At 38.1% G+C, this 57,671-nt stretch carries 39 protein-coding genes and 1 pseudogene (2 of these 40 cut by a window edge); 32 read left to right on the top strand and 8 right to left on the bottom strand.

Features of this window, described 5'->3' with window-relative positions; translation table 11 throughout:
• The 7 genes from ACY3XC_RS07500 to ACY3XC_RS07470 form a co-directional block, all read left to right on the top strand.
• Nucleotides 1–178, top strand: the 3' portion of a protein-coding gene (locus ACY3XC_RS07500; protein WP_464868005.1) for a competence protein CoiA family protein. The gene continues 1,328 nt to the left of window position 1, outside the view; the window shows 178 of its 1,506 coding nt (coding positions 1,329–1,506); its start codon lies beyond the left edge, outside the window; the stop codon is at nt 176–178.
• Nucleotides 175–2,124, top strand: a complete 1,950-nt coding sequence (locus ACY3XC_RS07495; protein ID WP_464868004.1) for a hypothetical protein — start codon at nt 175–177, stop codon at nt 2,122–2,124. Before ACY3XC_RS07500 ends, ACY3XC_RS07495 begins: the two co-directional genes overlap by 4 nt.
• 4 nt (nt 2,125–2,128) lie before the next feature.
• Nucleotides 2,129–3,052, top strand: a complete 924-nt coding sequence (locus ACY3XC_RS07490) for a hypothetical protein (protein ID WP_464868003.1) — start codon at nt 2,129–2,131, stop codon at nt 3,050–3,052.
• Nucleotides 3,053–3,056: 4 nt separating this feature from the next.
• The gene (locus tag ACY3XC_RS07485; RefSeq protein ID WP_464868002.1) at nt 3,057–8,351 is read left to right on the top strand and encodes a DEAD/DEAH box helicase; all 5,295 of its coding nucleotides are present in this window, start codon (nt 3,057–3,059) and stop codon (nt 8,349–8,351) included.
• An 842-nt stretch (nt 8,352–9,193) separates the two neighbouring features.
• Nucleotides 9,194–9,460 (top strand): tyrosine-type recombinase/integrase, encoded by a 267-nt coding sequence (locus tag ACY3XC_RS07480; RefSeq protein WP_464868001.1) that lies wholly within the window; start codon nt 9,194–9,196, stop codon nt 9,458–9,460.
• 21 nt (nt 9,461–9,481) lie between these two features.
• The gene (locus ACY3XC_RS07475; RefSeq protein ID WP_464868000.1) at nt 9,482–9,907 is read left to right on the top strand and encodes a tyrosine-type recombinase/integrase; all 426 of its coding nucleotides are present in this window, start codon (nt 9,482–9,484) and stop codon (nt 9,905–9,907) included.
• Nucleotides 9,908–10,119: 212 nt separating this feature from the next.
• On the top strand, nt 10,120–10,473 hold the full coding sequence (locus ACY3XC_RS07470) for a hypothetical protein (RefSeq protein WP_464867999.1): 354 nt from the start codon (nt 10,120–10,122) through the stop codon (nt 10,471–10,473).
• Nucleotides 10,474–10,488: 15 nt separating this feature from the next.
• Here the strand turns inward: ACY3XC_RS07470 and ACY3XC_RS07465 are convergent, their stop codons facing one another.
• Nucleotides 10,489–10,851 carry a DUF4145 domain-containing protein gene (locus tag ACY3XC_RS07465; RefSeq protein ID WP_464867998.1) on the bottom strand — a complete coding sequence of 121 codons (363 nt, stop codon included), beginning with the start codon at nt 10,849–10,851 and terminating at the stop codon, nt 10,489–10,491.
• Nucleotides 10,852–11,225: 374 nt separating this feature from the next.
• On the opposite strand from ACY3XC_RS07465, the gene ACY3XC_RS07460 reads away from it, so the two are divergent.
• Nucleotides 11,226–11,417, top strand: a complete 192-nt coding sequence (locus tag ACY3XC_RS07460; protein ID WP_464867997.1) for a hypothetical protein — start codon at nt 11,226–11,228, stop codon at nt 11,415–11,417.
• Nucleotides 11,418–11,470: 53 nt separating this feature from the next.
• Here ACY3XC_RS07460 and ACY3XC_RS07455 read toward each other — a convergent pair whose 3' ends face one another.
• Nucleotides 11,471–11,851, bottom strand: coding sequence for a hypothetical protein (locus ACY3XC_RS07455; protein WP_464867996.1), 381 nt, complete (start codon nt 11,849–11,851; stop codon nt 11,471–11,473).
• Between the two features lie 294 nt (nt 11,852–12,145).
• Between ACY3XC_RS07455 and ACY3XC_RS07450 the strand changes: the two genes are divergently transcribed.
• The 8 genes from ACY3XC_RS07450 to ACY3XC_RS07415 all read left to right on the top strand — a co-directional run bounded on the left by ACY3XC_RS07450 (nt 12,146) and on the right by ACY3XC_RS07415 (nt 23,066).
• On the top strand, nt 12,146–12,349 hold the full coding sequence (locus tag ACY3XC_RS07450; RefSeq protein WP_464867995.1) for a hypothetical protein: 204 nt from the start codon (nt 12,146–12,148) through the stop codon (nt 12,347–12,349).
• A 49-nt stretch (nt 12,350–12,398) separates the two neighbouring features.
• Nucleotides 12,399–12,995, top strand: a complete 597-nt coding sequence (locus ACY3XC_RS07445) for a hypothetical protein (RefSeq protein ID WP_464867994.1) — start codon at nt 12,399–12,401, stop codon at nt 12,993–12,995.
• A 347-nt stretch (nt 12,996–13,342) separates the two neighbouring features.
• Nucleotides 13,343–14,230, top strand: coding sequence for an Rpn family recombination-promoting nuclease/putative transposase (locus ACY3XC_RS07440; RefSeq protein ID WP_464867993.1), 888 nt, complete (start codon nt 13,343–13,345; stop codon nt 14,228–14,230).
• A gap of 589 nt (nt 14,231–14,819) precedes the next feature.
• Entirely contained in the window at nt 14,820–15,125 is a 306-nt protein-coding gene (locus ACY3XC_RS07435; protein ID WP_464867992.1) for an Ada metal-binding domain-containing protein, read from the top strand.
• A 58-nt stretch (nt 15,126–15,183) separates the two neighbouring features.
• Complete coding sequence (locus tag ACY3XC_RS07430) at nt 15,184–15,510, top strand: nucleoside triphosphate pyrophosphohydrolase (protein ID WP_464867991.1); 327 nt, start codon at nt 15,184–15,186, stop codon at nt 15,508–15,510.
• Nucleotides 15,503–17,923, top strand: a complete 2,421-nt coding sequence (locus ACY3XC_RS07425) for a DEAD/DEAH box helicase family protein (protein WP_464867990.1) — start codon at nt 15,503–15,505, stop codon at nt 17,921–17,923. Before ACY3XC_RS07430 ends, ACY3XC_RS07425 begins: the two co-directional genes overlap by 8 nt.
• A 173-nt stretch (nt 17,924–18,096) precedes the next feature.
• Nucleotides 18,097–22,644, top strand: a complete 4,548-nt coding sequence (locus ACY3XC_RS07420) for an NACHT domain-containing protein (RefSeq protein WP_464867989.1) — start codon at nt 18,097–18,099, stop codon at nt 22,642–22,644.
• Between the two features lie 56 nt (nt 22,645–22,700).
• Nucleotides 22,701–23,066, top strand: coding sequence for an MBL fold metallo-hydrolase (locus tag ACY3XC_RS07415; RefSeq protein ID WP_464868054.1), 366 nt, complete (start codon nt 22,701–22,703; stop codon nt 23,064–23,066).
• Between the two features lie 645 nt (nt 23,067–23,711).
• Here the strand turns inward: ACY3XC_RS07415 and ACY3XC_RS07410 are convergent.
• Complete coding sequence (locus tag ACY3XC_RS07410) at nt 23,712–24,755, bottom strand: hypothetical protein (protein ID WP_464867988.1); 1,044 nt, start codon at nt 24,753–24,755, stop codon at nt 23,712–23,714.
• A gap of 180 nt (nt 24,756–24,935) precedes the next feature.
• Between ACY3XC_RS07410 and ACY3XC_RS07405 the strand changes: the two genes are divergently transcribed.
• From ACY3XC_RS07405 to ACY3XC_RS07385, 5 genes are all read left to right on the top strand, one after another.
• On the top strand, nt 24,936–25,244 hold the full coding sequence (locus tag ACY3XC_RS07405) for a hypothetical protein (RefSeq protein ID WP_464867987.1): 309 nt from the start codon (nt 24,936–24,938) through the stop codon (nt 25,242–25,244).
• Nucleotides 25,245–25,526: 282 nt separating this feature from the next.
• Entirely contained in the window at nt 25,527–25,859 is a 333-nt protein-coding gene (locus ACY3XC_RS07400) for a CopG family antitoxin (RefSeq protein WP_464867986.1), read from the top strand.
• 109 nt (nt 25,860–25,968) lie between these two features.
• A complete protein-coding gene (locus ACY3XC_RS07395; protein WP_464867985.1) occupies nt 25,969–26,232 on the top strand; it encodes a hypothetical protein in 264 nt (87 codons plus the stop codon).
• Complete coding sequence (locus ACY3XC_RS07390) at nt 26,216–26,809, top strand: hypothetical protein (protein WP_464867984.1); 594 nt, start codon at nt 26,216–26,218, stop codon at nt 26,807–26,809. Before ACY3XC_RS07395 ends, ACY3XC_RS07390 begins: the two co-directional genes overlap by 17 nt.
• Before the next feature lie 98 nt (nt 26,810–26,907).
• Complete coding sequence (locus ACY3XC_RS07385) at nt 26,908–27,126, top strand: hypothetical protein (RefSeq protein WP_464867983.1); 219 nt, start codon at nt 26,908–26,910, stop codon at nt 27,124–27,126.
• 319 nt (nt 27,127–27,445) lie between these two features.
• On the opposite strand, the gene ACY3XC_RS07380 is transcribed toward ACY3XC_RS07385, so the two are convergent.
• Entirely contained in the window at nt 27,446–35,338 is a 7,893-nt protein-coding gene (locus ACY3XC_RS07380; protein ID WP_464867982.1) for a SpvB/TcaC N-terminal domain-containing protein, read from the bottom strand.
• A gap of 339 nt (nt 35,339–35,677) precedes the next feature.
• Between ACY3XC_RS07380 and ACY3XC_RS07375 the strand changes: the two genes are divergently transcribed.
• Both ACY3XC_RS07375 and ACY3XC_RS07370 read left to right on the top strand, forming a co-directional pair.
• Complete coding sequence (locus tag ACY3XC_RS07375) at nt 35,678–43,048, top strand: neuraminidase-like domain-containing protein (protein WP_464867981.1); 7,371 nt, start codon at nt 35,678–35,680, stop codon at nt 43,046–43,048.
• An 88-nt stretch (nt 43,049–43,136) separates the two neighbouring features.
• Nucleotides 43,137–46,475, top strand: coding sequence for a Tc toxin subunit A-related protein (locus ACY3XC_RS07370; RefSeq protein ID WP_464867980.1), 3,339 nt, complete (start codon nt 43,137–43,139; stop codon nt 46,473–46,475).
• 927 nt (nt 46,476–47,402) lie between these two features.
• Here ACY3XC_RS07370 and ACY3XC_RS07365 read toward each other — a convergent pair.
• Nucleotides 47,403–48,368, bottom strand: a complete 966-nt coding sequence (locus tag ACY3XC_RS07365) for a C1 family peptidase (RefSeq protein WP_464867979.1) — start codon at nt 48,366–48,368, stop codon at nt 47,403–47,405.
• 354 nt (nt 48,369–48,722) lie between these two features.
• Between ACY3XC_RS07365 and ACY3XC_RS07360 the strand changes: the two genes are divergently transcribed.
• From ACY3XC_RS07360 to ACY3XC_RS07340, 5 genes and pseudogenes are all read left to right on the top strand, one after another.
• Nucleotides 48,723–48,935: a DUF2278 family protein gene (locus ACY3XC_RS07360; protein ID WP_464867978.1), complete on the top strand. Its 213-nt coding sequence runs from the start codon at nt 48,723–48,725 to the stop codon at nt 48,933–48,935.
• Entirely contained in the window at nt 48,889–49,323 is a 435-nt protein-coding gene (locus ACY3XC_RS07355; RefSeq protein WP_464867977.1) for a DUF2278 family protein, read from the top strand. The genes ACY3XC_RS07360 and ACY3XC_RS07355 overlap by 47 nt, the downstream gene beginning before the upstream one ends.
• Nucleotides 49,324–49,976: 653 nt before the next feature.
• Nucleotides 49,977–50,312, top strand: coding sequence for a hypothetical protein (locus tag ACY3XC_RS07350; protein ID WP_464867976.1), 336 nt, complete (start codon nt 49,977–49,979; stop codon nt 50,310–50,312).
• A 59-nt stretch (nt 50,313–50,371) separates the two neighbouring features.
• A pseudogene (locus ACY3XC_RS07345) lies at nt 50,372–50,611 on the top strand (RNA helicase); the annotation flags it as partial.
• A 140-nt stretch (nt 50,612–50,751) separates the two neighbouring features.
• On the top strand, nt 50,752–50,835 hold the full coding sequence (locus ACY3XC_RS07340; protein ID WP_464868053.1) for a putative holin-like toxin: 84 nt from the start codon (nt 50,752–50,754) through the stop codon (nt 50,833–50,835).
• A gap of 224 nt (nt 50,836–51,059) precedes the next feature.
• Here ACY3XC_RS07340 and ACY3XC_RS07335 read toward each other — a convergent pair whose 3' ends face one another.
• Both ACY3XC_RS07335 and ACY3XC_RS07330 read right to left on the bottom strand, forming a co-directional pair.
• The gene (locus ACY3XC_RS07335; RefSeq protein WP_464867975.1) at nt 51,060–51,509 is read right to left on the bottom strand and encodes a BsuPI-related putative proteinase inhibitor; all 450 of its coding nucleotides are present in this window, start codon (nt 51,507–51,509) and stop codon (nt 51,060–51,062) included.
• A gap of 192 nt (nt 51,510–51,701) precedes the next feature.
• Entirely contained in the window at nt 51,702–51,962 is a 261-nt protein-coding gene (locus tag ACY3XC_RS07330) for an ABC transporter ATP-binding protein (protein WP_464867974.1), read from the bottom strand.
• A 465-nt stretch (nt 51,963–52,427) separates the two neighbouring features.
• Here ACY3XC_RS07330 and hflK point away from each other — a divergent pair, with 465 nt between their 5' ends.
• From hflK to ACY3XC_RS07310, 4 genes are all read left to right on the top strand, one after another.
• Nucleotides 52,428–53,393, top strand: a complete 966-nt coding sequence (hflK, locus tag ACY3XC_RS07325; protein WP_464867973.1) for an FtsH protease activity modulator HflK — start codon at nt 52,428–52,430, stop codon at nt 53,391–53,393.
• Nucleotides 53,386–54,321, top strand: a complete 936-nt coding sequence (gene hflC / locus ACY3XC_RS07320; RefSeq protein WP_464867972.1) for a protease modulator HflC — start codon at nt 53,386–53,388, stop codon at nt 54,319–54,321. The genes hflK and hflC overlap by 8 nt, the downstream gene beginning before the upstream one ends.
• 175 nt (nt 54,322–54,496) lie before the next feature.
• Nucleotides 54,497–55,783, top strand: coding sequence for an NfeD family protein (locus ACY3XC_RS07315; RefSeq protein WP_464868052.1), 1,287 nt, complete (start codon nt 54,497–54,499; stop codon nt 55,781–55,783).
• 278 nt (nt 55,784–56,061) lie between these two features.
• Nucleotides 56,062–56,244, top strand: a complete 183-nt coding sequence (locus ACY3XC_RS07310; RefSeq protein ID WP_464867971.1) for a GIY-YIG nuclease family protein — start codon at nt 56,062–56,064, stop codon at nt 56,242–56,244.
• 232 nt (nt 56,245–56,476) lie between these two features.
• On the opposite strand, the gene ACY3XC_RS07305 is transcribed toward ACY3XC_RS07310, so the two are convergent.
• Nucleotides 56,477–57,671: the 3' portion of a hypothetical protein gene (locus tag ACY3XC_RS07305; RefSeq protein WP_464867970.1), read on the bottom strand. 266 nt of this gene lie beyond the right edge of the window; only the last 1,195 of its 1,461 coding nucleotides appear in the window; the start codon falls outside the window, past its right edge — the gene reads right to left on this strand; the stop codon is at nt 56,477–56,479.

Genomic DNA, 57,671 nt, shown 5'->3' with positions numbered 1-57,671 from the left:
TTCCCATTTGTATCCAAAGGTGATTTGTACAGTAAAGGATTTACAAATGCTACAATCCGTTGTTTTAATAAGTAGCAATAATTTTAAAGATAAAATCCTTTATTTTATACGACGTTTTGGTATACATGTTCCTAAACCTATAGGTGAAATCATAAAGGAGATGAAACAAATAAAATGATTGCATTACTTAAAATTTATAAGAAACTTAAACAAAGAGATGGAGATGCATACGAAGTTGCTGGTGCGCAACCATTTGCCATTTTAGAAAAAGGGGAAATACGGTCGTTAACTGAAGACGGGATAAAATCCGTCTTTGCTAATATAGGTAAAGTTTTTGTTGCGGAATCTTTTCAGCCTCCAAAACAAGATGTTTTTCGCCTGTATGAAGTTATTGAATCTAATACATTTGATAAGTCTATAATTAGCTCATGTAGGTATACATTAGGAAAAGAAATAATAGATCCCAAACTTTTTGACATAATTGATCTTGATGAAAAAATTGAAAGCAATGAGTTTGAAATTGGAGAATTAATAAAAAAAGGAATAAACATACCCTTCGTTCTATCAGATTTTGTAATCCTTAGAACAGCTGATGATTTTTTGATAGGACCAATTAAGATGGAATTTTTAGATGGTGTGTACATATGCAAAGAAGAAGAATTTATCCCTTATTACCAGCAAGATATTGAGATTACTATAATTACTGAAGCAAATAAAAATCACGAACGCCTATTCTGTATTGATCAGTTACAGCGAGAAAATTTAATTGGATGGATCGATGTTGCTAATGATCAACGTATAATAAGTGATGCCTTAAAACAGTTAAAGAATAATTCAGATTTTGCAGTATTATCACGAAAAATGATTGCTAAGTTAAAAGAATGGTACGACACAGACAGATCCCAACTTCCGCATTTAAAAGAACGTATACAGCGTGCAGTACAAATAATGGACAGTCACACATTAACGGTTGAAGAAATTACTTTATTCAATAAATTGGTTCTTGATTTAGATGTGACAAAAATGATTATAGAAGAGCGAGTTCAAAATCAATTTGAAAAAGATTATAAAGAGTTTCTTAAAAAAAATAAGAAGCTAGTAAATGAAAATACAATTCAACAACAAAAACTTGATGGGTTAATGACTACTTTAAAAAATAAATCAAGGGATCTAGAATCTATTAAAAAGCAATATACAGAAATTCAAAAAATAATGGAGCAAAAAATAGGGGAATTACGAGAGAGTTTTACCAGTGTTTATGCAGAACATCTCTCATTATTAAATTTACCAGCTATGATATCACAACCTGCAATTATAAGTAAGGGTAGTGGAGGATTTGCTCAATTTCAATCATATTCCGGGATATCACTGCCAAATATGAATGCCTTTTGTAATCTTCTAAATCAAAATCTCTCTCACTTTAGAGGGAAAGATGAAAATACTACTTTGGCAGCGACAGTTTTAAGTGCAGTTATATTAGGCGAACCTATTATTCTTTATGGAGAAAGTAGTTTCGAATTAGCTAAATGTATTTCTAAAACGATAGCTTGTGAGCAAATGTTAACAATTATTCCCGAAATAGAAACTTTTACATTAAATGAATTGGATCAACAGCATAAATATTTTACAATGGAGGAATTAGTAAAAACCCTTATTATTCATAATCCTCATACTACTGCAGCTTTATACAGTTTGTCAGGATACTTTAAGCAAAATAAATGGAATGATAACAGCAATATACCTGATTTAACAATTATATCGATTGATTCATTAGATGAAGCTTTACCATTTATTGAAAAAATGCCGTATGTACCTCTTATCAATGCTGAAGATTATATATCTTGCTTTATGAATAAACGAAACTTCAAATCTCTTCAATCAGGACAATTCAAACATGAGCAACTTGAAACGTATATTGCAAGTCATGATCAGCTTTTAATCCGCAGAGAATTTAGAGAATGGATTGAAGACTTTAAAAATCTAGATACTGAAATACCTTATCAATTAGTTGAATGGATTAGCCAAATGAATGAATTTATTTCTAAAGATGAACTATTTGAATGGTGTTATAAAATTTTTAACAAAGCAATAAGAATTAATGAAAAAGTCGTGGCTGGAGTGTAATTATATGATTAATGATTATTTAAATGTACATCAAGCTATTAATCAATACAGTTGTTATGTTAAGCATTTAATCATTGGACTTTGCGAGGAACTACAATCAAACAAAGTTCATTATAGTCGATTTATGCATACTCTTGAAAGACTTTTTGAAATGGAGTCTATAGAGTTTATATCCTTTTTTAATTATTTAGAAAAGGGGTCTACCGTAACACAATTTATTCACTTTCTTTCCGAGCTAGGTGAGATACTACATTTGGGTAAAGGTTATTACACATTACCACCTGAAAGGACGGTTCAATTACCAAATGGAATGTTTGTTGCCATCAGTTCACTAGAATTTAATGATAAAGAAAGGTGTATAGGAGCTGGTCAACTAAGAATGCAACCACTAGAAATTTCTCTTATGTACAGTGAATACCTATATCGGCCCGAACTTGAAGAGTTATTAAATTTGTACATCAAGAAGCTAACAAATAAGCACGATATTGTGCCTAAAGAAATTTTAATTATCTCAAAAGAAGGTTCATTTAAATCATCAAAAATTAGTAATATGCAGGAAGGTGAATTCTACATTCTTTTTTATGACCGCGTAATTGGACAAAAGATAAAGCCAGAGAAGTATTTCGCGCAATGGAAAGAAGGAGATTGGTATGTCACTCGGATACCCAATAGTATGTACAATCGTCTTCGTCAAGCCTTACGAATTCGTAAAAACTTATATTCTACCTATCGACTTATTCAAAGGGAGAACGGCTTTATTGAGATTAGATTAAATTCAATACTCCCAAAAGAAGAAAATATATTATTACGTTTAATTGCTATTCCCAATGAGTATAAATGGCCAAATAAATACATTACTACATACAATCAGATAGAGAATGTACGTTCTATTTTTGAATGTTACAAATTAAAAGAAGAAGGAGAATAAGAGTATGGAATATACAATTAGCCATGTAACAGAACGCTTACATAGAAAATTAGCTGAATATATTGAAACCCAATATCCAATCAGTGAACCGTCACTCCAGAGAAAAAGAACAGAATTACTTTATAAATCAGGCATTCTTTCTACTGAGCCTTTTATTGAAGCAACACCTGTTTATGAACCAGGGGATTTTTACAAGGATATGGATATTCCAGTATCCGCTCAAAAATTAATGACAGAACTAGCTTCCTTAAAACCATCTGTTGGTGTTTTTCCACGACCATACCTGCATCAGCAAATGGCAATGGAGGCTTTTTTAAAACACCATAATGATATTATTGTTTCAACAGGGACAGGTTCCGGGAAAACGGAATCCTTCTTACATCCAGTTTTAAATACACTTTATGAGGAAGCTAGTGAGAGAACGCAACATTTCCAAAAACGTGCGGTTAGAGCATTAATTCTTTACCCAATGAACGCATTAGTTAGTGATCAAATGACACGATTACGACGGTTATTTGGTGATGAACGTGTAAAGCAAATTTTTAATGTTGCTGCTGATCGAAATGTTCAATTTGGAATGTATACGTCTAGAACACCATACGCCGGTTCACAATCCACTTCTAAAGATCGTTATCAGCTAAACGACATACTAAATTACTATACAAAATTAGAAGAAGGAATGCCTGATAAAGCAGAGCAAATGAAGGAACGAGGCAAATGGCCAGCAAAAGATTTACAAGCATTTAAAAACTCTAAAAAAAATAATCGAGATCGTTATCATGGACTGCCTTCAGATGCAGAATTATTTACACGTCACGAAATGCAAGATACACCTCCAGATATCTTGGTTACAAACTATTCTATGTTGGAATACATGTTAATGCGTCCAATTGAACGTTCGATTTGGGAGAGGACGAAAGAATGGCTAGCTGAAAGTGATGAGAATCAATTTATATTAATTTTAGATGAAGCACATATGTATCGTGGTACAGGTGGTGCCGAAGTAGCTTTACTGATTCGCCGTCTTCAATCAAGATTAGGTATTGAACGCGATAGAATGAAATGTATACTAACATCTGCTAGTTTAGGTAAAGAAGGCGATAATGAAGGGCCTATAATATTTGCTGAGCAATTAACCGGAAAGCCTAAAAAGCGGCTTTTCAAGCTTATCAAAGGAACAAAAGAAAAACGTCCTCCGGCTCGAATTGCTACATATAAAGAAATACAAACCTTGGCTAGTATGAATAGTAATTCGTTTATAAAATATAAAACGAATTATAAAGAAAGTATACAGGAAATGGAGATATTTTTTGAAGCCATGAAGTGGGCATCACCACCGACTGAACAAAAAGATTTTGCTAAATATTTATATGAACAATTAGATGGATTCGGACCATTAGAGAAGGTAATTGCCCAAATTAGTGGACAAGCAACCTCGTTAAATGAAATGGTAGCAATTGTTTGTCCAGATAATGTACTGGATATGGGAGAGATAGCAATTAGTAATCTTCTATTATTAGCAAATGCAGCGAATAAAGATGGTCGTGTATTACTTCCTGCTCGTGTACATATATTTTTCCGAGGCTTATCAGGCATATATACATGTCTAAATTCAATGTGTACCTGTTGCAGTGATAAGGATAAGGGGCTTGCAGGTAAAATTTTTGACGATTATAGATTGACTTGTGATTGTGGATCGCGTGTTTATGAAGTAGTAACACATCGATATTGTGGGTCTGCCTTTATAAAAGGATTCAAACAAGAAAGTTCACAATACCCAACCTATCTTTGGAATGAAAGTGGACATGGTATTGTTGGAGAGAAGTTAAAAGAAATTCATTTGTTATTAGAAAATCCGCATTCAGAAGCTTTAGAAAAAAATAGAATTGCTCCTTTATGGTTACATATAGAGACAGGTTATATTGAAAATGAACCACCAACATCTATGGAAGGGTATATTCAAGTATATGAATCTGTTGAAAAAGCCACTAAACGAAAACATAAAAAATATTACTCGGATGCACATTCTTTTGAAAAATGCCCTTGCTGCTTAAAAAGTGCAAAGTTTAATATCAGAGATTTACGTATCAAAGGGGAACAGCCTTTTGCTAATTTAATACGTGAACAATTTAATATACAGCCGCCAGTAGAAGGGAAATTAAAAAATATAAACGAAGGTCGTAAAGTTCTTATCTTTTCGGATGGACGTCAAAAAGCAGCACGGTTAGCACGTGATATTCCAAACGAAGTAGAAAAGGATGCAATTCGTCAACTGATTTTAAAGGCAGCCTATGAACTTGAAAAACAAGGTATACGCGCAACTATCGGTCGTGAATTATATCCTACGGTCCTACACTATATTCATGAAAATGGTTTACTTCTTTTTTCACAACTACAAAGAAAAGACTTAATGAAAGATGTTAATAGCTACGTAAAAGATTTTTATGAGAAGAAACTGTTTAATGTAGAATTTGATGAAATTTCTTTGTCTATTCGAGAAGAATTTAAATTGCGCATGTTAGAAATTATTGCTTCCCCTGGCTATTCAATCTATGACACGACTACAGGATTTGTAAAACCTGCCAATATGAGACGTTTATATCGTGATGATCAAGTTCAAGAATGGATTGCAAAAGAAGACTTAGAGAAAGTAGCTATTCTATTTATTAAAGAATTACTTGATAATATAGCAATTGATATTAGTATGGATGTTTATGATAGACGCGAACTCCTCGGTGTTTATCGCGATGATTCAGAATGGGGAAAAACAAGTCATACTATTTCAAAACAACTTAAATCAATTATTGTTGGATATGTAGGTGAAGATCATACAGAGGCACTAATTCAACATTTATTTGATCAACTCTGTAGAAGTCAATTAGATAAATATTATTTAGATTTAGACAAGATAAAAATTTCAGATGGTATTGAATATACTTGGTATAAGTGTACTTCATGCAAACAAATTCATGCTGTTGTACCAAACAATAGTTGTCCAAGTTGTAATGCGGAAACGATTGAAGAACTACCACCAGAAAGTGATAGGTTAAAAGCTGAAAAAGGCTATTGGCGAACACCTATAACAGAAGTTTTAATCAATAAAAAAATTACAAATGTTACAGTCGAAGAGCATACTGCGCAGCTATCTCAAAAAGATCCAAGTATTGCACTAGCTACAACAGAACAATATGAGATGGCATTCCAAGATATCGTTCTAGATGAAAGTTTAGGTATTGTGGATATTTTAAGCTGTACAACAACGATGGAAGTAGGTATTGATATCGGCTCTTTAACGGCTGTAGGAATGCGTAATATACCTCCACAGCGAGAGAATTATCAACAAAGGGCAGGTCGTGCAGGTCGTCGTGGTTCGTCATTATCAACAGTTATTACTTATGCTCAGGACGGTCCCCATGACCATTACTATTTCAATAATCCTAAGCGAATTATTAGCGGGGATACAAGGGAAGCGTTAATTTATATCAATAATAAAAAAATTATTAAGCGTCACTTAAATGCGCTACTAATTCAAACTTATTTCCATAATCATGCAAATAATAGTGAACTTGCAACAAGTAACATTTCAGAATCATTAGGCACTACAAATGATTTCTTTAAAGGTCCTTCACCTTTTAATCTCGATAGCTTTGAAGAATGGTTAATTAAACAAATAAAAACACAGTTTAAAAAGTATCCTGAAATTTTTACTATTATACCAGAAGAAGCAATAGAATCTGAGAATGAAAAATGGAAACTTATTAAAGAAGCTGCAGATAATATACCACAGGATCTTTATGATGCTTTCTGTGAAATTGAGAAAGAACTAATTGCGTATGAAAGATTAATAGAAGAGGAAGACCAATTTACAGAGCAACACCCAGATGAATTACTATTAAACTTTTTATTCAATCATGGTTTCTTGCCAACGTATGCGTTCCCTAAAGATTTAACAAGTCTCTATATCCAAGGACGTGACAAGAAAAATAAAGTGATTATTGAGCAGAGACCTCAATTAGAATTAAATCGTGCATTAGGTGAATATGCACCTGGAAGACAGATTGTAGTTAATAAGAAGACATATCGGATAGGTGGTATTTATAATCCATTTTCTAAAAATCCAGATGCCCCAGCCCAAGATATAAATTTACATGAAAAACAAGTAGCTATATGTGTGAGATGTAACTATACAAACCTATCAAGTAATGTACCTGAAAAATGTCCGAATTGTAAAGAGAATCTAAAGAAAATGCCTTTTATTCGTCCAACTGGGTTTTCTCCAGAAAAGGGTAGAGAAGTACGAAAAGGGGATTTAACACAGGAATACAGCTTTGCAAGTACGCCTCAATTGCCAATACCTGATGTTAATGTAGAGTTTAAATTTGAACCCTTAAATGACCTTGGTTTTATTGAATATGAGTATAGAGAAAATGAAAACCTTATTGTGATGAACAGGGGAATTGATGGCGAAAGTGGATTCTTAATGTGTGAAGACTGTGGATTTATTAAACCTATTACAGAAAATGATGATTTATTTAGAGGGCATGATAAACCATTTCAACGCCAAGGAATGATTGAAAAGAAATGTTCTGGAAATTTACATCAAATTTATCTTGGTAATAAATTCACATCAGATTTATTTTTAATACGCCTCAACTTTGATCATAATATTGACTTAGATGTTAGAAAACGGTGGTTACATGATGCTTTACTAACTTTGGGAGAAGGTCTTGTGTTAGCCGCAAGTCGTGTATTAGATATTGATGCTCAAGAAATAACTGCAGGGTATAGAATTGCCCAAAATGAACAAGGTGATAGCTATGTTGATTTATACCTATTCGATACATTATCTGGTGGGGCAGGTTATTCCTATGTAGCTGGGAAGCGAATAAAAGAAATTATAGAAGAGATGTTTGACGTACTTAAACATTGTACAAATAATTGCGAGTCATCATGTTATAAATGTATGAGAAATTATCAGAATCAAATGAAGCATGAACAATTAAATCGCCCTCTTGGATTCGAACTTTTAACATACCTAACGGAAGGAAAACTTATTAGGTATACTCTTGAAGAACAAATGCAATATCTTAAACCAATAAAAGCAGCGTACGACTTACATCATGGAGTAGAATATGCAAAGATGGTTGAAATGAATGGAAATTTCTTCATCAAGCTTAATGATGGAAAAATGGTTGGTTTAAAAAATAACATTGAGAAAAAGATTTCTGCAAATAATATATTTTACTATTCTCCATACGAAATTAAATTTGATTTACCAAATGTATATGAACTTTTGTAATATATGAACGATCTAAGCATTAGAAAAGCAAATGATATAATTCCAAAAAGTAGCAATAGGGTCATTGCCTATATTGCTACTTTTTATTATTGTTACGATGATGGTAATGAAAATGTTATTTTTAAAAATAACTATAAAGGTGGCTCTATTCATTTGGAGTTTTTTTACAATTAGGCCAGTGCGACCGGGTCGCTGATCCAGTCCTTTTCATCGTATGCGTACCGCAAGAAGGATCTGTTTGTTCTGACGCGGATGTTTATCGTAGCAGGCGAATAATCTATTTCTTCGATCATGTACGTGATCCAGCCGACGAATAAATTCTGTCGTGATTTCGTCTGCAAGAAATTCCCGCACGATGTAATCCATCAAGTGCTGAAAGTTTATGTAGTATTCATCGATGGTTCGGCGTGCCAGCCCTTCCCCTTTTTCAATAACATGTATTCTTCAAACATATCCTTCAACGACAACAATCCAGCCGCTGATCTAATCTTTGTTTCTCACTTATACTTGCGCGGACTATTTTTGCGCACAAAAAAAACCTTCCACAATAAGTAATTGATAAACAAGTGAAGGGATAATGATCAGCTGATGACAAGACGAAAAAATCAGTTACCGAATGCGCAATGGAATCAGAATCAAGCGTCGGTCAACGACGTCACAGACTTCAAACAGGCGCTTCCTCTTTTCTTGCGAGAATGCAAGATCTGTAATCTGTCGGAACATACGATCCGCTATTAAAGAACGAACTGAAAGCGATGGCAAAGATGCTTGAAGCACAAAATCAAACGACGAATCCATCTAAGATCACGCGCAAAATGATCCGTGAAGATGTGATCTTGTACATGATGGAGTCGCTTGGGAGCGAAGAAACAACGATAAACGCTAGACTGAGAGCCGAGCGCGCATTCTTTAATTATTTAGATAAAGAATTAATTATCGTCAACAATCCCATGAATGATATTAAATTGATCCGACAAAAACGGAATGTGATCGAAACATTTACAGCTGAACAAGTGAAGGCGCTATTGAGACAACCTGAGCTATCTTCTTTTACTGGTTTCCGCGACTATACGATCCTGCTGCTGCTTTTAGAAACGGGGATCCGCTAGAAGGAACTATGTGGAATATTCGTGGAACACGTCCAACTGGATGACGGATATATTTTGATTACGGAAGGAAAGGGCTATAAGCAACGAACTGTTCCGATCCAATCAGCTCTGCGACAGCAGCTGCGCAAGTTCATCGCACTACGTGGAGATCTGGACACTAATATTCTATTTGTGATGATCGACAACACGCAGATATCTAGTCGTCAAATTCCGAACGTAATTGCGAAGTATGGGCGCAAAGCAGGAATCAAGAACGTTCGTTGCAGCCCACATACTTTGCGCCACACATTTGCACGTATGTCAGTGGCGAACGGTGCAAATATATTTAGTATGCGGGCGGTACTTGGACATACAAGCATGGATATCGTGCGCAATTACGTGAACATGTTTTCAACAGATGTTCAGAAGAATCATCAGAAATTCAGTTCGCTAGAACGACTATTTTAAAATGCGAATTAATAATTAAAAAGGACGTCTTGCTGCTCCAACAGCCAGGCGTCCAAAGATCACAGGCGCAAGCACATCGACAGGGCATGCGCGGCAGGATCCCACAAAACGATTATAGCAAAAAAAGCTGTACATCGTAAATTCTGTCCGTCTGTCCATTAGGTGGAACAAACGTTCTGTTGTTGTATTGAGTTCATTCGGAGGCGGAGAAAATGAAATCATTATACGAATATCAATCATTCGAAAGCGTCACAGAAATGGACGCAACTGCTGCGGATCTGTTCGCAGCCATGCGTCCATATTTCAACGCTGCGGAACTTTACGAGAAGATCGGGATCTTATGGCGCAGCAAAGCAAAAGCAGGCGGATCTGGGATCCTAGTCGAAGACGGCGAAAGAATACGTCGACGCATTCAGATATGCCGTTCTGATGTTCAATCAGGGCAAGGTCAAGGATCTGAACGCGTATCTGTTCACAGCCTGGCGCAATACTACAAGCTGGATCCAACGCAAAGCAGCTGTAGCAGCTGGCGCCGTCAATCCGTTATTTTACAATTGGCTGGATGAATAAATGCTCACTAACTATTTACGATTCGCAATCCCTTCAAGTTTATTCTGTGGCAATTTGTTGAACAGGCTTGCGATCTTCATTTTGCGTGTGATAAGTTCATCGATCATAATATTTATTAATTCGAATAAAAACATTACATCGTCCTGATTATCGTTCACATTAATTTCTGTGGCAGAATGAATTCCATCATTCCCATATACACGGACGATGTCTAGTCCTTGTGCAATATGATCTGGGATTCCTGCTTTCACAAGATCCGATATCATGGTGTTCAGCTTCCGTTTTTGAATGTCGTATCCATCGAGCAAAGGGATTAGTGTTTCGATAGCCAGGCGCAAGAGTGCGGCAGCTGCACGCGGCGAATGTTTAAACACAAGAGCAGCTTCCGTGTAAATCAGTTTAACTTCTTCGGGCATATCTTCTAAAGGTTCTGGAAGATCTGTTTGTATTGGAAAAACAATTTTCTGGTTTTCCCAGATGGTGTACTGGCAACATTCACTGCAAACACTAATTACAAGATCCCAGTGCTGTTTAGTCAATCTAGTGTTAGTTAGTTTTTTGAATTTTTGAGGATAAATTGATACTACATCATTAGTATTTTCATAAGTACACTGAAATGATCTTGTGGACAAAGTGATCCACAGCAAGGGCATGTATAGGATCTATTTGTTAATGTAGGTTGAATGTGTTTTGACATAAAAATCCCCTTTTTGTCATTATTATATAATAAAACATTGGAGGTTTGAGTATGAGGAGCATAAATCGTCCCAAATTTGCCGACAGTCCGTATTTTGTCGCAGAACCTGGCAACTGGCGACTGAAGCGCGCGCCAGACGAGGTCATCCGCGAATTCAATCGCTTCTTTATGAAAGCACTCCGTCAGAACGAAGCGCCAGTTGTCGAACCAGTGCTGATCGATCCAGAAAATCTGCGCAAGTAGATCAAGTTTATAAAATGAAAGCCAGACATTCGCGTCTGGCGTTCGGCTTTCTGTTAATCTCCGAAATAATACTGATCAGCTGGATTATAAGCGTCATTGTCTGTCGTAGTGTTACATTCAGGACATGTATTAAATCCGCTTTTTAAGTCATGCAGTCTGATTAGCTTCTTGTTTGCGTCCCAGCATTTTGAACAAAAAGGTCCATCCGTGTTTTGATCTTCTAACTTTAACCAGTATTCATTATTTTTGAAAGTTAAATTTCCATTAGTTTCTAACTTTTCTTTTAGATCTTTGTTTTCTTCTTTTAAAAGGTTATATTTTTCCAAAAAATCTAATGCTTCGTACTTTAAATCTAATATTTGTCTGTAAAGTTCAATGTTATCCGCTTTTTGAAGCACTTCACCAATCGATTTAATATTTTCAATTAAAGCCATAACTATTTTGCCTCCTTATACGCAATCGCTTCGAATTTTGAAGCGAATGGATTATATTGGTATGATTCGACGGGATTTTTCAATTTCCTGCATGTTTTTTACAAAATATAATTCTTCAAATCATGTATCGTTACTGTTGAATATTTATAATATTATCCAGTTATTAACGTGAATTGATCTGATATGGCATGATCCTGCGAAATATATTACGAATGTAACATCATCATATAACGTTATATTGCGTCATAAATGTAGCAGAGGCACGGATCCGTAAATGTTGCGCATGCGCATAATATGTTACGAGTATATCAAAGTGTTATTTCAAGTGTGATCGAGCATATTCAACACGAACTGCTGAAGTTAAAGGATGACAAACAAAAAGCCGAAAATGCTCAGGAGATTTGGGTTGACCGTGCTGTTATCCGAGTCATTAGAATTTTTCAATCTTTAAAGCAAATGGTCAATCGGATGAAAATAAAGAATAAGGAAGGCGATTGAACGATTAAAAGAAATTGAAACAGGAGATGACGAAGAGTACCGTCGGCTTTTGCGTGAAGATTTTACCCAAACGATTGGGAAGCTGCTGGAAAGTGAAGAATCTATTGAGAATTTAACGGACAACCAATTGAAAAAGTATATTGATGACAGTCAGCTAGTTCTTGTTTCATTGCGGAATCGTTACCCGAAACTAGCTATTTATAAGCCGCAGACGACCAATGCCTTTTTATATGAGAAACCAAGAAAGCACCAATATACCGACTGGGAAACTTTAAACAAGGGTTCCAAGATGGAAGCAAAGGGCAGCGGCGGTCAGCTGTTAGCAGTAAGAACGATGATTATGATGATGATTATGACCTTCAAACGCCAGGAACACAGCAATAACTGGTCAGTATTAATCACTGATAATCCATTTGGCCAAGCGGTGTCAGCACATATATTGGATCCTATATTTTCTATTGCTGATATTTTGCGCTTCCAGTGGATTGTCCTCGCACCTCCAGAATTAATCAAGCTGGATGTCAGCCGACGTTTCCCTGTGTACTGGAAACTTGAACTTAGCCAGCAAAAGCAGGGGGAGATTATTAAAGAAGTGCTTCAGCATGGGGGCAGGACATTTGATGAAGTGGAGTTTAGTTTGTTTTAAATGAATTTATTTTCAAGTTTCGAAGGCTGATTATTAGTACTGTATTCTAAAGCAGAAAGCACCATCCAATTGGTTGGTGCTTTAAGTATGGAAAATTTATAAAGAAAAGTTAAAAGAAATTATAATTAGAAACTTATTATCTCTTAGTCAATTTGGACAGTAGATAAGAAAATCCACTGGTCTCAAATAGGATGAAAGTAATCATCAATGAAAAGGCTATTCCTGTTTTCCTTCTCATTTTAAAAATCATTTAGAAACACTTGTTCTTATTTTGCTATATAGTTATAATATAAGTAGAATACAACTCCCCAGTTTTTCTTCTAATCTCCTCAAAAGGAAGTGTTAAAATGGAACTAGAGATCCTAGTCCATGAAGACTCCAACCAGTATATCCACCATGATCAATTATTTAAGCAGCTTCTCCACACCTTTTTCTCTGAGTTTTTGGAAGCCTTTTTTCCAGAGATTCACAGAAATATTGATTTTTCATTGCTGAAACCTCTTTCAGAAGAAATGTTTACCGATTTAATTGAAGGCGAGAGCCGGAGAGCAGACATAATCCTTGAAACAAAACTGAAGAATCAAGAAACACTTATTATTATACATGTGGAACCACAAAGCTATGGACAGCCAAATTTTCATGAAAGAATGTATCATTATTTCAGCCTGCTTTATAATAGATACAGGAAGCCAATATTGCCTATCGTTATCTTTTCCTATAACCAAAAACGAAATGAACAAAATCAATTTATTGTTACTTTCCCGTTTTTTCATGTATTGACATTTCAATTTTTGATGCTTGAATTAAAGAAAATGAATTGGCGCTCTTTTAATCATTCAAATAATCCAGTGGCTACAGCACTACTTAGTAAGATGGGATACACGGAAAAAGAAAAAGTTCAAGTGAAAAAGGAATTTTTGCGAATGTTAGTAAAAATGGAACTGAACCCAGCAAAAGCAGAACTCATTAATGGATTTTTCGAAACATATCTTACCTTAAATTATAGTGAGGAGGAAGAACTTATGGAAGAGATTAGACAATTAGATAAACAAGAATCCAAACAAATTTTTAAACTGCCAAATTCATGGCGAGAAAAAGGGATAGCAGAGGGGATTCAAAAAGAGAAAAGACAAACTGCAGTTGAAATGCTAAGAGAAGGGTTATCTGTTGAGCTCATTGCAAAGGTTACAAAGCTTAGTCGTGATGAGATTGAAGTTTTAAGAGGTACTCTATAACCAGTAGAGATGATAATACACTCATTAGAAGGTGGAAAGCTTCGTGGATAAAAATTATACGGGGCTTTTGTAGTATCAATTATAGGAAAATGAGAGACAACCTGCTGTCCCTTTATAAATTCCAGCAAGAAATTATACTCATAGGTTCCTTTTTCTCAAATTTACGAAGTTGATGCTTAAGGGATGGATCTCTTTCTTTCCTCGTTTTTATATCTGCTGTGAGGTTATTGATTCTTAATGTCGTGATATCAGGGTTCCATGAATCTCTTTTATTAGAAATAACTTGAACAACACTTCCAAGATCTTTAAAAGATTTTGAATCAGCTCCTAGTAAACTGACACACAAGGCCTGTAATTCTGCAGGAACCTTATCTTTTAATACCTTTAAAGCACGTGGTGTCTATTGGTTCCCTGCATCATATGATTCTAGTGAGTAAATCTCCAAAATAAATTAGTAAAGTGTCCGGTAACAACAAATTAGTTGATACAGGGCTTTTTTGATTTGCAGAGAATTCTTCAAAAACTACTCTAAACCAGTAAATGGAATATAGTATAATGAATATAAAATAAAAAAGTAGGAGCAAAATGGATGGGGATTAAGGTAAATAATATTTCAGAAACTGAGGAAACTCAAAAAACATTTACACTTATCGGTGCGGATAAGCGACCCTATGTAAGTGCCACTCCAGGAAAATATGGTGGGCATCGCAAAACAAAAGTTTACGGACGAATGGACTGTCCTGCGGCAATTCGAGCATTAAATAAGGGCGGATATGTAAAAGATCGGGTCTTTTTTGCTGATGGACAAACAGCGATTGCAGCAGGATTCAGACCATGTGCATCGTGCCTGCCTGAAAAGTATGCCATTTGGAAGAGTCAACAAGTAATGAAATAATACCAACTGTACTTGATATCGATATAATTTAGTTAACTACTTTTTGGAGGAACCTGATATGCCTATTTATAACAAATTGGTCCGCGACCGCATACCACAAGTAATCGAAAGTACTGGAAAACAATTTTCCACAAGAATCCTAAACGATGAAGAATACATAAAAGAACTGAAAAATAAGAGTTTTGAAGAGCTGCAGGAGTACGTGAATGCCGATAATGATGAGAATGCCATTGAGGAGTTAGCTGATCTGCTGGAAATTATTCATGCATTAGCCAAATGCCATGGAGCTTCTTTCGAAGAGGTCGAAGATGTTCGAAGAAAGAAGGCAGAAAAACGCGGGGGATTTAAGGAGAAGATTTTCCTCATCGAGGTTGAAGATGAGTAACGTACAGCTGATTATTCGGGAATATGGCAGTCATATAATTAAAAAGCTAGAGACCGCTTCGACCATTTGTATTTTAACATCATTTGTCATGAAATCAGGAGTTGAATTTTTAAAAACTGCCTTAAAGAAGGCAGCTGCAAATGGAGCAGAGATTAAAATTTGTACTGGGGACTATTTACATATAACACAGCCTGAGGCACTGGAAATACTTCTGGGCATTGATGACCGGATTGAAGTACGAATATGGAAGAGTAATGGTGTTTCCTTTCATCCCAAGGCATATATTTTTCAAGCCGATGGAAAGGATTACTTATACGTAGGTTCTTCCAATCTTTCGAGGTCAGCGATGAATCAGGGTGTGGAATGGAATCTATTAGTAAGTGATGAGAAAAAAGTGTTTGAAGAAGCACAAAATGAATTTCTGAAGATTTTTTATGCTGGTCAGACTGTCCCATTAAATAAAACAACCTTAGAAGATTACAAAGCCAGTTTTGAAGAGTTTGGACGGAAACATCCCAAGCTATCAAAAAAATGGAGTGAGCTTGAAGAATTAGAGCTTATGTTGCCTTCGAATAAAGAAACTCCTGAACAGCCAGGAGTTATTTTTGAACCTTCTGCAAACTATGGAGACATTCAACCTAGATTTGCTCAAATTGGAGCGCTGGAGGAGTTAAATAAAACCTTAGAGGAAGAGTATAACAAGGCACTCGTTGTGATGGCTACAGGTTTAGGAAAAACCTATTTGGCTGGGTTTTTTTCAAAGAATTTCAAAAAGATACTCTTCATTGCCCATCGTGAAGAGATTCTCTATCAAGCAAAAAATTCATTTAAAAAAATCATGCCAGATAAACAATATGGCATTTATAACGGGAAAACGAAAGAAAGTAATGCGGATACCATCTTTGCTTCTATTTATACGTTAAGTATGAAAACTCATTTAGAGCAGTTTGAGCGTGATGAATTTGACCTCATTATCATTGATGAGTTTCATCATGCTGCTGCAGATTCCTATAAAAGGGCATTAGATTACTTTAAACCGAAGTTTTTATTGGGTATTACGGCTACTCCAGACCGGAACGACAACAAAGATGTTTATGCAATTTGTGATGGAAACGTGGCATTTAGACTTGATTTCTTAGAGGCCATAGAACGGAAGTGGCTTGCCCCTTTTAAATACTTTGGAGTTTACGATGACACGGATTATAGCCAAATCACCTGGCTAGGTAATCGTTATGATGAAGAGGAGTTATTGCAAGCTCAATTAAGAGAGGACTTGGCACTTAAAATCCTGCGTGCTTGGGAGGATAATAAGCAAACGCGAACATTAGCCTTTTGCTCTTCGATTCGACAAGCCAATTTCTTATCTAACTACTTTAATCATCATGGCTTTAATACTGTAAGTCTGCATTCACAACAGGTTGATATAAGCAGAAGTAAGGCGATTTCCAAGCTCCATAACGGTGAAATCGATGCGATTTTTACGGTTAATCTGTTTAATGAGGGTGTCGATATTCCTGCGGTTGATACCTTACTGTTTGTTCGGCCAACAGAATCATTAACCGTTTTTACCCAGCAAATTGGCAGGGGACTTCGTTTACATCCTGGTAAAGAAGCATGTGTCATTGTAGACTTAATCGGAAACTACCGCAATGCAGATATTAAACTCAGCTTATTTGATACGAATCCAAGTGAGGGGAAGACACGGAATATCCAACCGACCTTACCACAATTTTGTGAATTAGATTTAGATATCAACGTCATTAACCTTTTCAAAGAAATGATGCGAAAGAGACAGCCAAGAAAAGAAAAATTATTGAGTGATTATCTGGATCTTAAGCGAGACTTAGGCAGGAGACCGACCTATCTGGAAATCCACTTAAAGGGTGCTTCAGAATCAACGCAGTACAAACAGGAATTTCAATCCTATTTTGGATTTTTGAAATGGGCGGAGGAATTATCTCCTCAGGAAGCTCTGGTTTATAACCGCTATGAAAAATGGTTTGTAGAAGTAGAAAAAACAAGCATGACCAAAAGCTATAAGATGGTTGTGCTGCTCACTATGCTTGCCCGGGGGAAATCCAATTGGCATGACTCAATATCTCCAAAAGAAACTGCTCGCTTTTTCCACCAATACTTAATGGAAAAAGAGTTTAGAAAAAGGATTGATTTTTCAGATAAAGGTGCCAGGGAACTATGGGACTATGAGGAAAATGGTGTCAGTAAATTAATAGCTAAAATGCCTATGACGAAATGGAGTGGCAGCTCTAAAGGGTTAATTTCTTATCGAAATGATGAGTTTAGATTAAACTTCGGTGTTGCTCCGGAAGATGAAGAAATCCTATATGACTGGACGAAGGAAATATGTGAATACCGACTTCATTATCATTTTGAGCGGAAGGCAATCAACCACTAATAAGTTAATAGCACGAGTGAATGATTTTTACTATTATTTTGGTTATGTAAAGTTAAATGTACCTCGAGTAAACCCATTGAAGGGTACAGTAGATGGAACACCAATTTATTAATTATATTCTGTAATTATGAAATGTGGAAATATGATATTAAACAAGAGAAAGGAATGAATAAATGAATTGGCAACATTTTCAAACATATAATGAGGCACCGACACAAGCATTTGAATCTATGTGTAATCAATTGTTTGAATTGTGGTGTAAAAAAACATTTACTGACTCTTTAAAATTAGTTACTACTGTAAATGGTTCTGGAGGAGATGGCGGGGTTGAAGCATATGCTGTTAAAAAAGATAATTCAGTTGTTGGAATGCAAGCTAAGTGGTTTTTGAATAGCATTTCCTCAGGACAATTTGCTCAAATAAGTAACTCGATAAAAACGGCGCTTCAGGTAAGACCATTGATAAAAAAATATATTGTGTGTATCCCTCGTGATTTAGCGGGAGAAAGGATGGGTAAAGGAAAAAAAATTATAGAAGATACTGAATTTAAGCGTTGGCAAAAAATAAAGAATAATTTTGAAGAAGAATATGATGGGTTGGAAATTGAGCTTTGGAGTGAAACCAAACTTTTAACTAAATTGCAAGATATTGATGCTGCAGGGATATTTAGATATTGGTTTGAAAAATCCGAAATTTCTAAGGAGCTTTTTGATTACTCTTTTGCAAAACAAAAAAGTGGGTGGCTATCCCAGAGGTATTTTCCTTTTCTCCATAACCAAGGTCAAATACAAAAGAACCTATTAAAATTTTTAGGAACAGTTGATGATCGAAATAGCTGTTTAAGTAAACTTAATATCATATCGAAACTGTGCGAAAAATTCTTGATTGCTTGTGATGAATATTTACAATTTGTTCAGGTACATTCAACACAAACCGACTTAATTTATGAAATTCAAAATTCTCAAAATCTAGTGAGAAATTTGTTGAGTGAAATAACAATTGCAATAGAATCTGTAAGAAATGATCAGGTTATTGATACGATTAACGAAGATAATTGGCAAATTGATCTGGATAGACTTTTACAGTTGTTAAAGAAAAATGAAGTGATATCCGGCAATTACTTCCACATAAATGGGATAAGGAAAACAGCCGAATTACTACAGGAAAATCAAATCTATACTTTTATTTCGGATATTCAGTTCCAATTAAATAATAATAAATATCTAATATTGGGTGATCCAGGTTCTGGAAAAACCCATGGTATAGCATACTTGGTGGAGACTCTAATAAATGGAAAATCACATATTCCAATATTAATACGTGCTAAAGATATTAATCCAAATAATAATTGGATTGATATCATAAAAAAAACTTTGGGTTTAGCTTCAGTATGGAACGAAACTGAATTATGGCAAGCTTTAGAAGCATTATCGTTTCGAGTAGATATTAATAATATATCTACAAAGGATGAAGTTGTTAGAATCATCCCTAAGATATTAATATGTATCGATGGGGTGGATGAATCTATGCCTTATGATCTTTGGTATGACCGCCTTCGAGAGATTGAAGCAATATCTTCAAAATATCCGAGGTTGAAGTTTTGTATAACTAGTAGACCTTACGTATTTAGAGAATTAGCTTACGATGATACCCTATTAAGTAATACATTAAGATTACTCTCCGACGGTGATGTTCCGGTAAATGAAATATTTCAAGAGTATGTTGATTATTATCACGTTAATATTGGAGGGGTTCCATGGGTTAAATGGAGTTTAAAAACCCCACTAGCCTTACGTATTTTTTGTGAGAATTATAAGAATAAGAGAATATCTAGTGTGGAGAAATCTTCAGTTGCTATTACTAATCTTTTATCTCATAAATTTCGTATTATTGAAAAGGAATTTAACTCCAAGTTTAAAACTGGTTATGGCGAAAATGAGCTTATTGTACAGAAGTCCTTATTGGCTATAGCTAAAGAATTTCTTATTAAAAAAAATGTGTTCAGAAACGATTTAATTGATTGTTTGAAAGATGTTTCAGGGCTTATTACTGCTTCGCATGATTATCGAAGAAAATTAATAGACTTTAGTGAAGATTATGGAATATTACATAGTTACACAATAAATCCAAACTCTATTTTGGAGACTCCGCAAACATATTATTCGATTGGAGTTCAGCCTTTTTTCGATTACTTAATTGCTTTGTTAATTACTCAACAAATACATGATCCATCAAAGATAATACTAAATGAAACATTAGCATCTCATGAGGGTGCTCTTCAAATGGTCTCTATTCAACTTTTGGAAGACTATGGGTATTTGATAAGTGAAAATAAAAGTTTTAGAGAATACCTAAATAATATTGAATTATTTGATTTAATTTGTTTTGCATTATCAAATGTATCACCTAAAGCTGCTTCGAAATATAAAGATGTTGTAACAAAGATGATGCATAATAATTCTGATTCATTGAGAAGAATTGTAAATAATATTGTACTTCCTGTATCAAGAATTGAAAATCATCCATTTGGGGCTAAGTTGTTACATGAGTATCTTATGGAATTTGAAACAGCTGGAACACGTGATATTTTATGGTCTGTTCCTAGTTATTTACGAATTAAAGGAGATTATCCTTGGGTAAGTTATTCAAATATTGATCTAAATGATGAAAGATATGAATTAAATTACGAAGATAAACATATGGGTATCCCATTAGTTTATGCTTGGATGTTTACTACTGTTAATAACATTGATAGGGTAGCTTATAGAAGAGAACTAATGAAGTGGGCTGTTATGCAACCTTATGAATTTTATAAACTATTCGAGCTTACACAAAACACAAACGATCCTCAAATGAAAGAAGATTTATTTTCCATAGCAATGGGTACTGTATTTATGCTTGAAAAAGGACATCCATGTATTAAATTGTTCAGTGACTGGATTTTGATGAATATTTTTACTCCAGAAAAAATAATTTTAAACTATAATTGTGCAATTCGCTATTATAGCAGAGCAATCGTTGAACGCTCATATTCATTTGGAGAAATAAAAGATGAAGATGTAGTAAAATGTCGTCCTCCTTATCATACCTTTGGAACTATTCCTCTTAATCGGGAGGCTACCTCAGGTACTCGAATGGGTGGGTTTGGGCCAATTGATTATGATTTAGCTAGATATGTACTTTGTGATCCAATTGATAGGATGTTTTTTAGTAATCGAGATAGGGAAATAACCACTGAAGAGGTCAATTATATAACGCATTTTTCCCAGGAAGAAATTGAAGAGATACTAACTAATAATGAGCTTTACCTTAGTGAAGAATGTAGTTCAAAATTAAAAGAAATTCAACTTGAACATAAAAAAAGAAGAAGTTCTTTTGATTTCCTTGTGAAAAATCGAAAAGGTAACGAAATTGATACAAGTTCAAAATTTACAAATTACAAATACAATAAAGATTGTGACAATTTTTTATTAGAAAACGCAGAAATTTTGAAAATTGAATCATTGGAAGCCAATCAATTTGTTCTTGCAGCAGCATACGCTTATATACTTTTACAGGGGTGGAAACAAGAGGACTTTTATGGCTTTCCAAATGGAGATAAGCCAGGAGAGAGAATTGGTGTTGATATTGCAATTATGCGACAACACTTTCCCGCAACCCATGGTTCTAAAAGTAGCATAATGACTTTCTGCGAGAAATATACTTGGTGCGCACGAAATGAAATTTTAGGCTATCTATCAGATAGATTGCCATTTACTGATTTTGATAGTGCACCAACATTTCTGGATGATTATGGTTTGCTTGATGATTTTCCAAATCCTGCTCAAGAATTATTTCAAGAAAACCCCAACAGTATTATGAATAAAAACTCTTGGTTTATCCCTGACGAATTATCGCCTTTAATAAATGAAAATATTGGAATGGAAGCTATAAAAGATTGGATTATAAAAGCTCCTACTCCTAATTTTGAAAAGTGGATTGATATTAGAGATTTCGAACATGAAAATGTTCAATCCCAAAAGAAGGATTGGGTATCATTATATAGTTTCAATTCAATATCTAATACTTTAGGCGGAGAGTCACTTATGTGGATTTCTTCAGCATTAATAAAAAATGAACATTTCAAATATTTAAGAACAGACTTAATAAATGGAAAAGAGTCATTACTGTATAATTTTGATAACCCTGAGGATCTACATTCATCTAGTGAGACTCAATGCTATATAACTCCAAAGGAAATATGCTGGATGAATTGGAAAAATGAGTGTAACAATACAATTCATAATGTAACTATAAATAATGGAGATTTTAAAGAATATACAATTGTTAAGGCTGTTGAAGAATGTACTGCACATTACCCAGAATATGGAGATGTTTACTATAAACTCCCCTCTAGAATAATAAGGCAATTACTAGGCGTATGTGATGGTGATGGGTATAGGTACTTTAATGAGGATAAACATCTTGAAGCAGTATTTTTTGAAGCTGGAGAGAAGTGGTATGATTCACAATCATATTTATGTGTTAATCGAAAAAAACTAATTGCACAATTAAACAATTCTAACTACCAGATCTTTTGGATTGTTAGAATTCTAAGACAAGCGACTTCAAAATCGCGAGAGAAATACCCAAAGCTTTTAAGTCAAAATGATAAAAGTTGGTTAGTATGGTTTGAAGCTGGTGAATTAAAAACTCAGCTCTTTTCAGAACAGGTTAACTAAACTGTATATTGCCATGACTGCCACTAATGCAAAAGTGAGCCACAAGTACCAGCAGGATAACCACCAATAAAAAAGGTTCTTGTATTAGTCAGTGTTACCAGACCTACGGTTATCGGGTTAATTACAAAGAACATTCAGTCGTGATCTCAGGTGACACCCGTTATAATGAAAATCTAATTCAATTTGCTAAAGGTGCTGACTTAGTGAATCATGAGGTTGCGGCCGCAAGACCTGATAATGAATCAGAAGAAATTACCAATATCCTTGACCTTCACACTACACCTGAGGAAGCAGGTAAAGTCTTTAGCCAAATCCTGCCAAAGCTTGCTGAGTACTCACATATTGTATTATTAGGTGGATTAACAGAAAAAAATGCTGATTTGGTCGAAAGAACAAAAAATATGATTGAGAAGTTGCACTAGGAGAGGATTTATTAAGATTTTGTGCCTGTCACAAACCGGTATATGTCGAGATTTGAAGAATAAAGAATCAAAGTTGTAGCCTTCTAATGTCCGCTTTGGTGGAAATATAGGGTACATTCCACAGGGGATGTACCTTACTTTTCACTCATAATTAACCAACCAAACTCATAAATTGGGATTCATTAATAACTTTTAAATTATCCCTTTGTTAGTAAGATCATAGGCATTTTCCTTCTTGGTGCTTAAACCATCTTCACCTACAAGAGATTTTTCTTGTATACCCTAGACTAAATAATATGTTTTGCAGCTAACATCAATTTTTGATAACTATACCTAAATAAACTTCTTCTTTTGCATAGCTGTTATTAAGTCCAATTGCTGCAGTTCACCTATAAAGACAATTCTTTTTACAAAAAAAGGATTGTTATCTTCATAGATTTCAACTGTAGCGGCAATTTTGGATACATTAAATTTTTTGTACCTTCCAATTTGCAGATGTGGCTATATATCTTTTTAAACATTAAAAATTTAGTGTTAGTCGAAAACAGATAGATTAAAGGATTGAAGAAAAAAATCTAATTAAGACCATATAATTTGTCAGTTTAAAGAGCCTATAAATATTCTTTATAGACTCTTTTTATGATCCTATTTTAATTGATCTGCCCAATTAATAAATTTCGTCCTGTTTCTATCATACCAATCATTACAGATTAAGTATCTCTCACCTTTGATTTTATAAATACGGCTCCAGTATCGACTATAGCCATTAACCATTCTTTGTTCAAATGGGGATTGATCAGCATTTATTTTTTTTAGAATTGGATAGTTTACATCAAAGGTTAATTTGGAATATCTTTCATCTAACAAATGATTAATCAAATCATCAGATAATAAATTATTTCTTATTAGTCTATCAAACTCAATTCGGACCAATTCTCCAATTTTAAGATGGGATGTTTCTTTTTCATGTTGTTTTGTTGCGGTTATAGGACTCGTCTTCTGTTGCCTTTTCTCAGCAGTATTTAATTTATTCTCTCCCGTTGAATCGGAAAACAGATTGTATATTTGGCTGCTTCTTAAGAATAGTTCAGATGTGTCCGCAACTAATTTTGATAGATTTACAACGGGCTCAAAAATATCGTTTCGAAAGTCTTGATTTGCATACAAGATGAAGGTAAAGTCCAGATCAAAAACCTTAAAAATTTTATTTAATAAATCAATGGAGCTATTGAGTGGCTCATAAATTGCTTTATGTATTTTAGGAGAAGCAAAAATAATGGTTCCTTTTGTTAGGTTAAAATAACCGTGTATAAGAAATGCCATGCGGATCATTTTTTTAATAATCCTTTCCATCGTCTGGATACTGCTTCCGTAGTTAAGAACGGATTCATGAAAGGCAATATCTACACCATAGATATTGGCAATGCTGCCTGCATTAATCTCCAACCCAAGTACATCAATTTCTCCTTGCTGTAACAGTTGCAAATGCGAAGTGGTATTGTTATAGATATTCAGATTATGTTTTTCCATGAAATACTTTTTGGTGGCATTCATTATTTTTTTAATCTTATCTTCATTATGTAGTTCCCACGAATGGGTGGAAGCTTTCCAATTAAGTTGAGCGGTTTGGCATTTCTTTATATGTTTCAGCCAGGACAGCATCAACGATTCCCCGATTTCAATCTTCATCCCAACAACTCCCTGATTTTTCTCTCTTTAATTTACCATATTTTAGAACAGCTTTGGGGAATTTGTCCTCTAATAATCCACTATCATAAAGGAAGGAATACCTATATATTTCATATGTGAGAAAGGAAAAGTATAGCATTTAGTAGAAATATATAAATGAAAGAAAAAGGAGGGAGCAAGGTGGATCTAAAAAAAGAATTTCATAAGGAAATGATTGCAATCTATCAAAATGCAAAAAGGGAATGTGGATATAATGCCAATCGATTTCTGCAAATGGTGGTGAGTCAGGACGGTCTTACAGTAGCGAAAGGATTTATTCATCGAAATCAGCCAACAGATGGCTTTACGACACTGTGGGAATTAGGGAGATTAGACCTTACAGTTGAATCACTAATATTGAATCCGAAATATAGAGAACTTTTTACGGATGAAGAGGTACAGACGGTTAGAGATCTATTAAGACAATATGAATACGAGCCAGTTGAGTAGGTTGCGGACAGCTTAGGAACCAGGGAGGATAAATACTAGCAGCAATTTGGGCTAGAAGAAATTTTTAAGGAATATGGAATTAAAATTATAACAACTGTTAATAACTGAAATATCATTATTTCTATTTCATAATAGCCAGTCTAATGGGTTTTAATAAAAATACTTAATTGAAAAAACTAAAGAATATTATTAGCTTACATAAAGAAAAATTGCACTTATCATGATTAAGTATTTACAATGTATATACCTAGGTATATACATATAGAAAGGGGGAGCTTAATCTTGCGGTTTGATTGGGATGAACTTGGAAGAATCATCATTACTGATTTTAGCCAAATACCAGAATTTAAGAGCGAAGCACAAAAAGTTGAATTTTGGAATACCCACGCTATGAGTGAGGAACTTTTAGATGAAACCTACATTGATGAAGATGATGAAGACTTTCCTCCTCCAAGAGATTCATCGACAAAACCAATTAATATTAGGATAGAAGTTGACTTACTTGAACGACTGCAAAAGATGGCCAAAATTAAGAATATACCCTATCAAACACTTCTCAAACAATTTTTAGTGGAAAGAGTGTATGAAGAGGAAAAAAGAGAAAAGGTACTTTAAAGAAGAATTAAAATAATCAGTGAAATAACATTTCCCACCCAAATTTTATTTTTTGGGTGGATTTCTATTACCTTTTGTATGTCTCTATAGTTAATAATTAGATATCCTGTTGCTGAAAGAAAGAACAGAGCATGAAAAAGAATTGGCTGCCAAAGAATTAGAAGCGGTAGAGGCCCATACATCTGGGTCTGATGAAATGACGTTTGCTGGTTTATTAGCAGCGGAAGATCAAGTAGCTGCCACCATTGAAGCAGCACCAACAAAACAGGTTGAATCAGACAAGAAACCGCTTTTCCATACAGAAGAACTGTTAATGAATGAATTTGATCGTGTCACACATGAGCTGGGGCTAGTCTATGACAAAACTTGGTGAGGTAGCTGGAAAGATGAGAGGAGCGATTCAGTGGATTAAAACTGCTCCGTGGTTTGATCGTATTGGAACCTACCAATCTTCAACCATTCCACCTGTTATGAATAGTGATCCTAGATATCGTGCCCTTTACCAGCTGTATCGGGAACTCAAAAATGAGCAATTCCTATTACAAATTCATCAATCTTATAGCTATCAGTGGAAACGGACGGACAAGCTCTATGAAATATGGGGATATCTTCAGTTCATTAAAACTCTTGCTGGGGAAGGATTAAGGTTTGTTCCTGAACAAGGGTGGTTGTATAGTCAGACTATAGACGGAAAGAGCATGTTGGTACCGACACTTCATTCCAATACGAAAGTGGTATTTAGAAAAGAGGATGTAAGAATACATTTGGTGTATGAAGCACACCTTCCATCACAAAGCAGGCTTACCAGCACGAAGGAACCGTTGTACCAAGAGGAACACATAACTGCCCGGATGGTCGTCTTGATGTCTATAAGGATGAACTATTCATTGGGACCATCATTTTTGATTTTAAATACCGCCCAAGAAATTCCATTTGGAACGAGCATTTAATTGTAAAAAACCAACCCAATGAAGTTATGAGGCAGTTGGTCAGTTACGGGGATAATCTCCATTCTCATTATTTATTTGGGAATGGCAGCCACCCATTCGTGAGTGAGATGAGCCCTGTTCAAGAAGTATGGGCCATCTATCCCAACCGTTATGGAACGTCAAGAAGCGAAGACTTCCCTGATCATAAAGTAAGTTTACTCGAACTTACTCCAGGCTTGGATAATGGTTATTTTGTTGAGAAATTGAAGGTGACGATTGATAAACTGGTGCTAAGAAGCAAGACTATCATCGAGTTCATGGATTATAGTAAAGTTTAGTGTTTATATAGCTATAACTGGGGAAAAAGCACAATTACGATACGAAGAGTTATAAAATAAAGTGCACTGTCACTTGTCGAATGTGAGAAATTTCAACTAGTGACAGTGCACTTTTTCGATATATAAAATAAGAGTGGAAATTGGTTTTTAAATGAATTCTTGATAACACTCAAGGCCAATTGTTGAGTTGGTGGTCCGTACAATTGGTTACTTAAAAATTAATTAACTTGTTAATTGAAAAAGTATTCTAAACAATTTTAGGGATAGATGAGATATCCTATACAATCTTATCTATCCCAAAGCCTGTACCAGGTCATTATTATCGTTGAATTACCATGCGTTTAAGGACTTCTGTTGACTCTTGTACGATTTCCTCTTGGATTTCCGTTGCAACTCGAATCCTAGTGGCTTCGCCAACTCCCTCGGCAATTCGTACACGTGAAGCGACACGAACTCCGGTGGAAACAACACCTGTCGATGCTGAACCCGTTCCCCCAGTACCTGTTGCAGCAGTACCAGTAGAAGTACCGGCTGTCACCCCCGTAGCACTAGCCCCACCAGTACCAGAACCGGCGAGTATAATTCCCCCGCCTAAAACCAACACCTGTGATAACGCGTTTAGCGTGTTGATACTGCCTCCGGCAGCGATACTCATCCTGGCCATCCCGTGAGCCTGGGCATCTGCAGTTTGATTAATGTTTGTTTTTAGCATTTCTTTGACACGTTCAACACTGTTATCTTCCCCTGGTCGTTTTTGCCGGACACCAACGTCATAGACGATCAGTCCAGGAATAGGATGGTTATTATTATCGTGCGCCAAGCCAATGTTAATAGTAACTTCTATCGAACTATTGCTTATTTGAATCGGATCGAATAGTTGTGGGATTCCTTTCTCTGCTACGTTTAGTGCTGTGCCAGCCTTTACGTCCGAAACAGATTTCCCATCGACCTTTTTTGGAAAATATTCTGTGTAGTGCTCAACTTCTGAACGATAATCTTCATACTTTTCCGGAACACGAGGCTTCAACTCATATAGCTGGGCCCTTACCTGGTTTGGCTTTTGAACATCCGGTAAAAGTAGTGCAAGGTCAACCCTGCCAGGTTTTTCAGAATTCAAATTCTTGGATCCATCCGGTTCTGTTTCCCGCTCAATAAGACTCGTTACTCCAAGTACTGCTAGGCGCAGTTGGAGTGTATGCAGCACTACATTATGAATCAGGGTACCCAAATCACCTCTATTCGGCGGCATAGTATGCCCACCGATTGCAGGAGGCTGCTTTTCGTCTGCACCACTTGGGTCAAAAAATTTAATAGGATTATTGACCACAAAGGAATAAGAATGTCTGATTTCATGGAAGATTAAAGGATCATAGCTGATCCACCTCCCAAGCCAAGGCATATAATACCGTGCTCCATGATAGCTAAATCCCGTTTCATCATCGCGTTCCTTGCCCGTATAGCGGTATCGCTTCATGCTAACCTCTGCGCCGCTTCGGCCAGCACAATAAGCAGTGCTGCCATACGGTGTGTATTCCTCATAGGTTATCACCGCAGCGCTTTCATCCAGTTCGAGACTGACCGAATCAAGGTGGTTGCCAAGCTGGTAGCGAACGAGTGGCATAGGACTGGTGATGGTTAATTTGTTTTTTATTGTTTGGGTCTCAATCAATGCCAACCGCTGCTTGTCATCCATGACATGTAAGGTCTCACGCTCCAGGATAACTACGCCATTGCTATATTCCCGATATACCTCAAACCCGCCGAGATAAATACGCTGCTTACAGATAGCACCTGTTTGCGTTTCAGTTATTTTACGGACGCGCTGTCCAGAAGAATCGTAAATATAGTAGGTGGTCACAGGCACTTGGACTGGGGGAGTAGAATCATTAACAGACATCCTTGTTATAGTACTTAACTGATCCTGAAAGTCCCAGTCCATCTTCGGCAAATGTGACATAGACGTTATGTTCCCGTTCTGATCGTATGTGTATTTTTCGCTGTACCCAGGGTTAGAGATATAGTCAGGTAGATTTGCAGGATCACCGGGTAGGTTGGTGGCTAGCAAGCGGTTGCTTGTCAGTGCATATTGGTAACGACGGCTCCAAATGACTTGGCCGGGATTTTCAAGTTCATAACCCTCGTGATGTTTCAATTCCAATATGTTACCAACCTCGTCGTAGCGATAATACTCTACATAGTTCTGTAAGGCTTGGCCTTCATTTGGCAGTGTTGTCACATAGTGAGAATAATCGTCCCCATTATACGGTTGGCCTTTTCCTTTGTGTTCTCGCCCACTGGCAGCGTTCAATCGATACAATGCGTCATAGCGATACTTAGCCCCAGGTTTTACACATTTGTTGCTGTGAAACACGTTGTCTTGAGCGGAATCCTGAATCTGGGTGATGTTTCCTACTGGATCATAGGTATAGGTAAGGTTTTGCAAAAGCACACCATCAATCATACGCTTGGTCTTTAACTGTTTTAGTCGAAAGGTTTCCTTCTCGTATTCGTATCGAGTTTCTGATCCATTTCCATATTGCACCTCTATACGTTGTCCTTTGGCGTTATATTTTAAGTTCTTTACAGGGTGTTGGCTTGCACTGCTGACATCAAGTAGTGTTAACGGCTCGGTGTTTTGGTTAAGCCACACTGCCACACCTTTCAGAAAACCACTCAAATTGTAAGTAGGCTGGGTAATGTTGATGTGCTTTGGATTAGCTGTTAAACTATACGGTGCAATGATTTGAATAGGTCTGTTCAACGCGTCATAGCTTGTTTTAGAAACAAATAATTCCAATTCGAGCCCAGGAATTGTGGAACCCTGAGCCCAATCGGGGATTACCTTGTAATCGGCTAACAATTGTCGTTTTGTCCGTAATAGATTTCCTTTGAAGTCGTAGACTTCGTTAGTTACCACACCTGCAGAATCGAAATGCTCAAACAGTTTACCGCGTAAGTTATGTTGCTTATCGTCAACCTGGCCTTCACCATATACCATTTTTTCAAATTGAATCTTACGTTTAGGATTGACCTGGTCAGCGCCAGTTACAAATGAACCTGTTGGACGGTGTAATTTATCATAGGTCATCCCTGTTAAAAACGATCTGCTATCCCATTTGAACATAGGCTTGCCTGCGGCATCGGTTAATATCCAGCGGTCTCCGGCATCCATACTGTGTTGATAGAGCAGGTTGCCAGCAATGTCGTAACAAGGTACAACCCCCTGGGGATTAAGGTTATTCGAATCATTGAATGGCTGAGTGCCATCGGGTAGCGGAGGCATAATATATTGCATCACACGATTCCCTCGCGAATCTTGAACCCACAGCGGTTTTCCCTCAGCATCAAGCCTAGTAAACGTTACATATTTTTGATCTAAGGTCCCCATTCTGTTATGAGCAATATTAAGGACTTCGCGGCCAAGGGTATCTAGTACAATCACGGAAGGAGTGTCCACATGTTCAGCAGCTAAACGTGCAGCACGTTTGTCTTCCTCCGGCGAATCCGGCATATTCTTTCGCATATACCAGACATTTCCCGCCTCCTTTATCGTATCGTTTGCGTCGTAATGTGTTGAACGCCACGATGAAAACTCTATGCGGCTGTAAGAGCCATCCGGCATTTCCGTGCGTATCACTCGGTCGGCTGCGTCATAATAAATGACCGTGGTCACTCCAACTTCAATCGGTTCTTCGAAACGGTGTCCCACTGATGGCGAGCTGAAATATGGCTCATACTGTTTGACCACTTTACCTTTGTTGTTCAGAATAACTTTCCCGCTTGCGACCCACCTTAATGGACTGTCGGCTTGGTCTGGCTCTGCTTGGACCTTGGTTACGATCACGGTTCCCATTCCATCCGAATACTCAAAACCGCATTGTACCGGGCTATTGGGTTCTTCAATAACATGACGCTCTCTCTTAATGCCGCAAGCGCAGGCTGGATGCTGTCCCCAGACTGTCTGGCCATTTATAATTTGTTCCCCGAAGTAATAGAGGTGCCGTGTACTGGCTCCTCCGAGAAGATTCTTGGCATTATTTGCGTTATAGTCATTATTGACAAAGAAATTCTCCAGAGTTTCTAGATTCGGGTTCAGCAGTTTATCATCAAAAGCACTTAGGTTGTCGGCCTCAGTGCCTTTACCCATTAGGGCCATGGCAGCTGGCATGCCCAAAATATCAAAGCGCACCTGCGAAATATTATCGTTCGAATCTTTCATGACGCAAGGGGCCAGGATGCGAAAGTCATACTTGGTCACCTCCGTACGGTTACCCAGTGCATCTGTGCTGGATTTTAGATAAAGATAACCGGGACAATCATAATCGAGTGTAGTTTCATTGCCAAAAGGGTCAGTATAGAGCACAGGTAAAAAGAAGTGAAGAGGGGCATCTGGTTTAAAACCCGCTACACCCGAACGGATCCAATACTCTCTAGTCTTATCTGTACCAAAAATAGCAAGGTCCGCTCCAGTCAAGTACCCGCTTTTATTCCTGTCATTTAATGCTTCTTTAATTTCTTGATTAATCTTATCTTTAAATACCATTTCAAGAATGTCATCGGTTAGTGCCAGCTTATAGGTTTCATAAGGTAATGCTAACGCATTTACTTGACCAAGTGCCATCGGTTGATCCAAGGATTCACTAAAGAACAGCGTTCGTACATGTTCGACAATTCGCTTTTGCGGAGTGAGACCAGTTGGCTGCTGGTGATAGGGAATTTCATCAACCGGGAAGCCGCATTTCTGATATACGTCGCTCAGTTTATAAGATCGCAACTTGTCCTGCGTGAAGTACCTGATTTGATGAGTATTCTCGTCATTCGGAGTTTTCTTTTCATCCATCAGATTCCCAGTTAATTCATAATTTAGTACCTCACAGGGCAGGCGCAGGCGATAGTTGTCTAAATCTTTGTTTTCCGATATTGGAACGTCGTTCGTATAGTGGGTCTCTGTATATGAAACATGTATCTCGGACTGCAACTTCTGAATCAACTCCACAGTACCGCTATTTAATGTGCTATCTACAAATTTTCTGATACGAGGATAGACCACCGTGACAGATTGTTGAATGTTTCCATACTCGTCAATTTTTAAGTTGAGCTTTTGAACGATTCGTGGGTCAGGCGTTAGTTGTTCCGGAACCAGCTCTAGCTCATAGTGATAAATAATGGCTTCACTCTCTGTGACGAGAAAGACTGCATGCGGATTGACAGCTTTCGGCTGTTGGCATTGAATATGGAAACTGCGATTGGAAGCAGAAAACAGTTTGACTGGCTTGTGGATGTTCCTTGCCAGATTGTCCACATCAAGCTCATAAACCTCTTGTCTTAAGATTAAGCCTTTGAATGACCGCAACGCTTCGCGCCACTCATCTGAAGGGAGATCCAAGGCATGCAGGTCAAATTCAGTTAAATCTTTCTCCTGAAACGTCCCCAGTACTTGCTTACCTGGTTTCTCAGCAGCAAACCAGTTTGGAAAATACTCATTCTTATATAGTCCAAGTGGTCGTTCAAAATCCAACACACCTGTGTGATACCATTTTACGGTTTTGACAGGCGGCTGAAACAACGTTTGATCATCCGTAATGTAGGGACTGCTCTTATAGTCTTTAGCAAACAAGCCATAGTCTTCCACATCAATCTGTTCTACACGGCCAAAACCTCGAAATTCCCGCTCCTGCCCATCATAGTAACCATGGTGATAACTGTAGGAGGTAGAGAAGGTGGTTTTACGCCATTTGTCATGCACCGTCACCTTCTCTACACAGTGAACCGGGAAGGGCAGCTTGGTAATCCAGGGTTTTCCCTCCAATTTGTCCTGAAGATAGAATTTCGTTGACGGGGCATAACCAATAGTCGTTTCAGCACCTAAATTGTTGCGCACCTTTATCAACAGATGGGGTTTCTGACCACCCATTAAGTCAAGATAACGTACCGGACAATGGGAATCACTAGGCAGGGGTGACGACCATACCAAGCATGCCGTTCCGTTTCCCAAAAGATCCAATACCTGAACATGAACGAAATTAGAAAGTGCAGGGAAATTGTTTATGGGTGTACCATGACTCCAGCTATTTCCAGATTGGTTAAAATACACACGTACACCATTTCGATGAAGGTATAAAATATCCGTAGTACCTGTACCATCGATATCTGCCAGCCTAATGCGGCTGGGATCAAATTCATCAACATAGTCAAGCGGTGGTACGGTAGCATCGCATTTTTCTTCAAGGTCAAAACATGGTGGGTTATCCATTGTAATTTTTGCTCCAAACCGTCCATAACCAAGATTCGGCCAATAACAGACCTCAGAATGGCGAATTCGAACAATATCGTTCAAGCCATCACCTGACATGTCGGAAAGAAAGATGGCCTGCTTCTTATTAGCAAAAATAAAGTGGGGGCCCTTTTCTTCATCCCAAGACCTGCTCGTCCGTTGGCCAGCATCAAAGCCGGTTTCACCAAGAGATTGATACCAGACAAAGGCATTATCCTCACTAATCAGGATGTCGGATCGGCCATCCCCATCAAGGTCAATAAACTTCAGATTTGGGTCATCCCAGTCCACATTTGGCATTGAGGAGAAGGGCACGAACGACTCCCACTTTTCGTCCATAGTTCGTTCGTAAAACCCTGGGACAGAACCTTTAAATTGGACTACGTCAGGACGGCCATCGCCAGCTAAATCAAGGAACTGCGCCTGTTTGGTAATCGACATCCCAGGTATGGTCGAGACAATTTCCACCGGTGCAAATTTCGCTTCAATGTGTTTATCCTTATCACTGACAATTACGTTAATTGGGCTAAGGTTCCGTTTGTATAACCATTTATCACCTTGTTCAGTCAACACACCCGATAGCCCTTCACCATCAAGGTCTACCCACTGATAAAGTGATCCATCAATACCAATTGGCAGATTGGCTAAACTATCTTCGTCCAGCAGTTCGCGCAGTTCAGTCTGGATTTTGGCTTCGCTGTAAGAAAACTCGACAGGGGGGTATGGTCTAAAAAGATATCCACTATCTGTAAGTTGAGAACTGCATTGGGTCACTTTAATTAGCTTGGAATAGATGGGTGTACTGTAATCTAGATCGTTATTCTTGTATTCATAGGTAAAATTGGTTGAACGAACAAGACCATCGTAACCCTTTTGGCTGTCTGAGCAGTGATGATCTGGTATGTGATGGAACATCAACACTTGTCGGCATAAGCGATTTGTACGAACTTCAAACCCAGAGCGATAAGACGAAAAAGCGTCTTGGCGTGACAGCCATTGGTCAGTTTCTTGTGGAGTAGGGTTTTTCTCATTGTGTTCACCGTAATCAAACACTACTTCGAAGTACCAGTTATTTATATTAGGTAGAGCTGGCCAAGGTTTGTCTGCCTTAAGTTTTGGGAGAAAGGGTTTGTGATTGCCATAGAGGATTCGTTTAATATAACGATTCGCGGTACGCCGTTTATCGTTCCTGCCGCCTCGGTTTTGCTGGTGAGGAAGCGAAAGGTCAACATTATTTGCATCCTCTGATTTGTAATGATATGCAATGATGTTCCCTTTGTCATCGTGGCATTCACTAATGAGCCAACTGAAAATGTGTTCAGGATTTTCAGGATCAGCGATGCGTGAATTTTCGCTTTTACCGTACCAGGTTGTGATGTTGTCTTTTGAGATGGTGCGCCAAAAGATATCTTCTGGTTTGGTCACATTTGTCCACCGTTCAATTGTGGAAAACAGGCCTTCAACTCTCGGTAGATAGGATCGAATGGAGTAGCTGATACCATTCACTGTGCGTGGAGGGACTTCCATGGGTAACCACTTGCCCTGCTTATCCTTCTTGAGGAGGGGGACTAAATCTTCAGCACCCATCAAGATGAATATGTCCGAATCCTCGCTATCCTGATATTTTGGCAGCCCTTTTTCTGTCTTACGCGTAATGGACGGCAGTGATAGATTCCACCCAAAACCAAACGGCCCATTACCTGCACCAGAATCATATGTAAGGGAAAGCTGTGGACCAAAGCCAGACCGGCCAGGACTCGTGGGAATTGGCACGGTCAATGTGCCTGTACCTGTTACTGGATTCGCTGCAAATTTCTCACCGATGCCGCGGATGGCACCACCGCCTTTGGGCAAAGAAATACTTGGCGGATGGTTTGTTTTATTCATCTCATTTGAGGATTGGTTTCCAGTTTTGAAACTATCATTTGTTTGCACCATTCACCATCTCCCAATCTAAAATTTTTTTAACCTTATTAAAAAACTCATGTAGTTAAGAGTGATTGAGCTGTCTCCATTCTTCTGCTTTATCCTCTTTCTTAAACCCTTCATATGATTTATCAGCAGATTATTTTTATACACTCAACCATTGAGATTTTGAAGTTGAAAAAATTTTATCTAATAAACAATTTGATTATGGAAATATTATTCTCGAGATGATGGGAGCAAGTTAAGTAGGTATCCCAAAGCATGGGAAGCACGAATCGGAAGTAATAACTTTTATGTAATTTCCTATTTTTTGAAGGTTTGATTTTTTATATAACAAAGGAGGGTCAAAAAATGTCCGACCAATTTTTACACATAACCTTTAACATGCGCGGAGATCAGGTAGGGAAAATCCAAAATAAACTCGTGAAAATCGGGTTCTCGATTCCGCAAAATGAGCTGGAAACGCAGACATTTGGTGTTGGAACAAGGGACGCTGTCCAGATTCTCCAAAGGAAATCCCGATTATCCCCTACTGGAACTTTTGACCAAGAGACGAATGCAGCGCTCGAGAGCGCTCTTGCTATGGCAGGGGCAGATCATCCTCCGATTTTAGAAGGGAGGTTGTATTTCGATTACGGACTGCCTGCTCAAAATGTACCTTTACGCCTTTATAATCAAGGCTTTGGCGACAAAAAAACCCTCATCGCTAATGGACATACTGATAAGCAAGGCTATTACACTTTTACGTACAATTTAAAGAAAGAGCCAGCTAATCTTGAAATATGGGCTGTCAATAGGGACGAAAAAGAAATTGCCTTATCAGATACTAAGTTCAACTCAGAAAAATTGGAGATCATGAACTTAGTTGCACCTGCAGAAAAGGTGCAGCCGCTTAAAACAGAATTTGAACGCCTTACCGCAGATATAACAGAGGAAATAGGCGGACTGGAGTTGCTGGCAGAAGTTTGTGAAAATTATGAACGAAAAGATCTGGGTTATCTGCATCATACAACCGGCTGGGATGCCCGCTTGATTGCATTAGCTGCGAAAGCCATCAGGAACAGTAAAGAAACTGGTATGCCTGAGGATGCTCTTTATGCCCTTTATCGGGTCGGAATGCCGACAGATCCGCTCAAGCTCGCTTTTAAGAATAGTGGAACAGTAGGAGAGGCGTTATCCAAGGCAGCCAAAAGCGGTATTGTTCATTTTTCCCAAAAACAAATGAATGATGTAAAGTGGGCATTTGAATCGTATGCCCGAAACGTTTTTCGAGTATCCAAGGCCGATGGGACGCTTTCAACACTTAGCGAATTGTTAGAGGTTTCAGGGCTAAATTCTGAGGAAAAGGACGCGTTTGAGTCAGTCTATTTTGCTTATCGCCGGGACGAATCTAAGTTATGGGAAAGGTTAGAGGAGGTAGATATTCTAAAACCTAAAATCGCTTCACTGCGCGTATTGGGCAAACTTGCCTTTCTAACCCTCAATAACGCCAAACTTGCCAGTTCCTTGCAACAAGAAATTGGTACTCCTGAAAAGCTGGTGGAGTTAGTTAACAAAGATCTTTATCGAAAGGGTACCTGGGTAAACCTGATAAATAGTTTGGCAGGCAATAATGAGTACGAACTAGAAAAATTAATCCCTTCAGCATACACGGGGGAAAAAATGGCGGATCGACTAGAAGCCTATGCAGAAGATCTTTCCCGGAGAGTTCGGTTAAGCTACCCTACAAGGGTAATTGCGAGAATGGTTGAAACAGACATTTTGCGATTGGGAGATAACCATGATGAGATAAAAGCATCTGTCAATACCTTCCTAAGAAATGCCGAAAAGCTGGGTTTTAAATTGGGAGAAACCTCTGTTGATGCCTTTACCAAAAAGAATGAAGCTGCCGTATTTCAGGACATCGATCCAAATAATCGAAATAGTACAGTCGAAAATGTCAAGTATCTCCATCGGCTGTATCAAATTACACCGTCGGATTATGCACTGAAAGTAATCATTGAACTGGGGTTTACATCTGCCAGTGACATTGTGGCATTCTCCAAGTCTGATTTTCTTTACCATTTTGGCAGCCGTTTTGCAAATCGAAGGGAAGCCGAACTAGTCTACGAAAAAGCACAGCAGGTAAATGCTGTCACATATAGTATCTTCACCACCGCGAAACAAATGGATCATACTGCTGCTGTTTATGGAGTTTCCGGAACGCAAGCAAAGCGAGAAGAAGCAAAAGACAAGCTCAAGAATATGCTAAAAGATTACCCGACAATGGAGTCGCTGTTTGGGGAGCTGGATTTTTGCGAGTGTGAACACTGTCGCTCGGTGTTAAGTCCAGCAGCCTATTTTGTTGATTTATTGCGGTTCCTTGACATGGACAAATTGGTATGGGAGGCATTCCTGAAAGACTGGAAGGTACGACACAATGGTGAAGAATACACAGCAAAGTATAAAAAAGCTTTCGATGAACTTAAAACTCGCCGTCCTGACTTGAGACACCTACCCTTAACTTGTGAAAACACAAATACCGTCATGCCATATATTGACATCGTGAATGAAATTCTCGAGTTTTTCGTTGTTGATGGTCATCTAAAAGAAAGCAGTTTTTACGATACGGGCACAGCAGAAACATCGGAACTGCTGGCTGAGCCTCAGAATATACAAACTACAGCATATGATCTGATCAAGGATGCCTGTTACCCATTGATACTTCCGTTTAACTTGTGGGCAGAAACAGTTCGCCGATTTACTGAATATTTCGGTATTCCCTTATGGGAAGTGTTATCGGTACTCCGGATGGCCAATGGGCAAGATGAGTTAGAGCTATTCGCTCCCAATCCTCCAGAGGCTCATCCTAAGCATTATTACCAGGATGCTATATTTGCAGAGTACCTTGGGTTTACACAGCAGGAATATTCGATATTCACCAATCCAGATTTCCATGCCAATTGGTACAGGTTGTACGGTTTAGCGACGGAATCTGAAGCACTTTCTGAACTTAAGTATGCAAAAATGCTCTCAAAACGACTGGGGATTAGCTATAAAGAATTAGTGGAGATGATCCATACTGGATTTATCAATCCTAACCTTCACTCGCTTGTGATCCTTCAAAAAATAGGTGTGGAAGTTAATGACATTTTAAGCTATAAAGGAGTGTCTGGCGGCCGTCCTTTTACCCCTCAAGAAAAAACAGCATTTGAAAACCGTCTCAATGAACTTAGTAAGACATTTGGATTTGATGCCAAGCTATGGCTTGATACAGCATGGCCAAATGAATTTAGCAGGATTTTAATTTTATCTGATTCTGGAAGCTGCAGCTTTAATGAAACAAAGCTCCAGTACATTGATGGATCAGATAGTCCCGTTGATTTTGCTATGGTCTTTCTCAAGATGAATTTATTTGTCCGTTTGTCGAAAAAATTAGGTTGGACGATAGGGGAAATTGATCGTTCACTCCAGGTCTTTATACCAAACATGCCGCCTTCGCCACTCAGATTGGCAAACCTTGGAGAGGCGATGAAAACAGTATTGCTGTACTTTTCACATTTGAAAGCCTTGGATGAACAAGTTGATATTGGAGAAAAAAGTCGTGAGAAGCTGCTCACTCTTTGGTCATTACTGTCAACTAAAGGAAAGCAGTCACTTTATTCCGAGCTTTTCCTCAAAAAAACCGACCTTAAATATAATCCCATCTTTGACGACCCGATGGGCAATTATCTCTCGAAACCAAATGTTTACTTAAAGAATCATGCACTTGCAATTCAAGGGGCACTTAATCTGACTGCCGTCGATCTTTTTAATATCCTAAAGGATAACAGTAAAGATTTTAATACGGTTGAGCTAAATTTAGAACACGTCTCGTTACTGTACCGTTATGGGATGCTGGCCAAGGGGTTAAAGATGTCTGTAAATGAATTAATAACATTGAAAAATCTCTCAGGTCGAAATCCCTTCCACTCACTAAAAGAGGGTCCGGTGGAGAAACTTGATGAAGATTTCCCTTTCATACACAGTCTGCAATTTATTGAAATTGCCAAAAAAGTAAAAGCGAGTGGATTTTCACTAGAAGATCTGGACTACTTGTTACGCCACCGCTTCGACCCGGTTGGAAAGTACCGAATGAATCCTGTAGATACTTTGGATATGGTAAGGAAACTGGGTAGAGAACTGCGCCGCATAATAGCGGAACATTCTATCCCTGCAGACTCTGCTGCATTTGATAATATGCTGCGTCATGAATTGTCTCTTGTGGTGCCAATTGATGTGGTCGATCAATTCTTAGGAATGTGGACAGGCTCAATCGAGTATAAAGTCGAAAAAACACAAGTTTCATCTGATCAGAAACTTAATCCTAACCAATTCATGAATGAACCAAATATCAGAGTCGTATACGATGAGTTGAAAGAGATTCAATACCTCACCTATCATGGGGTGCTGCTTGAAGACGAAAAGAAAAGGCTTACAAAGTCGTATCCTTCACAGATACTTATGGATTTATTGGATAAAGTGCAAAGAAAGGTTCGTGATTTCTTTGAAACATGTAATTTCTTACAGGATGAGGACATTAAGCTAATTTTCACTGCTGATTCTTATTCGGGGACATATACGGAAAAGCAAGAAAGGATTCGACAAAAGCGTACCAAATTGGCAGAAGCATTCATTCCCTTTCTTCAGCAAAAACTTATGCGCCAATTTCTTGTTCAAAGCTTTACCGCTATATATGATGAGAATCCCAAACTCATCCAATCCTTGCTGTCAGATGCAAGTCTGCTTAGTGACAAGGACGGAGGGGCACTGATTGATGCCTTTGCGAAGCTGGGGGAAAAAGGAGTGGATGTGAAATATTATGATAATGAGCAAGCATTAATTCAACACTCTACCCTTTCAACCGTCACCACGGAAGGTAGACCGAATAATAGTGTACGGCTTGTCTTTAAGGGCTATCTTGAAGTTCCTGCAGCCGGGGAGTACAGTTTCTATATGCGTCTGGGCAAGCGGTATACCCGGGCTGAACTCCGGTTTAATCATCTTCAAAACCCGATTTTAAAAGGTGTGTCCGAGAGTGATGAGGCGACAGAACTCAGTGGTTTAGTTGATTTAAAAGCAGACCTGCCGTATGAATTTACGCTTGATGTATCCAACCTTACGAGCGGTGAGGCGGAATTATATGTAAAGGGCCCGGAACTTACAAAAGGCGGTATTGATAGACTGATACTCTACACAGCGAGTGCCGTTGAACGAGTTAAACTTGGGCGCATCTTGCTTTCAAAAAGCTATCACTTCATTCAAGGGTTAGGTCTAAGTGAGCGGGAACTTCGTCATTTTGTTAACCATGCAATGGATTTCGATCATATTAATTTAAGTAGGCTGCCAACTCAGCCTAATGCTGATTCCCAAGGCAGGGGTCACGTGCTATTTAATCAATTCCTAAGACTTGCAGATTATGCTCAGTTAAAACAGAATCTGGCAGGAGGAACGGAAGATCTTATTTCAATTTTCGAACAGTCAAGACGCACTTATCCAGCCGATGTGAACGTGGAACAGGCGAAGGCGGATTTACTTTTCTTTTTATGCGGGCAACTGGCTAAATTGATGCGGCGGGAAACATCGAAAGTACATGAACTGGCCATTCATTTTAATATGATCGCAAGACACTCAGACCTTGTAAACGGGGAAATCCAGATTGAAGTTAATCCATTTGTATCGGAGAAAGGAATTAGTCGGTTGTGGGAATCACTACAATTGATTGATAAGCTTGGGGTCCCTGTCGAAGATATTATTCGCTGGGCCACTCCAGACCCGGACGCAGGCATTGTTCACAACTTAAGGAATACAGTTAAGGCCCGTTTTAAACCCGAAGATTGGCTGCGGATTGCACAGCCGATTTTTGACCAGATACGAAAAAGGAAGAGAGATGCCTTAACGTCCTTCATCACACATAGGGACAACTTTGAAAGTCAAGAAAAATTATATGAATGGTTTTTGATTGACCCTGGGATGGAACCGGTTGTTCAGACTTCCCGTTTGCGGTTGGCCATCTCGTCTGTGCAGCTGTTTATTCAACGTTGCCTGCTCAATCTTGAAAAAAACGTGCATCCCTCAGCCATTAATTCAAAGCATTGGCAATGGATGAAACAATACCGTAATTGGGAGTCAAACCGTAAAATCTTCCTGTTTCCGGAAAACTGGTTAGAACCAGAGTTTCGGGATGATAAAACGGCTCCGTTTAAAGAATTGGAAGGAGAACTCCTCCAGGGGAATATTTCCAGTGATTTAGTCGAGGATTCATTCTTTAATTATTTAAAAAAAATGGAAGAAATCGCAAATCTCGAAGTTGTAACGACTTATCTCGAAGAAAAACCGAATAATCCTGCTTCGAATATTCTTCATGTGATCGCTCGTACTTATAATGATCCTGGCAAGTATTTCTACCGCAGGTATGCCCAGCAAATGTGGACACCTTGGGAGCCAGTCGGGCTGGACATCCAGGGTAAACACGTTACAGCCATTGTATGGCGGGAAAGGCTGCACCTATTCTGGGTAACGTTCCTTGAAAAGTCTCAAAATCCGAATCCTTCTGATACCACTAAGATTAGCTATTTGGCAGAAAGACCATTGAACCAGCTGTTTCCAGGTATGGTTGTCGATTACCAGCTTCAATGGAGTGAGTTAAATCAAGGAAAGTGGTCCATTCCAAAAGCAAGCGGATTCGGTAATGTTGGCCCAGTGATTGGTAATGGCAATAGATTTAATAGTGCAGATGTATTTATTCACGCGACTAAAGAATATGATCCGGGTACAGGAGAAGAACGTGCGGTCAAAATCCATCTTGGCGGTGCCATTGACAAATCTTTCCGAATTGTATCCAAGAATAGCGTCCCAGAAATGGTTGAAAGAGAGAACCCACTTGAGAAAGTATACAATGCCGATACACCGCTTAACCCATACTACAACGCTTATCAAGGGTCAAATAGTCTATATGTAACATACACGGAACATATCAGGAAGGAAGATGGCAAAGCACCTGTTTCTAAAATCGTAACAAAGCCTATCGTTAATATTGACGGTTACTATAAGCTTTTACTGTGCAATACCCCATCTACTATTTTAACAAAAGAGGCAGCAGGGTTGGTTTATCCTTTCTTTTTGCAGGATAATCAGCACACCTTTTTCGTTCAGCCTAACCTGATAGAAACCACGATTGAAAAATGGGAGGATGTTTATATACCACCGGATCCACCAGATCCACCGGATGATTGTGAAGAGTTTCATGATTGTCCGCCACATATCAAACAACTTAGAAGTCTCCCTGTCATCCCAAGGGTACCGTTTCCAATCAATGAGACTTCACTAGACGAGAATTCTCTCCAGGCTAATCTGGACCTATTGTCTCGCTACGAGTTTGGTTTCCAGGAAGATTGGTTGATTAACCCTGTTACAGTATTAAGCTTTGACGGGTCACTAATTACACATAATGGGAGACTTCATTTTGAAACAATGGAAATAAAGCCTGGATTTGGAGGTGTAATGAAACCTGTTGAAATGGATTCTGAAAACGCTGGTTCCCATACTGATCTGCTAGAAATCTCAAGTGGAACAGTGTCCATTCACCGTAAGGCTGATAGAATTAAAGGCAATTTCTCTGCCAATGATACTACGCAAGAAGGGATTGCCCTAAACATAGTTAGTAGTTCGGGGAATGAATTCCACGGTTCTGGAAAATCTTAACGCAGTTCGTCATTTGAACAGAGCAAAGGGATTGTTTAGCGGGACCAGAGGCGATGAGTTGAGTCTTTAAATCATAAGGAGGATTTTCATGCTGGAAAACACGAACTTTCATCACTATCTCGACACCTTTGAAAATAAGGACCATTCACGTCAAAAAGTTCACGTTATTATACAGGAACGAAAGCTCAGCTATCAGATTTACCAGCATTTCCATCCTTATACTGCTGAGCTAATTCGCCGACTCATTCAAACGTCTATTTCCGGTTTACAGGCGAGCGATACGGAATACCAAAAAAAGCAAGACGGCAGTTATGAAACACTGCCTGATGGCAAACCGAAGCCCGTGCTATACGAAGAGATATTCTCTGAGTCCCGGTATAAACCCTCTGAATTGGTAAATAAGCCGTATCCGGTTAAAGATTTAGATTTTAGTATCAGCGGTGCATACTCTGTCTACAATTGGGAATTGTTTTATCACGTACCCCTTACGATTGCCATACATTTGAGTAAAAATCAACATTTTGAGGAAGCGCAACAATGGTTCCACTTTATTTTTGACCCGACAGATGACGGTGAAGGACCTACACCGGAGCGATTTTGGAAAGTTAAACCTTTCCAAACGACCGATGTTCAACTGGTCGAGGATATCCTTTTGAACCTTTCTTCACACAAGGATCCTAAGCTCCTGCAAGATACTGTCAATAGTATTGGTGCATGGAGAAACGCGCCGTTCAGGCCGCACGTCGTTGCCCGGTATCGTCAATCCTCGTACATGTTCAAAGCTGTGATGGCTTACCTGGATAACTTAATCGCCTGGGGGGACATGCTTTTTCGGCAGGATACGGGTGAAAGCATCAACGAAGGTGCACAGATTTACATTCTTGCTGCCAGTCTTCTTGGCCCGCGTCCCCAAGCAATTCCGAAAAAAGGTTCGGTACGTCCGATGACTTATGCCAATCTGCAGAAAGACTTGGATGAATTCGGAAATGTCTTAAGTAAGCTGGAAAGTGATATCCCGTTTAATTTGATCCAGCCTCCGCCATCAACGGCAGAAAAGGAAGAAATAACAAACTTAAACAGCGTGGGTCTGGGATTGTATTTTTGCATTCCCCGCAACGATAAATTGATGGAATATTGGGATACTGTTGCTGACCGCCTTTTTAAAATTCGTAACAGTCTTAATTTCCAAGGAATCTTTCGACAGTTGCCATTATTTGAACCGCCTATTGACCCGGCACTCCTGGCCAAAGCCGCTGCTGCCGGGCTGGATGTGGCTGCCGTCATTTCAGGAACGGTTCAGTCGCTGCCACTCGTACGATTCCAATTTTTGATACAAAGAGCCAGCGAAATTTGTCAGGAAGTGAAGGCACTGGGCAGCAACCTACTCTCTGCTATGGAGAAGGAGGACAATGAAGCCCTTGCAATCCTAAGAGCACAGCACGAACATACGATTTTAAAAATGGCAGAGAATGTAAAATACCAACAGTGGCAAGAATCAATCAAGAATCGAGAAGTACTGGAACAAACTCTTTCGAATTTTGTCCAGCGCTTCATGTATTACGAACGATTACTTGGTGAAACAAAAAATGAGATTTTGAGCAAGATTCCAAAACTGGAGAAACTCGATAAAAATGGCTTAGAGGAAATGAAATTCAAGTCTGTCGAACCCATTTTGCTACCCCGTGATATCCCGGTTGACATAGCTGAGGATTTGAGCGGAGAGGGAGGAGGCAAAAAACTAAATCAACAGGAAGCTACAGAATTGCTAAAACTTAAATTATCAAGAGACTCGCAAGAGGAAATTGCATCATTAGAAAAACTTAGTTCAGTGCTGGGAATAATCCCCGATTTCACGCCAGATATAAAACCCATAGGCTTGGGAGCAGGTATCATTTTTGGGGGTTCTTTTTTATCAAAGGCGTTATCCTTATTGGCAAGTTCCATGCGCTCTGATGTGGACAGACTTAATTACGAAGCTGCAAACATGGCTAAAATTGGCTCTTATAGCCGCCGTGAACAGGAATGGGCATACCAAAGTACACAAGTTGCCGGAGAAATTAACCAGATTTATAAACAGATCCGGGCAGCACAAATCCGAGAGCAAATGGCTGAACGGGAATACCTAAATCACCAGAAGCAAATAAAGCTTGCCGAAGATATTGAGAAATTTTTGTCCGATGAAAAGGAGGGTAAAATAACTAAGAAGTCATTTTATACATGGATGAAACGAGAGATAAAAGGGTTATACGGACAATGCTTCCAATTTACATTCGATATAGCAAAGAAAGCAGAACGTGCCTTGCAGCACGAACTGGGTGATCCTAAATTAAGCTATATTCAATATGGGTATCTCACTGGAAAAGAGGGGCTGCTTGCGGGAGAAAAACTATACCTGGATATTAAACGAATGGAAATGGCCTATCATGACCTAAACACAAGGGAATATGAGCTGACAAAAAACGTTAGTCTATGGCAAGTCGATCCAATTGAATTGTTGAAGCTACGTAAGACAGGAAAATGTACAGTATCATTACCTGAAGAACTATTTGATCTGGATGGTCCTGGGCATTATTTCCGGCGAATTAAGTCCATTTCTTTGAGTATCCCTTCTGTAACAAGCCCGTACACCAGTGTCAATTGCACTTTAACTCTACAAAAAAGCACCATCCGTACCAAACCAATACTCCTTGGAAACGGAGACGGATACGCACGTGAAGGTGCCGAAGATAGTCGCTTTAATGACTTTTACGGCAGCCTGCAATCGATTGTCACCAGTAGTGGAATAAACGATAGCGGCATGTTTGAAACAAATCTCCATGATGAACGGTATCTTCCCTTCGAAGGTTCAGGTGTAATTAGTAATTGGCAACTACAACTGCCATCAGAAATACCTCAATTTGATTTTGATACAATCAATGATGTGATTCTGCACATTCGCTATACGGCACGTGAAGGTGGAGGTTTGCTGCGAAATGGTTCAGTGAAAAACCTTAACAAACATATCGATGAGGCATCTACTGTTGGTTCTGTACGTTTTTTTTCAGTACGGCACGAGTTTCCAAATGCTTGGACTAAATTTCAAAACGTAAATGTTTCGGAGAATGCATGGGGCGAATTAAAGTTAATATTTAGGGAAGAACACTATCCGTACTGGAGCAGAGAGAAATTAGGATCTATAAAGCAAATAGAAGTCTTTGCTCACTCTGCAGAAGAAAACATCAAAATCAGCAGGAGTCCTAACGGCTCTGGTGAAAATGTTGTTACCTTAACTACTTACGTTAAGGACTTGTTACAAGGGAAACTAGAAAAGGAACAATTTCCATGCAAACCTGCGGATGCTGAAAATCCAGAAAATTCAACTTTAAAAATGTATTTTAATAAAAAATCAATGAAAGATGTAATGATTGCGGTGACATGGGGTAAGTAATTTTTGGTATACAGGAACAGGATAAAAAAGCGGGGGATTTATTTCCCCCTTAGTGAATACTATTAAGAATTGAATTTACTTTTCTATTAAGAATGGCTACCCTGTTCCTCAAGGGCAGAAAGTCGTGCCATGACAGACGAGATATCACTCTCCGTTCCCCACTGTCTTTCTCCAATGAATCTTTGTGTCGTATTATTACCAAAAACTACTGGTAATCCTGCACTTATATTTTACATATGACGCTATTGACTTCCTCCTGCATTTTTTTGAAATTTATTAGAATATTTAGCTTATGTTAAATATATGCGTTGTTTTTTTCTCCAAGTTAAGATTTCACCATAATGAATGAGGGAATTCATGAGTATTGACAATTCTATGATTTTGGATGGTACATACGAAGCATTGAAGAACAAGGGAGTTGTCGACGAAAGCTTTTGGCTCTAGGTTGCAGAGCCAGAGCTGCAGTAGGAAAGATAGAGGCGGCTGGTTTTTAGGCTAATTATAAGACTATGGGTATACAGAAATATCGGGAAAACCTACTCAGATTAAGGAGTGACGGGAGTTTCTCATTCAATTCAGTTAGTGGAGAACACATTTGTATCTACGATGCAGGAGGGGCGACGGCAGAGCCCATGAAGAGTTACAGTGAACAGCGACGTTGTAACTCTGCTTCTCCCAATAGTTTTCTTCACTGTATAACGGAAGCCCGTCATCGGATTTTCCTTTAGCTGTTCGGATATGACTTTACTATGTTCATGTTAAGCAGGAATCTTGCACTTTTAGTATCATACTGGGTCTTTTTAGGTTATAACACAACACAAATGGTAATCACACATCCGCGTTTCAGTAGGTTATATTGAGATCAGTGCTCCGTCGAGGTTAGCACAGCTGTAGGGGTGGTGACCCCAGTTCTCATTGAGCTCAAACTTAATGAGATGGGGGGCAATCATATTCAGTACACTCGTCAGGATCCGGCACCGGCTCTATTGTTACTATCTCGATGCCAGTAACACCGTAGTTTCCCCAGGAATCAATTGCACACTCGCCATAAGCAATTCGGAAGAACCCTTCTTCACCCCAATCCAGGCCCCAACTATTCTTGCAAATCCAGTAGCCCTCGTCGTCGTTGTACCCGACAATCGTTACACAATGCCCGTCGTGTCGTTCTCCTGTTACATGTCTGTATATCCCACTGGTATAACTATAAAAATCGTCGTATACTATGAAACATGCGATAACAGGTCCCTTACTATTTATCCATTCTTTAATCTGCGCCGATTTTCCGGTGATTTCTTCATATCCTGTAATCTTAACAAAGTATTTAGGATTAAGATCAAAACCACTACAATGGTCAGCTCTGGAAAGCGCCTCATCGTAGTTTAACCAAGATTCTCCGTAGATCCCGTTGTTTTGGATACGGTCTAAAGCTATATGTGGCCACCATCCATTTTGACAGGACGCATTGAAACCGACAGCATTACCAAGACAGAAGAATAAATGAGCCTCACTGAGATCAACCGGATAGTCCGGGTCGTTATGCTGCATTCGTAAAGTGCTCTCCATGGTAGCAATGGTCCCGAAAGCTACGCACGAGCCACAACCTTTTTGATTCTTAATTGGCGTTACATAATTCTTTCCATTCACATTGCGTAAATCGTACGCTGCAATATCACGTACCACAGCTAACGCCTCAGCCTTAAATGATTCTTTCATTAATAACACACGCTGCTCTATCTCATCGATACTAAGTACGCCTGGTGGCGGTGTAGCACCAAGGTATTGCTTCTTTACATCAAATGGAAGCGAGGTCAAGCTTGTCACCCCTGCCAACCATGGATCGCCATTCACGTTTAACACGCTTCTGATCTGTTCTAAAAATTCACCATTATCCATACATACATTTCCCCTTTACATTGTTTACAGCGGTAAGGATAAATCCTAAATTAAATATTAACCCGATAAAGATTTTTTTCACGTCTTCATACCCCATTGAGTATAGAGATTGCATAATAAGTGGTTCCCCATTAGGCTTTGTTCTTCAGGCTATATTATACGACCATTAGTGTTATCAGATAAGGGGGGTTCTATGTACCTCCGATCAAGTGTTTGATTACGAACAGAATGAAACCACGTATTTTGTTCATCAGGCGATTAGTTCTAATTACATAATCACTCGGAATTTTTGTAATAATATGTTTAACAGCAAAAATAGCTTTAAATAAGGTTGTATGACAAAAGGGGATAGGTATGCCTTTAAATAACGGATACGGCGTAGTAATTGGAAAAGTGGACAGACACTTTATTGAATGTCCGGATTCTGAGGGTCGTTGGCCCCATTATCACATTAATGTAGATACTCCAGATGGACTATGCGAGTGTGTAATCAATCTGAAATCAAGAACGCAGATTAAAATTGAGTACAAAGATTACCAAAACGTGGACAGACAATTTTTTCTCTAAAATTATATCTAAACCCGATGGTTTCCATCGTTTAGTAAATGATTTAACATCAGGAGCGTTTGATTTTATTCGTCATCCAGGAATAAATAATATCGGAGAATGGAAACCAGAAAGTGGGAACAATGTAATCCTGCAAATGCAATCATACCTCAACAATGTAAAAAGAATTTATATTTTCGGAGAACCCTATGTAACGGGATTAGGGCTACATAATGTTCATATGAATCAGGGTGATCCGATAGGTAGTGATTTTTCACAGGAAAATGGTATATGGCAAGACGGTGGTGTTTTACTTGAGTATGAATGTCCGGAACCATCATTTTCTATTTTCCTTACCAAATTTGAAACACAATCATTGAATACAGATGAGCAAGGTCGTCCTCGATAGCAAGAAATCTGAATAGAAAATTGGCACCTAGAAGAGAGAATGTTTCTTAGGTGTCTTTTTTCAAGTAGTGAAAGGTTTTGACTTTTAAAGGTTTTAAAAGACTATTTGTTCTTAAAGCTTGTTCAAGAATGCGGTTAATTGAATAAAATCTTCTTTCTTTACTTCACCCGTATGGGCTACTTTATTTCGGATTGCATGAATAGTATCGCATTCAGAGAGGAAGGAATATTTGTTTTGGATGCCGGACAATTTCAAAAGTTTATCCGTAAATATTGTCTTATAATATTCAAAGCTTTGCCTAATTCAGGCGGAAGCCATTGGCGGCCTTTATGGTTATTTACATTTACTTGGTAACCATTACCTTTGTTAATCCAAGCATATGTATGAGGCAATTGTAGGTAGGATTTTGCTCTAGTTTAATGATTTATAATGTTAAGGCAAGGATTCATTTATATCATTAGGTAGTTCTAATTGGACAGATAAGTGCCCGCATAAATGGAAATAATAGGACTATTGTCATTATCTTCTTATATAGATGATAATAAAATATAATGGATAGTAATTTGTGGAGAAGACGGTGTGATGGTCACATGCATGAAGGGAAAACCACAAAATTATTTAGTAAATAATCGGCAAAGTAAAGGATGTGTTGGATGAGTCAATATAAACAAGATATTCTGAACTACGGCGAAGATATAAATGATCTCGATTACAGTGCATATGAGCATTTGAGGATGCTACACGATCGTACACTACTTGAGAACGTAAAACATGAACTTGATATGGATGAAAAAATCCTTTTATCCATGTATGATCTAATTTTGTTGAAAAAAGCGGAAGAGATGGCTAAACATATCGGCAGCGTATATGATTTTTCTCTATCTGATATAAATGGAATTCCACTTGAACAGTGGTGGTGGCATCTTGATAAGATTGTAAAAGGAAAATTATATGTAGAATATAATTCTTCTACAGAAAAAGTAATTTAATTAAAGAAGTGCCAGTCGCCACAATTTTTGGTGCCAGGCACTTTTTATTTTTTCGATAAAGAGCCAAGAAATTATGGGAGTATGATGAGAGAGGTGTCAGCAAACTAATTGCTGCCATGCCAATGACAAAATGGAGTGGCAGCTCTAAGGGGCTAATTTCCTATGAAAGTGATCTATTTCAATTAAACCTTGATGTAATAATAGTACATGAGGACATTTTATGGCATTGGACAAAGGGAATTTATGAGTATCGCTTACATTATCACTTTGAGCGGAAGGCACGATTACCATTAAGTTAATAATTTAAATGTTATTAATTAATGATATTTCTCGAATGTATGTTCTCCTTTTGCGCTTTTATGATATACTAGAAGAGTAATAGAATAGGATTTCTCAAGGGTGGTCGGCACACTCCCAAACAGAAAGGGGGTGATGCTGAATGACAGTTTTTGAGGCTTTAATGTTTGCGATTGGTTTTGCCAGTTTAATCGTAACCATACTGTCATTTAAATCAAAAAAATAATCCACCCTTGAGTTAGTGGCTCAGGTGGATTATTTCGCCTTTTAGCTGACTCCCTTAGAGGGAACCGTCTATTGCTGGACCGGACATGTTGCTGCATGTTCGGTCTTTTTTAATTTATTCAGAACTTAATTTTATTATAACTGAAATGAATGAAAATGTGCAAAACTGAAAAATTATTTATACAAATTTGCTTAATACTCCATTTACTAACCTCAAATTCAAAGTTATTGAACGATATAGTCCATCTCGACCTTATATTTTTCTTTACTAGTAGGAGTTAACCAAGCTTCTAGAATGTATTTGCCTTTTTCTAAATTTAGTTCAGTTAAATCTATATCATAATGTAATTCTTCCCCTGGTTTAAGCGTTTCTTCACCTAGTACAGCCATAAATAGGGCGACGCTTGAGAATAGAAATACCTGTTCACCATCCTCCGTTTTCACCGCATAATCAAAACGTTGGCTGCTTGTAAAATGAAATGTTATGTCTTTATCTGTTGGATTGGTTATTTGAAAACGAAACTTCCCATTTCCTTTGTCAACTAAACTCGACATAACATCCTCCTGTCCTTTTGCAACTTTGTCGCTGTCAAAATTTCCATAATACACAAATAAACCAATAACCATCAAGCTTACTATTAATAACAATGAAATCATTTTTTTACCTTTTCTCATATGATCACCCCGTTATCATAAAGGTTCTTCACTTATATAGACTTATTTAAATGGAAAATGTTACATAGTAGCTTTGCCTATTAATGAGGATAGCCCATAAACGGTTTTTCTAATCCAGTTCAGTAGGAGGTCTTACCTGCAAAAAAGAAACATCCTCGTGCTCTAATTTGGAGTCGAGGATGTTTTTTTGCTTTATTTCCTTTTAAGAACACCCTTTTTCACAAGATTAATAAGGGTACCCTTATTTTTATAACGATTATAAGCAATTAACCTATTTAAATCTTTTATGGTTAGCTCAGTTGGATTGATGGCCAGTTCAAATTCATCTTTTACTTTTTCAATCAACGAGCGTGCATATTCGATCTGCTTTGCTGATAATGTGTAATCCTCATCCTGGAGGGGAACTTGGTTTGTTTCTAATGCTGCAGCATGTTCCTTTAGCTTTGCATCCACTAGTGCCTCTACTTCTGCTTGACTAATTGATGGTTCCTTAACAGTACTATTTGGATCGGTGATTTTTAATAGATTTTCTTAATATACCTCCTTTAAATCACAGTGCCTTATTAAATTGAGGGAAAATCTTAGTATATTGGTAATTATCTACTTACTATTTTCTTATTTTTGGATTCTATTGACCTACAGACCTCTATATCTTCCTAGGGGTCTTTTTGGTGTTTTTAAAGGTATCTTTTTCATTGAAAAAGCTGAATAAAAAGTGTCGCGGAAAACCTAGGAATGTAGGTTATTAAAGGAAATCAAATCTTTTCCTCATATTTGGAAATATATAGCATAAGGGGAAAACCAATCTATAAAAATAGGAATATAGCAAAGGGAAGTTTACTATTTATTAAATATTGAAACTTTTTTGTAAAATAGCCGTAATAAAAACTAAAGACTTGCAAAAAGAGGGGAGACGAAATGGCTAATTTAAATAAAATATATAAAATCGTTGGCCTGATTTTTTTAGCAGCAATCGTCGTTATGGTCGGTTTCACCACTTGGTACACCGTCGATGAAAGTGAGCAAGCCGTTATTATTACCTTTGGTAAGGTTGAAGAAGGGGTCAATGAACCCGGGTTACATTTTAAGCTTCCGTGGCCCATTCAATCTGTTGAAACGTTATCAAAGGAAACCTTTAGTCTACAATTCGGTTATGAAGAGAAAGATGGGGAAATAAAAGAGTTTCCAAATGAAACGAAAATGATTACGGGTGATGAAAATATTGTTTTAGCGGACTTAGTCGTCCAATGGAAAATAACTGAGCCAGCCAAATATTTATTTAATGCTGAGAAGCCAGAAGAAATATTGTATAATGCTACATCTGCCTCTTTAAGAAGTATTATTGGAAGTTCGAAAATTGATGACGCTTTAACCTCAGGAAAGGCTGAAATTGAAGCGGATGTCCGGGATTTGTTATCTACATTGGTAGAAAAATACGATATCGGGATTTCGATCCTTGCGGTCAAGCTTCAGGATGTGGAGCTGCCCAATGATGAGGTAAGAAAGGCATTTACAAATGTTACAGATGCCCGTGAAACAATGAATACAAAGATTAATGAAGCAGGGAAATATCGAAACAAACGTACTAATGAAGCCAAAGGGGAAGTGGCTGCCATAGATTCAGCAGCCCTAGGTGATAAAGCAGCAAGGATCGAAACAGCAAGAGGAGATGTTTCCGTATTCAATAAACTGTACGATGAATATCGTACCAATCCTGACATTACTCGTGAGCGTTTAATTTTGGAAACGCTTGAAAAGGTTCTTCCTAATGCTGAAATTTATATTATGAACGATAATGGAGATACATTGAAATATTTCCCAATCAGACCTTTGGAAAACGAACAGCCAAAGACAAATGGGGAAGGAAGTGAAAAAAATGAGTAATGACAATGTAGTCAACATAGAGGGTCGCGGTCCAAAAGGATTTAACTGGCGGAACTACAAAAAAATAGGCATCTTTATCATTATCGTAATCGTCCTCTTAGGGGTATTCCTTTTAAACCTCATCGTTGTGAAAGAAGGCCAGTATAAAGTGATTCGGCAGTTTGGTGAAGTGGTACGAATTGTGAATACCCCAGGGTTAACCTATAAAGTTCCGTTCATTCAAAGTGTCACGACTCTGCCAAAATATCAAATGACGTATGATGTTACCGAAGCTGAGATTAACACCAAGGATAAGAAACGTATGCTCATTGATAACTATGCTATTTGGAGAATTGAAGATCCAAAAAAGATGATCACCAATGCTAGGACCGTTGAAAAAGCCGAATCCCGAATGGAGGAATTTATTTACTCCGTCGTTCGTTCAGAACTCGGGCAGTTAAACTATGATGAAATTATTAATGATGAAAAATCTTCACGTGGTTCTTTAAATGATCGGATCACTGATAAGGTGAATGACCTTCTCGGAAATGATCATTATGGGATTGTGGTTACGGACGTAAGGATGAAGCGCACGGATTTACCTTCGGAGAATGAACAGTCTGTATTCACAAGAATGATTTCTGAACGAGAATCGAAGGCACAGGAATATCTGTCTATGGGTGATGCAGAAAAGAATAGAATTGAAGCTGATACGGATCGCGAAGTGAAGGAATTGCTATCAAAAGCGAAAGCGGAAGCGGAAGCCATTCGTGCTGACGGGGAAGCTGAGGCAGCGAGAATCTATAATCAGGCGTTCTCAAAAGACCCAAGCTTTTATTCCATGTTCCGAACTTTAGAATCGTACAAAAAGACGATTAATGATGAGACCGTTATCGTCCTTCCATCCGACTCCCCATATGCACGTTTGTTGATGGGATATACAGATTAATCATATATACCAGCAAGTTAAATGAATGATAATGCCCTGCTATTGGCTTCGGTGTAGCAGGGCTTGTCCTGTCTGGTAAGAAAAAGGTTTTTTTAGGAGAAACATAAATAGAAGGGAGCGAAAAGAAGTGTATCGAATACGGATCGTTGCTTGTTTATCATTGATAGTTGGCTTTATGCTTATGCTGCTCCCAGTGGACAGCTCTGCAAAAGGAGAAGTTGTCTATGTTGTACCGATTGAAGAAACAGTTGAAAAGGGATTGTACGCCTTTTTGAAAAGAGCCGTTGAAAGTGCTGAGAATGATAATGCGAAGGTGATTATTTTTGAAATCAATACCCCCGGTGGAGCCGTTGATGCTGCTGTAGATATTGGCAGGCTGCTTACGTCCACGAAAACCAAGACAGTAGCTTTTATTAATAACCGAGCGTTATCCGCAGGCAGCTATATTTCATTAAATATGGATGAAATCTACATGGTGAAAGGAGGGACGATGGGAGCGGCTGCGATCATTGACCAGCAAGGGAATGCCGCTGGAAAGAAGGCGGAATCCTATTGGTTTGCCGAAATGAAAAATGCGGCCATGCATGCCGGCCGGGATCCCATTTATGCACTAGCAATGGCGGATGAAAATGTTGATTTACCAGAGTACGGAGCCGAAAAAGGGAAATTATTAACATTAACCTCTGAACAGGCGGTAGAGGTCAAATACGCTGAAGGAATTGTTAACAATCTTGATGAACTGCTTGAAATACTCGGATACCCCGAAGCGGATGTACGAACTCTTGAAGTAAGCATGGCTGAAAAAATGGCCCGCTTTATCACGAATCCATTTGTTTATTCGATGTTACTAACGATTGGACTTCTTGGTCTCGTATTGGAATTATTCTCACCTGGTTTCGGTGTTTTCGGGTTTATCGGAGTGTCATCATTGCTTCTGTTTTTTTATGGACATCTCGTCGCGGGTCTTACAGGTTATGAAACCCTTATCCTATTTATTATCGGGATTGCCCTCATACTATTAGAGTTGTTTCTATCAGGTGGTATTGCAGGGATCATCGGCTTTATCGCAATGGTTGCAAGTTTCTTTTTGGCAGCGGATAATGCAGTTTATATGGGTATATCCCTGCTAGTGGCCATTATAGTTTCCATCTTGATATCTATTCTAATGATTAAGGTCTTTGGTAAAAAAATGAGCCTGTTTAAAAAGATCATTTTAACCGATTCCACGAATACAGAAAGCGGTTATATCGCAAATATAAGCCGTTTAGAATTAATCGGACTGGTTGGGTCTACGTTAACAGTCCTGCGGCCATCTGGTACCATCGTCATTGAAAACGAAAGGCTAGATGCTGTAAGTGAAGGTGGCTATATTGGCAAAGGATCCAAAGTAAAAGTAGTGAGGGCAGAAGGGTCCCGTATTATTGTAAGAGAAATACCAAATCCGGATAAGGAGGAAAAATAGGAAGACGTCATGTAAATCAAAAAATTTGAGATTTTGTGCTTGATACCACCTGGCATATATCGAGATTTGTAGAAAAAATTATTTTCCTAAGAGAAATTTCTAACCATTTAAAAATGGATTACCATTATGATGAACAGGAATTAAACTAGATTCTAAAAGGCTTTTATGAAGATTATGTTTTAATAACAAGATATTTAGACGAATAGGGCTTTTAAGATCGTAAATTAGATGGAAGTAGTTATTGGTTAAAAAAGTAAATGAAAATAGTAGGTGAAAAAATGGACCGCAGAAAAGAGTTGAAACAACAATTTAAGGAAACATCCGTTGAAGCGGGAATCTATCAGATAAAGAATACAATCAACAGTAAAATATTGGTTGGAAGTACGAAAAACTTAAAAACTCTAAATGGCATAACATTCATGCTTGAAACAAATGGGTACACCAGCTCTTTCAAATCATAACAAATCGTATCGTTTGCCTTAGATTTTCAAGTAAAGACTCTTGTCCAACCCTTCGCTGGTCTAGGGTTTAACCTTCGTATGAACACCTATGTCTTTCGGTCTCTTTTATCAGAGCACACCATAGGGCAGGAGTTACCTGGGCTACCTTTATCCTCTTACGGCAATCCTTCCGTAGGAATTTTCACATTCTTGAGAATGTCCGCACTAAAATAAAGGCTTGAATATCGTTTCACTAAACATATACGTCTGGGTAGTGGATAAAGTCATCTACCCACCAATGTTTATAAGGTTTATGATTTCGATAGGCAAGTTCCCTTAAGGATGAAAACCAGGCTTGTACTTTTTTCCAATGTTTAAATAAATTACTCAAGGAATGCCCCTTTTTTGCTTCCATAGCAAAAAGGACTGACATCATTTGATTCGGAATTTTTTCTTTAAAGCCCATTGCTCTCCTCGCTAATACGAGGGCAGCACTTTGATGAATAGATAATCCATATGCTTTCTGATATTTAACCCGTCCAATTAAAGAGGAATAATAGGCCGGGACCTGCGCAAGAGTTACTACCTCCTTAATGCTTTTAGAAATCAAGGTGGTGAGGATTTTTCGATAAACAAAATTACTGCTCATCCGATTGAATTTTGTATTTTTGCTCAAATCGTTTTTGAAATATAAATCTTCAATGGCGATGATGTCGATGCCAACCGATTTTACCCATTCGATGGCGGAAGCAACGGTATTCCCTATCATCCAATTCCGTTTCTCGGAGCGCACGCTATTGACATCATTCATCCAAAATACTTTGCTTACTCTAAAATTCCCATTAGGATAAACGATTGTAACGGCTAAATTGTCTGGATTGATGTCGAGACCTGCACAGCCATTTGTAAAATCATAGGTGGATTCCAATTTTTGGTTGAAGGTTAGGTGGACATAGTATTTTCCGTTTTCTCTTAGAATTCGGACACTATAGGCCTTTCCACTTGAAAGATAGGTGAGAATCGTCAAGATGTGTTTTTCGGAGAATTGGATTTCAAAACGAAGTCTGTCATTTCTTTTAGAGGATAATGGGTTTAGCACCTTCATTTCTACAGACTGGTCTTGTAAATAATGCAATTTGATATTTTCATTCCCGGCTTTAGAGGCTTCCCCGCGAGAAAAAAGAGCGTTTGTTCGTGAATCGACCCACTCCTGTTTGGTGATTTTATGCTTATTTAAAAGGATTAGTTTTTTCTTTGTACCGTCCACGACTTTTGGAACACTGCAGTTTTCGATATGAAATTGATAATACTTCATTTTCTTGGTTAACTTTTTGATTCGGTACTGCATATAAAGGATGAGGTCTTCCTTATTGGGCTGTCTGGATTTTTGGGTTTTCTTTATTTTCTTTTCAATTTTTTGTATTGCTGTCTTGTATTGCTCAACATAT

The sequence above is a fragment of the Bacillus sp. CZDM1 genome (assembly GCF_055502545.1).
Note: the sequence above shows the minus strand (reverse complement) of the source record. Positions and strands in the feature narration are given on the sequence as shown.

What these genes read in the sequence shown, in the direction of transcription:
- ACY3XC_RS07495 (WP_464868004.1), top strand. Translation starts at nt 175, where the DNA reads ATGATTGCATTACTTAAAATTTATAAGAAACTTAAACAAAGAGATGGA.
- ACY3XC_RS07490 (WP_464868003.1), top strand. Translation starts at nt 2,129, where the DNA reads ATGATTAATGATTATTTAAATGTACATCAAGCTATTAATCAATACAGT.
- ACY3XC_RS07485 (WP_464868002.1), top strand. Translation starts at nt 3,057, where the DNA reads ATGGAATATACAATTAGCCATGTAACAGAACGCTTACATAGAAAATTA.
- ACY3XC_RS07480 (WP_464868001.1), top strand. Translation starts at nt 9,194, where the DNA reads ATGATGGAGTCGCTTGGGAGCGAAGAAACAACGATAAACGCTAGACTG.
- ACY3XC_RS07470 (WP_464867999.1), top strand. Translation starts at nt 10,120, where the DNA reads ATGAAATCATTATACGAATATCAATCATTCGAAAGCGTCACAGAAATG.
- ACY3XC_RS07460 (WP_464867997.1), top strand. Translation starts at nt 11,226, where the DNA reads ATGAGGAGCATAAATCGTCCCAAATTTGCCGACAGTCCGTATTTTGTC.
- ACY3XC_RS07455 (WP_464867996.1), bottom strand. Translation starts at nt 11,851, where the DNA reads ATGGCTTTAATTGAAAATATTAAATCGATTGGTGAAGTGCTTCAAAAA.
- ACY3XC_RS07450 (WP_464867995.1), top strand. Translation starts at nt 12,146, where the DNA reads ATGTTACGAGTATATCAAAGTGTTATTTCAAGTGTGATCGAGCATATT.
- ACY3XC_RS07440 (WP_464867993.1), top strand. Translation starts at nt 13,343, where the DNA reads ATGGAACTAGAGATCCTAGTCCATGAAGACTCCAACCAGTATATCCAC.
- ACY3XC_RS07435 (WP_464867992.1), top strand. Translation starts at nt 14,820, where the DNA reads ATGGGGATTAAGGTAAATAATATTTCAGAAACTGAGGAAACTCAAAAA.
- ACY3XC_RS07430 (WP_464867991.1), top strand. Translation starts at nt 15,184, where the DNA reads ATGCCTATTTATAACAAATTGGTCCGCGACCGCATACCACAAGTAATC.
- ACY3XC_RS07425 (WP_464867990.1), top strand. Translation starts at nt 15,503, where the DNA reads ATGAGTAACGTACAGCTGATTATTCGGGAATATGGCAGTCATATAATT.
- ACY3XC_RS07420 (WP_464867989.1), top strand. Translation starts at nt 18,097, where the DNA reads ATGAATTGGCAACATTTTCAAACATATAATGAGGCACCGACACAAGCA.
- ACY3XC_RS07410 (WP_464867988.1), bottom strand. Translation starts at nt 24,755, where the DNA reads ATGAAGATTGAAATCGGGGAATCGTTGATGCTGTCCTGGCTGAAACAT.
- ACY3XC_RS07390 (WP_464867984.1), top strand. Translation starts at nt 26,216, where the DNA reads ATGACAAAACTTGGTGAGGTAGCTGGAAAGATGAGAGGAGCGATTCAG.
- ACY3XC_RS07380 (WP_464867982.1), bottom strand. Translation starts at nt 35,338, where the DNA reads ATGGTGCAAACAAATGATAGTTTCAAAACTGGAAACCAATCCTCAAAT.
- ACY3XC_RS07375 (WP_464867981.1), top strand. Translation starts at nt 35,678, where the DNA reads ATGTCCGACCAATTTTTACACATAACCTTTAACATGCGCGGAGATCAG.
- ACY3XC_RS07370 (WP_464867980.1), top strand. Translation starts at nt 43,137, where the DNA reads ATGCTGGAAAACACGAACTTTCATCACTATCTCGACACCTTTGAAAAT.
- ACY3XC_RS07365 (WP_464867979.1), bottom strand. Translation starts at nt 48,368, where the DNA reads ATGGATAATGGTGAATTTTTAGAACAGATCAGAAGCGTGTTAAACGTG.
- ACY3XC_RS07360 (WP_464867978.1), top strand. Translation starts at nt 48,723, where the DNA reads ATGCCTTTAAATAACGGATACGGCGTAGTAATTGGAAAAGTGGACAGA.
- ACY3XC_RS07350 (WP_464867976.1), top strand. Translation starts at nt 49,977, where the DNA reads ATGAGTCAATATAAACAAGATATTCTGAACTACGGCGAAGATATAAAT.
- ACY3XC_RS07340 (WP_464868053.1), top strand. Translation starts at nt 50,752, where the DNA reads ATGACAGTTTTTGAGGCTTTAATGTTTGCGATTGGTTTTGCCAGTTTA.
- ACY3XC_RS07335 (WP_464867975.1), bottom strand. Translation starts at nt 51,509, where the DNA reads ATGAGAAAAGGTAAAAAAATGATTTCATTGTTATTAATAGTAAGCTTG.
- hflK (WP_464867973.1), top strand. Translation starts at nt 52,428, where the DNA reads ATGGCTAATTTAAATAAAATATATAAAATCGTTGGCCTGATTTTTTTA.
- hflC (WP_464867972.1), top strand. Translation starts at nt 53,386, where the DNA reads ATGAGTAATGACAATGTAGTCAACATAGAGGGTCGCGGTCCAAAAGGA.
- ACY3XC_RS07315 (WP_464868052.1), top strand. Translation starts at nt 54,497, where the DNA reads ATGCTTATGCTGCTCCCAGTGGACAGCTCTGCAAAAGGAGAAGTTGTC.
- ACY3XC_RS07310 (WP_464867971.1), top strand. Translation starts at nt 56,062, where the DNA reads ATGGACCGCAGAAAAGAGTTGAAACAACAATTTAAGGAAACATCCGTT.